Origin of the sequence: Streptomyces sp. NPDC006458, assembly GCF_040612135.1 — a bacterium.
GTDB lineage: Bacteria > Actinomycetota > Actinomycetes > Streptomycetales > Streptomycetaceae > Streptomyces.
This window is the reverse complement of record NZ_JBEXPR010000007.1, coordinates 155,201-210,014: the sequence shown is the minus strand read 5'-3', so window position 1 is coordinate 210,014 and position 54,814 is coordinate 155,201. Positions and strand designations below refer to the sequence as shown.

At 71.1% G+C, this 54,814-nt stretch carries 53 protein-coding genes, 1 tRNA gene, 4 pseudogenes and 1 riboswitch (2 of these 59 cut by a window edge); of the genes and pseudogenes, 28 read left to right on the top strand and 30 right to left on the bottom strand.

The window, feature by feature from the left end; genetic code table 11:
- From ABZZ79_RS12220 to ABZZ79_RS12195, 6 genes are all read left to right on the top strand, one after another.
- Positions 1-397, top strand: partial view of a CarD family transcriptional regulator gene (locus ABZZ79_RS12220; protein WP_003953493.1) — the 3' portion only. It extends 86 nt beyond the left edge of the window; the window shows 397 of its 483 coding nt (coding positions 87-483); its start codon lies beyond the left edge, outside the window; its stop codon occupies positions 395-397.
- A 293-nt stretch (positions 398-690) separates the two neighbouring features.
- Positions 691-1,464, top strand: a complete 774-nt coding sequence (ispD, locus tag ABZZ79_RS12215) for a 2-C-methyl-D-erythritol 4-phosphate cytidylyltransferase (RefSeq protein WP_356688820.1) — start codon at positions 691-693, stop codon at positions 1,462-1,464.
- Positions 1,454-1,975 carry a 2-C-methyl-D-erythritol 2,4-cyclodiphosphate synthase gene (gene ispF / locus ABZZ79_RS12210; RefSeq protein WP_356688819.1) on the top strand — a complete coding sequence of 174 codons (522 nt, stop codon included), beginning with the start codon at positions 1,454-1,456 and terminating at the stop codon, positions 1,973-1,975. The genes ispD and ispF overlap by 11 nt, the downstream gene beginning before the upstream one ends.
- 159 nt (positions 1,976-2,134) lie before the next feature.
- Positions 2,135-3,535: a cysteine--tRNA ligase gene (gene cysS / locus ABZZ79_RS12205; RefSeq protein WP_356688818.1), complete on the top strand. Its 1,401-nt coding sequence runs from the start codon at positions 2,135-2,137 to the stop codon at positions 3,533-3,535.
- A 90-nt stretch (positions 3,536-3,625) separates the two neighbouring features.
- Positions 3,626-4,570 (top strand): 23S rRNA (guanosine(2251)-2'-O)-methyltransferase RlmB, encoded by a 945-nt coding sequence (gene rlmB, locus ABZZ79_RS12200; protein WP_356688817.1) that lies wholly within the window; start codon positions 3,626-3,628, stop codon positions 4,568-4,570.
- Between the two features lie 117 nt (positions 4,571-4,687).
- Positions 4,688-6,379: a DoxX family membrane protein gene (locus ABZZ79_RS12195; protein WP_356688816.1), complete on the top strand. Its 1,692-nt coding sequence runs from the start codon at positions 4,688-4,690 to the stop codon at positions 6,377-6,379.
- Between the two features lie 76 nt (positions 6,380-6,455).
- On the opposite strand, the gene ABZZ79_RS12190 is transcribed toward ABZZ79_RS12195, so the two are convergent.
- The 3 genes from ABZZ79_RS12190 to ugpC form a co-directional block, all read right to left on the bottom strand.
- Positions 6,456-7,187: a nucleotidyltransferase family protein gene (locus ABZZ79_RS12190; RefSeq protein WP_356688815.1), complete on the bottom strand. Its 732-nt coding sequence runs from the start codon at positions 7,185-7,187 to the stop codon at positions 6,456-6,458.
- Positions 7,188-7,468: 281 nt separating this feature from the next.
- Positions 7,469-7,924: a hypothetical protein gene (locus tag ABZZ79_RS12185; RefSeq protein ID WP_356688814.1), complete on the bottom strand. Its 456-nt coding sequence runs from the start codon at positions 7,922-7,924 to the stop codon at positions 7,469-7,471.
- Positions 7,925-8,137: 213 nt separating this feature from the next.
- On the bottom strand, positions 8,138-9,226 hold the full coding sequence (ugpC, locus tag ABZZ79_RS12180) for a sn-glycerol-3-phosphate ABC transporter ATP-binding protein UgpC (RefSeq protein WP_356688813.1): 1,089 nt from the start codon (positions 9,224-9,226) through the stop codon (positions 8,138-8,140).
- A 212-nt stretch (positions 9,227-9,438) separates the two neighbouring features.
- Between ugpC and ABZZ79_RS12175 the strand changes: the two genes are divergently transcribed.
- A tRNA-Thr gene (locus ABZZ79_RS12175) sits at positions 9,439-9,512 on the top strand.
- Between the two features lie 100 nt (positions 9,513-9,612).
- Here ABZZ79_RS12175 and ABZZ79_RS12170 read toward each other — a convergent pair.
- Together ABZZ79_RS12170 and ABZZ79_RS12165 are read right to left on the bottom strand one after the other, a co-directional pair.
- On the bottom strand, positions 9,613-9,861 hold the full coding sequence (locus ABZZ79_RS12170) for a hypothetical protein (RefSeq protein WP_356688812.1): 249 nt from the start codon (positions 9,859-9,861) through the stop codon (positions 9,613-9,615).
- 111 nt (positions 9,862-9,972) lie between these two features.
- Positions 9,973-10,380: a tyrosine-type recombinase/integrase gene (locus ABZZ79_RS12165; RefSeq protein WP_356688811.1), complete on the bottom strand. Its 408-nt coding sequence runs from the start codon at positions 10,378-10,380 to the stop codon at positions 9,973-9,975.
- 345 nt (positions 10,381-10,725) lie between these two features.
- On the opposite strand from ABZZ79_RS12165, the gene ABZZ79_RS12160 reads away from it, so the two are divergent.
- The 3 genes from ABZZ79_RS12160 (at position 10,726) to ABZZ79_RS12150 (ending at position 14,205) form a co-directional block, all read left to right on the top strand.
- Positions 10,726-12,144 carry an ice-binding family protein gene (locus ABZZ79_RS12160; RefSeq protein ID WP_356688810.1) on the top strand — a complete coding sequence of 473 codons (1,419 nt, stop codon included), beginning with the start codon at positions 10,726-10,728 and terminating at the stop codon, positions 12,142-12,144.
- Between the two features lie 284 nt (positions 12,145-12,428).
- The gene (locus ABZZ79_RS12155) at positions 12,429-12,992 is read left to right on the top strand and encodes a DUF5819 family protein (protein WP_356688809.1); all 564 of its coding nucleotides are present in this window, start codon (positions 12,429-12,431) and stop codon (positions 12,990-12,992) included.
- The gene (locus ABZZ79_RS12150; protein ID WP_356688808.1) at positions 12,982-14,205 is read left to right on the top strand and encodes an HTTM domain-containing protein; all 1,224 of its coding nucleotides are present in this window, start codon (positions 12,982-12,984) and stop codon (positions 14,203-14,205) included. Before ABZZ79_RS12155 ends, ABZZ79_RS12150 begins: the two co-directional genes overlap by 11 nt.
- A gap of 393 nt (positions 14,206-14,598) precedes the next feature.
- Here ABZZ79_RS12150 and ABZZ79_RS12145 read toward each other — a convergent pair whose 3' ends face one another.
- The 4 genes and pseudogenes from ABZZ79_RS12145 to ABZZ79_RS12130 all read right to left on the bottom strand — a co-directional run.
- Positions 14,599-14,826 carry a hypothetical protein gene (locus tag ABZZ79_RS12145; protein WP_356688807.1) on the bottom strand — a complete coding sequence of 76 codons (228 nt, stop codon included), beginning with the start codon at positions 14,824-14,826 and terminating at the stop codon, positions 14,599-14,601.
- 37 nt (positions 14,827-14,863) lie between these two features.
- A pseudogene (locus ABZZ79_RS12140) lies at positions 14,864-15,062 on the bottom strand (Asp23/Gls24 family envelope stress response protein); the annotation flags it as partial.
- A gap of 390 nt (positions 15,063-15,452) precedes the next feature.
- Entirely contained in the window at positions 15,453-15,929 is a 477-nt protein-coding gene (locus tag ABZZ79_RS12135; protein WP_356688806.1) for a GNAT family N-acetyltransferase, read from the bottom strand.
- A gap of 9 nt (positions 15,930-15,938) precedes the next feature.
- Positions 15,939-16,223 (bottom strand): annotated as a pseudogene (locus ABZZ79_RS12130) (aminoglycoside phosphotransferase family protein); the annotation flags it as partial.
- Between the two features lie 115 nt (positions 16,224-16,338).
- Here ABZZ79_RS12130 and ABZZ79_RS12125 point away from each other — a divergent pair.
- Both ABZZ79_RS12125 and ABZZ79_RS12120 read left to right on the top strand, forming a co-directional pair.
- Complete coding sequence (locus ABZZ79_RS12125; RefSeq protein WP_356688805.1) at positions 16,339-16,542, top strand: rhomboid-like protein; 204 nt, start codon at positions 16,339-16,341, stop codon at positions 16,540-16,542.
- Between the two features lie 10 nt (positions 16,543-16,552).
- A complete protein-coding gene (locus tag ABZZ79_RS12120; protein WP_356688804.1) occupies positions 16,553-17,950 on the top strand; it encodes an FAD-dependent oxidoreductase in 1,398 nt (465 codons plus the stop codon).
- 129 nt (positions 17,951-18,079) lie between these two features.
- On the opposite strand, the gene ABZZ79_RS12115 is transcribed toward ABZZ79_RS12120, so the two are convergent.
- The 3 genes from ABZZ79_RS12115 to ABZZ79_RS12105 all read right to left on the bottom strand — a co-directional run bounded on the left by ABZZ79_RS12115 (position 18,080) and on the right by ABZZ79_RS12105 (position 21,868).
- Positions 18,080-19,567 carry an MFS transporter gene (locus tag ABZZ79_RS12115; RefSeq protein ID WP_356688803.1) on the bottom strand — a complete coding sequence of 496 codons (1,488 nt, stop codon included), beginning with the start codon at positions 19,565-19,567 and terminating at the stop codon, positions 18,080-18,082.
- A gap of 56 nt (positions 19,568-19,623) precedes the next feature.
- Positions 19,624-20,604 (bottom strand): zinc-binding dehydrogenase, encoded by a 981-nt coding sequence (locus tag ABZZ79_RS12110; RefSeq protein WP_356688802.1) that lies wholly within the window; start codon positions 20,602-20,604, stop codon positions 19,624-19,626.
- A 103-nt stretch (positions 20,605-20,707) separates the two neighbouring features.
- Complete coding sequence (locus tag ABZZ79_RS12105) at positions 20,708-21,868, bottom strand: FAD-dependent oxidoreductase (RefSeq protein ID WP_356688801.1); 1,161 nt, start codon at positions 21,866-21,868, stop codon at positions 20,708-20,710.
- Positions 21,869-22,005: 137 nt separating this feature from the next.
- On the opposite strand from ABZZ79_RS12105, the gene ABZZ79_RS12100 reads away from it, so the two are divergent.
- Positions 22,006-22,683, top strand: a complete 678-nt coding sequence (locus tag ABZZ79_RS12100; protein WP_356688800.1) for a pentapeptide repeat-containing protein — start codon at positions 22,006-22,008, stop codon at positions 22,681-22,683.
- Positions 22,684-23,030: 347 nt separating this feature from the next.
- On the top strand, positions 23,031-23,699 hold the full coding sequence (locus tag ABZZ79_RS12095) for a class I SAM-dependent methyltransferase (RefSeq protein ID WP_356688799.1): 669 nt from the start codon (positions 23,031-23,033) through the stop codon (positions 23,697-23,699).
- Positions 23,700-23,894: 195 nt separating this feature from the next.
- On the opposite strand, the gene ABZZ79_RS12090 is transcribed toward ABZZ79_RS12095, so the two are convergent.
- Together ABZZ79_RS12090 and ABZZ79_RS12085 are read right to left on the bottom strand one after the other, a co-directional pair.
- Positions 23,895-24,167, bottom strand: coding sequence for a hypothetical protein (locus tag ABZZ79_RS12090; RefSeq protein ID WP_356688798.1), 273 nt, complete (start codon positions 24,165-24,167; stop codon positions 23,895-23,897).
- A gap of 205 nt (positions 24,168-24,372) precedes the next feature.
- A complete protein-coding gene (locus ABZZ79_RS12085; RefSeq protein WP_356688797.1) occupies positions 24,373-24,597 on the bottom strand; it encodes a hypothetical protein in 225 nt (74 codons plus the stop codon).
- Positions 24,598-24,914: 317 nt separating this feature from the next.
- On the opposite strand from ABZZ79_RS12085, the gene ABZZ79_RS12080 reads away from it, so the two are divergent.
- Positions 24,915-25,661: an XRE family transcriptional regulator gene (locus tag ABZZ79_RS12080; RefSeq protein WP_356688796.1), complete on the top strand. Its 747-nt coding sequence runs from the start codon at positions 24,915-24,917 to the stop codon at positions 25,659-25,661.
- 78 nt (positions 25,662-25,739) lie between these two features.
- Here ABZZ79_RS12080 and ABZZ79_RS12075 read toward each other — a convergent pair whose 3' ends face one another.
- Positions 25,740-26,252, bottom strand: a complete 513-nt coding sequence (locus ABZZ79_RS12075) for a hypothetical protein (protein WP_356688795.1) — start codon at positions 26,250-26,252, stop codon at positions 25,740-25,742.
- Positions 26,253-26,335: 83 nt separating this feature from the next.
- A complete protein-coding gene (locus tag ABZZ79_RS12070; RefSeq protein ID WP_356688794.1) occupies positions 26,336-26,836 on the bottom strand; it encodes a hypothetical protein in 501 nt (166 codons plus the stop codon).
- A gap of 97 nt (positions 26,837-26,933) precedes the next feature.
- Between ABZZ79_RS12070 and ABZZ79_RS12065 the strand changes: the two genes are divergently transcribed.
- A complete protein-coding gene (locus ABZZ79_RS12065; protein WP_356688793.1) occupies positions 26,934-28,340 on the top strand; it encodes a M1 family metallopeptidase in 1,407 nt (468 codons plus the stop codon).
- Between the two features lie 36 nt (positions 28,341-28,376).
- Here the strand turns inward: ABZZ79_RS12065 and ABZZ79_RS12060 are convergent, their stop codons facing one another.
- The 3 genes and pseudogenes from ABZZ79_RS12060 to ABZZ79_RS12050 all read right to left on the bottom strand — a co-directional run bounded on the left by ABZZ79_RS12060 (position 28,377) and on the right by ABZZ79_RS12050 (position 32,090).
- Complete coding sequence (locus ABZZ79_RS12060) at positions 28,377-29,924, bottom strand: M4 family metallopeptidase (RefSeq protein ID WP_356688928.1); 1,548 nt, start codon at positions 29,922-29,924, stop codon at positions 28,377-28,379.
- Between the two features lie 301 nt (positions 29,925-30,225).
- A pseudogene (locus ABZZ79_RS12055) lies at positions 30,226-31,199 on the bottom strand (bifunctional GNAT family N-acetyltransferase/NUDIX hydrolase).
- A gap of 315 nt (positions 31,200-31,514) precedes the next feature.
- Positions 31,515-32,090 carry a TerD family protein gene (locus ABZZ79_RS12050; protein ID WP_356688792.1) on the bottom strand — a complete coding sequence of 192 codons (576 nt, stop codon included), beginning with the start codon at positions 32,088-32,090 and terminating at the stop codon, positions 31,515-31,517.
- A 156-nt stretch (positions 32,091-32,246) separates the two neighbouring features.
- Between ABZZ79_RS12050 and arfB the strand changes: the two genes are divergently transcribed.
- Both arfB and ABZZ79_RS12040 read left to right on the top strand, forming a co-directional pair.
- On the top strand, positions 32,247-32,681 hold the full coding sequence (gene arfB / locus ABZZ79_RS12045; RefSeq protein ID WP_356688791.1) for an alternative ribosome rescue aminoacyl-tRNA hydrolase ArfB: 435 nt from the start codon (positions 32,247-32,249) through the stop codon (positions 32,679-32,681).
- Positions 32,682-32,913: 232 nt separating this feature from the next.
- Positions 32,914-33,126, top strand: coding sequence for an EF-hand domain-containing protein (locus ABZZ79_RS12040; protein WP_356688790.1), 213 nt, complete (start codon positions 32,914-32,916; stop codon positions 33,124-33,126).
- A gap of 98 nt (positions 33,127-33,224) precedes the next feature.
- On the opposite strand, the gene ABZZ79_RS12035 is transcribed toward ABZZ79_RS12040, so the two are convergent.
- A complete protein-coding gene (locus tag ABZZ79_RS12035; protein WP_356688927.1) occupies positions 33,225-33,749 on the bottom strand; it encodes a flavin reductase family protein in 525 nt (174 codons plus the stop codon).
- Positions 33,750-34,208: 459 nt separating this feature from the next.
- Between ABZZ79_RS12035 and cdgB the strand changes: the two genes are divergently transcribed.
- Positions 34,209-35,867: a diguanylate cyclase CdgB gene (cdgB, locus tag ABZZ79_RS12030; protein ID WP_356688789.1), complete on the top strand. Its 1,659-nt coding sequence runs from the start codon at positions 34,209-34,211 to the stop codon at positions 35,865-35,867.
- A gap of 120 nt (positions 35,868-35,987) precedes the next feature.
- A complete protein-coding gene (locus tag ABZZ79_RS12025) occupies positions 35,988-36,953 on the top strand; it encodes a carbohydrate-binding protein (protein ID WP_356688788.1) in 966 nt (321 codons plus the stop codon).
- A 103-nt stretch (positions 36,954-37,056) separates the two neighbouring features.
- On the opposite strand, the pseudogene ABZZ79_RS12020 reads toward ABZZ79_RS12025, so the two are convergent.
- From ABZZ79_RS12020 to ABZZ79_RS12005, 4 genes and pseudogenes are all read right to left on the bottom strand, one after another.
- A pseudogene (locus ABZZ79_RS12020) lies at positions 37,057-37,338 on the bottom strand (PfkB family carbohydrate kinase); the annotation flags it as partial.
- 116 nt (positions 37,339-37,454) lie between these two features.
- Entirely contained in the window at positions 37,455-38,654 is a 1,200-nt protein-coding gene (gene nagA, locus ABZZ79_RS12015; protein WP_356688787.1) for an N-acetylglucosamine-6-phosphate deacetylase, read from the bottom strand.
- Positions 38,654-39,598, bottom strand: a complete 945-nt coding sequence (locus ABZZ79_RS12010; RefSeq protein WP_356688786.1) for an ROK family protein — start codon at positions 39,596-39,598, stop codon at positions 38,654-38,656. The genes nagA and ABZZ79_RS12010 overlap by 1 nt, the downstream gene beginning before the upstream one ends.
- 247 nt (positions 39,599-39,845) lie before the next feature.
- On the bottom strand, positions 39,846-40,079 hold the full coding sequence (locus tag ABZZ79_RS12005; protein ID WP_356688785.1) for a DUF3263 domain-containing protein: 234 nt from the start codon (positions 40,077-40,079) through the stop codon (positions 39,846-39,848).
- 104 nt (positions 40,080-40,183) lie between these two features.
- Between ABZZ79_RS12005 and otsB the strand changes: the two genes are divergently transcribed.
- Positions 40,184-41,065, top strand: a complete 882-nt coding sequence (otsB, locus tag ABZZ79_RS12000) for a trehalose-phosphatase (protein ID WP_356688784.1) — start codon at positions 40,184-40,186, stop codon at positions 41,063-41,065.
- 377 nt (positions 41,066-41,442) lie between these two features.
- On the opposite strand, the gene ABZZ79_RS11995 is transcribed toward otsB, so the two are convergent.
- Complete coding sequence (locus ABZZ79_RS11995) at positions 41,443-42,921, bottom strand: trehalose-6-phosphate synthase (RefSeq protein ID WP_356688783.1); 1,479 nt, start codon at positions 42,919-42,921, stop codon at positions 41,443-41,445.
- A 71-nt stretch (positions 42,922-42,992) separates the two neighbouring features.
- Positions 42,993-43,937: a glucosyl-3-phosphoglycerate synthase gene (locus tag ABZZ79_RS11990; protein WP_356688782.1), complete on the bottom strand. Its 945-nt coding sequence runs from the start codon at positions 43,935-43,937 to the stop codon at positions 42,993-42,995.
- A 162-nt stretch (positions 43,938-44,099) separates the two neighbouring features.
- A riboswitch (SAM riboswitch) is annotated at positions 44,100-44,247 on the top strand.
- Between the two features lie 18 nt (positions 44,248-44,265).
- On the opposite strand from ABZZ79_RS11990, the gene thrC reads away from it, so the two are divergent.
- From thrC to ABZZ79_RS11965, 5 genes are all read left to right on the top strand, one after another.
- Positions 44,266-45,549: a threonine synthase gene (gene thrC, locus ABZZ79_RS11985; RefSeq protein WP_356688781.1), complete on the top strand. Its 1,284-nt coding sequence runs from the start codon at positions 44,266-44,268 to the stop codon at positions 45,547-45,549.
- Complete coding sequence (locus ABZZ79_RS11980) at positions 45,546-45,821, top strand: MoaD/ThiS family protein (protein WP_356688780.1); 276 nt, start codon at positions 45,546-45,548, stop codon at positions 45,819-45,821. Before thrC ends, ABZZ79_RS11980 begins: the two co-directional genes overlap by 4 nt.
- A gap of 449 nt (positions 45,822-46,270) precedes the next feature.
- The gene (locus ABZZ79_RS11975; protein ID WP_004986573.1) at positions 46,271-46,474 is read left to right on the top strand and encodes a cold-shock protein; all 204 of its coding nucleotides are present in this window, start codon (positions 46,271-46,273) and stop codon (positions 46,472-46,474) included.
- A gap of 374 nt (positions 46,475-46,848) precedes the next feature.
- Positions 46,849-48,471 (top strand): chaperonin GroEL, encoded by a 1,623-nt coding sequence (gene groL / locus ABZZ79_RS11970; protein WP_356688779.1) that lies wholly within the window; start codon positions 46,849-46,851, stop codon positions 48,469-48,471.
- 273 nt (positions 48,472-48,744) lie between these two features.
- Complete coding sequence (locus tag ABZZ79_RS11965; RefSeq protein WP_356688778.1) at positions 48,745-49,878, top strand: NADH:flavin oxidoreductase; 1,134 nt, start codon at positions 48,745-48,747, stop codon at positions 49,876-49,878.
- Positions 49,879-49,887: 9 nt separating this feature from the next.
- Here the strand turns inward: ABZZ79_RS11965 and ABZZ79_RS11960 are convergent, their stop codons facing one another.
- Positions 49,888-50,454, bottom strand: a complete 567-nt coding sequence (locus ABZZ79_RS11960) for a hypothetical protein (protein ID WP_356688777.1) — start codon at positions 50,452-50,454, stop codon at positions 49,888-49,890.
- 123 nt (positions 50,455-50,577) lie between these two features.
- On the opposite strand from ABZZ79_RS11960, the gene ABZZ79_RS11955 reads away from it, so the two are divergent.
- Positions 50,578-51,222, top strand: a complete 645-nt coding sequence (locus tag ABZZ79_RS11955) for a dihydrofolate reductase family protein (RefSeq protein ID WP_356688776.1) — start codon at positions 50,578-50,580, stop codon at positions 51,220-51,222.
- A gap of 9 nt (positions 51,223-51,231) precedes the next feature.
- On the opposite strand, the gene ABZZ79_RS11950 is transcribed toward ABZZ79_RS11955, so the two are convergent.
- From ABZZ79_RS11950 to ABZZ79_RS11940, 3 genes are all read right to left on the bottom strand, one after another.
- Positions 51,232-52,695 (bottom strand): PTS transporter subunit EIIC, encoded by a 1,464-nt coding sequence (locus ABZZ79_RS11950; RefSeq protein ID WP_356688775.1) that lies wholly within the window; start codon positions 52,693-52,695, stop codon positions 51,232-51,234.
- A gap of 15 nt (positions 52,696-52,710) precedes the next feature.
- Entirely contained in the window at positions 52,711-53,637 is a 927-nt protein-coding gene (gene murQ, locus ABZZ79_RS11945) for an N-acetylmuramic acid 6-phosphate etherase (protein WP_356688774.1), read from the bottom strand.
- 160 nt (positions 53,638-53,797) lie between these two features.
- Positions 53,798-54,721 (bottom strand): MurR/RpiR family transcriptional regulator, encoded by a 924-nt coding sequence (locus ABZZ79_RS11940; RefSeq protein WP_356688773.1) that lies wholly within the window; start codon positions 54,719-54,721, stop codon positions 53,798-53,800.
- A gap of 54 nt (positions 54,722-54,775) precedes the next feature.
- On the opposite strand from ABZZ79_RS11940, the gene ABZZ79_RS11935 reads away from it, so the two are divergent.
- Positions 54,776-54,814, top strand: partial view of a hypothetical protein gene (locus ABZZ79_RS11935; protein ID WP_356688772.1) — the beginning only. The gene runs 342 nt beyond the window's last position; 39 of the gene's 381 nt are visible here — the first part of the coding sequence; it begins with the start codon at positions 54,776-54,778; the stop codon falls past the right edge of the window.

Sequence of the window (54,814 nt, the reverse complement as noted above, 5' to 3'; positions counted from 1 at the left end):
CGTGGACAAGACCTACTTGGTGCTGAAGGTCGCCCAGGGTGACCTGACGGTACGTGTGCCAGCGGACAATGCGGAGTTCGTCGGCGTGCGTGATGTGGTCGGGCAGGACGGGCTCGACCGGGTCTTCGAGGTGCTGCGCGCGCCGTACGCCGAGGAGCCCACGAACTGGTCCCGTCGCTACAAGGCAAACCTGGAGAAGCTCGCCTCCGGCGATGTCATCAAGGTCGCGGAGGTCGTGCGTGACCTGTGGCGTCGCGAGCGCGAGCGCGGACTGTCCGCCGGTGAGAAGCGCATGCTCGCCAAGGCCCGCCAGATCCTGGTGAGCGAGCTCGCCCTCGCGGAGAACACCAACGAGGACAAGGCCGAAGCCCTGCTCGACGAAGTTCTCGCCTCCTGAGGCGGCGCGAGCCCCGTTGACCCGGGCGCGAGTCCGGTCGGCTCAGCACACCGAAAATGCCGTGGTGCCCGATGACGCTTTTCCTGTCGCCGGGCGCTGCGGCATGTTCGTACGCGGACTCCCTACGCCGAAGGTGCGCCGACTCCGTACGCCGGAGGGTGTCCCCCGGTACTGTGCGGGCCCGGGGCACCGGCTCGACCGGAAGTCACGGAAGGGGCCGGTCGACCCGTGCCCAGCAGGCACCGCTGAGGCCATACCCACCCAGGCCGAGCACACAAACCTGACAGGAACCGATGTCTGACGTTTCGCGCCCTTCGCTTTCGGACACCGCCTCCGAGGCCCGTGCGGCACGTACCGCCGCCGTCATCCCGGCCGCGGGCCGGGGCGTACGTCTGGGCCCGGGTGCCCCGAAAGCGCTCCGCACGCTGAACGGCACGCCGATGCTCATCCACGCGGTGCGGGCGATGGCCGCCTCCCGCGCGGTCTCCCTGGTGCTCGTGGTGGCCCCGCCCGACGGTGCCGCCGAGGTGAAGTCGATGCTCGACGCGCACGCGCTGCCCGAGCGCACCGACTTCCTCGTCGTGCCCGGCGGCGACTCCCGCCAGGAATCGGTCAGGCTCGGCCTGGACGCCCTGCCGCCCGGCTACGACATCGTGCTCGTGCACGACGCCGCCCGCCCCCTGGTGCCGGTCGACACCGTGGACGCCGTGATCGAGGCCGTCCGCGAGGGCGCCCCCGCCGTGGTGCCCGCGCTGCCGCTGGCCGACACCGTGAAGGAGGTCGAGCCGGCCGGCACCCCGGGCGCGCCCGAGCCGGTGCTGTCCACCCCGGAGCGGGCCCGGCTGCGCGCGGTGCAGACCCCTCAGGGCTTCGACCGCGCCACGCTCGTGCGCGCCCACGAGTCGGTCACCGAGAACGTCACCGACGACGCGAGCATGATCGAGCAGCTCGGCCTTCCCGTCGTGGTCGTCCCCGGCCACGAGGAGGCCTTCAAGGTCACCCGCCCGCTCGACCTCGTCCTCGCCGAGGCGGTCCTGGCCCGCAGGAGGCTCAACGATGGCTTCTGACGCGCCTGGTCTTCGGCTGCCGCCGGGTGGCCACATGCTGCCGCAGGTCGGCATCGGCACCGACATCCACGCCTTCGAGGACGGCCGCGAGCTCTGGTGCGCCGGGCTGAAGTGGGAGGGCGAGGGCCCCGGCCTGGCCGGCCACTCCGACGCCGACGTCGTCGCCCACGCCGCGTGCAACGCCCTCTTCTCCGCCGCCGGCCTCGGCGACCTCGGACAGCACTTCGGCACCGGCCGCCCCGAGTGGTCGGGTGCCTCCGGGGTGACCCTGCTGACGGAGGCGGCGCGCATCGTCCGTGAGGCGGGCTTCGTGATCGGCAACGTCGCGGTACAGGTCGTGGGACCGAGGCCGAAGATCGGCAAGCGCCGTGACGAGGCCCAGAAGATCCTTTCGGAGGCGGCGGGCGCTCCCGTCTCGGTCTCCGGCGCGACCACCGACGGCCTCGGCTTCCCCGGCCGGGACGAGGGCCTGATGGCGATCGCGACCGCACTGGTGGCCAGGGTGAACTGAGTCGCCCGGCGCCGAGGCCCGCGGAAGGGGACACGGACCGTATCGATGAGCGGCTCAGCGCGTTGGGAGCGACCGGCCCCCACAGACAGACCCGCTGGTCACCACGGCCAAACCGCCGGAGGGCACCCCGCACTACTCCGCGCCCACTACCCTGGACCCGTGACTATTCGCCTGTACGACACCAGCGCCCGGCAGATCCGTGACTTCACCCCGCTCACGCCGGGCTGTGTCTCGATCTACCTGTGTGGTGCCACCGTGCAGGCTGCCCCGCACATCGGCCACATCCGCTCCGGTCTGAACTTCGACATCATGCGCCGCTGGTTCGCGTACCGCGGCTACGACGTCACGTTCATCCGCAACGTCACCGACATCGACGACAAGATCATCGTCAAGTCGGCGGACCAGGGCCGCCCCTGGTGGGCCATCGGCTACGAGAACGAGCGCGCCTTCGACGACGGCTACACCGCTCTCGGCTGCCTGCCCCCCACCTACGAGCCCCGAGCCACCGGCCATGTGCCCGAGATGGTCGAGATGATGCGCGGCCTGATCGAGCGCGGTCACGCCTACGAGGCCGACGGCAACGTCTACTTCGACGTGCGGTCCTTCCCCGAGTACCTGAGGCTGTCCAACCAGGAGCTGGACAACCTGCTCCAGCCCTCCGGCGAGGGCGAGACGGGCAAGCGCGACGCCCGCGACTTCGCGATGTGGAAGGCTGCCAAGCCGGGCGAGCCGAGCTGGGAGACGCCATGGGGCCGGGGCCGCCCCGGCTGGCACCTGGAGTGCTCGGCGATGGCCCACAAGTACCTGGGCACCGCCTTCGACATCCACGGCGGCGGACTGGACCTGATCTTCCCGCACCACGAGAACGAGATCGCCCAGGCGAAGGCCTTCGGCGACGAGTTCGCCCGGTACTGGGTGCACAACGCCTGGGTCACCATGAGCGGCGAGAAGATGTCCAAGTCGCTCGGCAACAGTGTGCTCGTGTCGGAGATGGTCAAACACTGGCGCCCGGTCGTCCTGCGCTACTACCTCGGCACCCCGCACTACCGCTCGATGATCGAGTACAGCGAGGACGCCCTGCGCGAGGCCGAATCGGCGTTCGGCCGTATCGAGGGCTTCGTGCAGCGTGTGGTGGAGCTGGCCGGGGGACCGGTCGAGCCCGCCGCCGAGGTGCCGCTGGCGTTCGCCGAGGCCATGGACGACGACCTGGGTGTGCCGCAGGCCCTCGCGGTCGTGCACACCACGGTCCGGCAGGGCAACAGCGCCCTGGCCGCCGACGACAAGGAAGCCGCCGTCGCCCGCCTCGCCGAGGTCCGTGCCATGCTCGGCGTCCTCGGCCTGGACCCGCTCGACCCGCACTGGGCGGGCGAGGCCGACGGCGGCGAGGACCTGCACGGTGTGGTCGACGCCCTGGTCCGCATGGTGCTGGACCAGCGGGAGGCGGCCCGCGCCCGCAAGGACTGGGCCACCGCCGACGCCATCCGGGACCAGCTGAACCAGTCCGGCCTCTCCATCGAGGACAGTCCGCAGGGCCCGCGCTGGTCGCTCGGTCCGCGGTAGCCACCGTCCTTGATCGATTGTGCCGCCCGGCAGTCCGGGCGGCACACTGCATATACGTACGCACGCACGCTTCACACAGACAGGTAGGTCATGGCAGCCAACAACCGCCGCATGTCCGGCAAGAAGGGCGCGCAGGTCGGCAGTGGCGGCCAGCGGCGCAGGGGCCTGGAGGGCAAGGGCCCGACCCCGCCCGCGGAGATGCGCAAGGGTCACAAGAAGAACCGCATCGCCACCGCCAAGGCCAAGCAGGTCCCGGCGCGTCGTCCGGCGGCGCGAGGCCGCGGCGGCAAGGGCACGTCCGAGCTGGTCGTCGGGCGCAACCCGGTCGTCGAGGCGCTGCGCGGGGGCGTGCCCGCCTCCATGCTGTACGTCCAGCAGTTCATCGACAACGACGAGCGGGTGCGCGAGGCGCTCCAGCTCGCGGGTGAGCGCGGCGGCATCCACCTCATGGAGGCCCCGCGTCCCGAACTGGACCGGATGACCAACGGCCTCAACCACCAGGGCCTGGTCCTCCAGGTCCCGCCGTACGAGTACGCCCACCCCGAGGACCTGCTCGACGCGGCCGCCGACGAGGGCGGGTACCCGCTGATCGTCGCGCTGGACGGGGTCACCGACCCGCGCAACCTCGGTGCCGTGGTGCGGTCCGTCTCCGCCTTCGGCGGGCACGGCGTGGTCGTGCCCGAGCGCCGCGCGGCCGGTATGACCGCCGGTGCCTGGAAGACCTCCGCCGGTACGGCCGCCCGCACTCCGGTGGCCCGGGCGACGAACCTGACCCGGGCGCTGGAGTCGTACAAGAAGGCCGGCGTCACGGTGGTCGGTCTGGCCGCCGACGGCGAGGCCGACCTCGGCGCGGTGGACGCGCTGGGCGGGCCGGTCGTGATCGTGGTCGGCAGCGAGGGCAAGGGCCTGTCGCGGCTGGTCGGCGAGACCTGCGACGTCCGTGTCCGCATCCCGATGCCGGGCGGTGCCGAGTCGCTGAACGCCGGTGTGGCGGCGGGCATCGTGCTGTACGAGGCGGCGCGCCGACGGGCCTGAACACACGTCCACAGGACCACCCGGACGGGGTAATCCTCGCGTTCAGGACAAGCTTGACGGGGTCCGGACAGATCCGGCAGGTCAAAGCAGTGTCCTAACCTCGCGTCACTCGGTTAGATGAGTGTGGACACCAGAACACCCCGCACACCGACGGGGGACCGCTCGTCGGGATTCGCTTCCGGGCTCGATGACGCTCCCGCGCTGAGCATGGTGAAGGTGCCGAGCGATCCGGCGCAGATCATCGTCAACCATGCGAGCTTCCGCGTGCAGTTGGGGGCCTCCTCGCGCCGCGCCCAATCCGTGCGGGTCGCACGGCACTTGGGCGCCGGCGCGGACACCGGCCGCATCCCCGTGGCCGGCGGCGCGGGCGCGGCGGCCCGGCCCGCCGCCCGCCGCCGCGCCGTTGTCTGGAGCGGCCGCTCGGCCCCCGACGACACCGGCGCCCACCGCCTGCTCCAGGCCGTGCGCACGGCGGGCGTCCGCTCCGCCGAGGAGACCGCCGACGCCGGAGCCACCCAGGTCATCCCCCGCGTGCCCGGCCCCGGCTACGACGACGTCTACGGCAGGCTCGACCAGACGGTCGAGACACCCGTCCTCGGCGCCCAGCGCACCCCCGAAGGCGCCGGTACCCGGCTGCTGCCCCATATGCGCAGCGTCGGCAGCGCCTACGACGAACCGGTCTACGGCCAACCGGCATACGACGAACCGCCATACGACGAACCGGCCTACGACGACGAGCGGTTCGACTACGGCGAGACGGAACAGGCCAACTCCGAACGGCGCTCCGGACGGCACGCCGACGACACCGCGCGGCACGCGTACTACCCCGGCCGCCGCCTGAACCTCGGCGTCGTCCTGCTCCCGCTGCGCGTCTTCCTCGGCTTCATCTCCATCTACGCCGGCATGGGCAAGCTGTGCGACCCCGTCTACTTCGACGGCGGCAAGCGCGGCTCGATGGTGAAGTGGCTCAACACCCTGCACCCGTGGGAAGTCGCCGAGCCGCTGCGCCAGTTCGCCCTGCAGCACCCGGTCGGCTCGGGCCTCGTGATCGCCTTCCTCCAGGTCGTCGTGGGCGTCCTCACGGTCCTGGGCTGCTGGCAGCGGGTCGCAGCGGTGGGCGGCGCGCTGCTCTCGGCCGCGCTGCTGGTCACCGTCAGCTGGAAGAGCGTCCCCGTCTACGACGCCCCCGACATCATCTACCTCGCCGCCTGGTCGCCCCTGATCCTCGCCGGCGCCCCCGTCTACTCCATCGACGGCCGGCTGGCGGGCATGGCCTGGCGCCGGATCGGCCCCCGCTCCGATCTCTGGGAGCTGCGCCGCTACGTGCTGCGCCGCGGCGCCCTGGTCAGTGTCATCGTCATCGGGCTCACCCTGCTCCTCGGTTCCCTGCTGGGCGGCGCGGTCCGCGACGCCGACCGCATCGTGGTCCCCGGCCCCGGCGACGCCCCGCGCAACGAGCTGCCCGGCTCGCCGCTGCCGCAGGAGCCCGCGGAGCGCGAGAAGGAGAGCAGCAGCCCCTCGGCGGCCGCCACGCCCACCCAGGAAGCTCCCTCGGCCACGCCGACCGAGGGCGCCGCGACCACGCCCGGCGCGACCCGGGACACCTCCACCGGCAGCTCGCCCAGCCAGACCCAGGGCACGGTGGGCGAGGCTCCGCCGCAGCAGTCCTCCCCGGTCGAGCAGCCCCCGAGCACCGGATCCGGGCCCAGCTCCGGCGGCGCCACCTCCTCCGGGGGCACGGGGTCCGGCGGCGGCGGGGAGCCCACCGCCGAGCAGCCGCCTGGACTGGTGGGTGGCCTCCTGGGCTGACCGCCCCACATGACGACGGGGTCCCGCACGGTCGCACCGTGCGGGACCCCGTCGTCGTACGCCGTGCAGGGGGCGCTCAGCGGCCCAGGGCGGCCAGTTCCTTCGCCGCCTCCGTGAGGTCCTTGGCGGTGTCGATGGCGCGCCAGTAGGAGCCCTGGGGGAGCGGGAAGCCGGACAGGCGGCGTTCGCGGGCCAGGTGCGGGAACGTGGTGCGCTCGTGGTCGCCGCGCTCGGGGAGCAGACCGGCGAACTCGGGGGAGAAGACGTAGACGCCCGCGTTGATCTCGAAGGTCGACGGCGGGGCCTCGATGAAGTCCGTGATGTGACCGAAGCCGTCGGTCTGGACGGCGCCCCACGGGAGGCGCGGGCGGGCCAGCGCAAGGGTCGCTATCGCGTCGCGCTCGGTGTGGAAGTCGGCCATGTCCCGCAGGGAGAAGCGGGTCCAGATGTCGCCGTTGGTGGCGTACCAGGAGCGGTCCGGGTGCGGCAGGTGTGCCGCGGCGAACTTCAGGCCGCCGCCACGGCCGAGCGGCTCCGACTCGACGACGGTGGTGACCGTCAGCGGGAGGTTCGCGGAGCGCAGCCACTGCTGGAGCACCTCGGCGAGGTGACCGCAGCTGACGACCACGTCGGTGACGCCCTCCTCGGCGAGCCAGGTCAGCTGGTGCCCGATGATCGGCGTGCCCGTGCCGGGGATCTCGACCATCGGCTTGGGGCGGTCGTCGGTGTACGGGCGCAGGCGTGAGCCCTGGCCTCCGGCGAGGATGACGGCCTGGGTGGGGCGTGCTGCGGCGTGCGGGTCGGTCATGCCCGCACTGTAACCGGTGGGTGTTACGGGGCCTCCGGGTGGCTGTCAGGGCCGCGTTTCGGGTGCGCCTGGCCGGGGCACGGGGCTGCGCTGTGACGGCTGCGGACCGTCTGTGGCCGCTCGCGCGGTTCCCCGCGCCCCTGAGGGCGTCTCTCAGCCGCATGGCGACAGCGGCGTCCCGCGGTCCTTGCGCGCCCGGCGGAGCGGGGGAACCGTGGTGTGGCGGCCGCGGGCCGCCGGTGCCCGCCCGCGCCGTTCCTCGCGCCCCTGGGGGCGTTCTCTCAGCTGGTTGCCGCCAGGACACCCGAGGCGAAGGCGGTGTCGCAGACCGGGCGGGAGAAGGACTGGGCTCGCTTGGGGCCGTAGACGCGGACCGCGGCCCGGCCCAGGGAGCGGGCGATGGAGACGCAGTGGGAGGTGAGGGAGGGGCGCTCGTCGACGGCCTGCTGGAGGTGGGTGAGGGCGATGCCCGGATCCTTCTCCTGGAGCTCGGTCAGGAGCTGGTCGCGCAGCACCTCGTGCGGGGCGCGCGGGGCGGCCGGCTTCGCGTCGTCGGACACGACGGTGTCCGAGGCGGTGAGCACCGAGGTCGACGGGTCGCCCGACCAGTTGACTCGGGTGACCGCGAGGGTCCCGGAGAGCACCAGGACGACGGGCAGGACGAGGGCGAGGCTGCGGCCGACCCGGCGGGCGGGGCCCTGGCCGCGTCGCGTCTGTTGGATGGTGGAGTGCTTCACGCGAGTGAGGGTAGCGCCCGGTGATGATATGGCGACATTTAGTCACCGGTTCGGGGGATGAGAAGGTGGCGTTTTCGGGGTAGGGGTTGACGCTCGCTGATCGAAATGGGTGGGTCTGCCGGGGTATTCGTCGACAACGAGAAGGGGCCCCGCAGCGGTCTGCGGGGCCCTCTTCGTCAATCCGTGGAGAACACGCGGGTTTCCCCGTCTGCGTCAGTCCGACAGACGCGCGCCGGAGGAGGTCGAGAACACGTGGGTCTCGCCGGAGCGCGGGACGACGTGCAGGACGCTGCCCTTCTCCGGGACGTCACGGCCGTTCACGCGGACGACCAGGTCCTTGGAGGTGTCGCCGACCTTGGCGGTGCCGTAGACGTAGGCGTCGGCGCCCAGCTCCTCGACGACGTTCACGGTGACCGCGAGGCCCAGGTCGGAGCCCGCGCCCGCCACGTCGAAGTGCTCGGGGCGGACACCCACGGTGACCGTCCTGTCGGTGGCGGCGGACAGCGCCCCGCGCTCGACCGGGACGACCGAGTTGCCGAACTTCACGCCGCCGTCGGTGATCGGGACCTCGACCAGGTTCATGGCCGGCGAACCGATGAAGCCGGCGACGAAGAGGTTCGCGGGCTTGTCGTACATGTTGCGCGGGGTGTCGACCTGCTGGAGCAGACCGTCCTTGAGGACCGCCACACGGTCGCCCATCGTCATGGCCTCGACCTGGTCGTGGGTGACGTAGACGGTGGTGATGCCCAGACGGCGCTGGAGCGACGCGATCTGCGTACGGGTCGACACACGGAGCTTGGCGTCCAGGTTGGACAGCGGCTCGTCCATGAGGAAGACCTGGGGCTCACGCACGATGGCACGGCCCATCGCGACACGCTGGCGCTGACCACCGGAGAGGGCCTTGGGCTTGCGGTCCAGGTACTCGGTGAGGTCGAGGATCTTCGCGGCCTCCTCGACCTTCTGGCGGATCTCCGCCTTCGGCACGCCGGCGATCTTGAGCGCGAAGCCCATGTTGTCGGCGACCGACATGTGCGGGTACAGCGCGTAGTTCTGGAACACCATGGCGATGTCCCGGTCCTTGGGCGGCAGGTGGGTGACGTCGCGGTCACCGATGCGGATGGCGCCGCCGTTGACGTCCTCCAGACCGGCGAGCATGCGCAGAGAGGTCGACTTGCCGCAGCCGGACGGGCCGACCAGGACGAGGAACTCGCCGTCCGCGATCTCGATGTCCAGGGCGTCGACGGCGGGCTTGTCGCCACCCGGGTAGATGCGGGTCGCCTGGTCGAACGTAACAGTGGCCATGGTGATGGGCCCCCTTCTACCGGCAGGAACGTGCCGGACGATCCGTTGTAGGAAGGTGGTTGGTGTAGTCCACGCGGGTGAACCGACTCAGGACGGTACCTGGCGTTTACCCCGCCTGTCAGTACCTGGACCTCTGTGAACTTCGTGGAAATTTTCTACGGGCCCTCACCGGCACCTGGGTACACTGCACGGGCGCACGCGTCCCGTGCCCTGCCTCCTTAGCTCAGCTGGTTAGAGCACCGCTCTTGTAAAGCGAAGGTCGTCGGTTCGAATCCGACAGGGGGCTCTGTGTCTGACCTGCGACGACGCCCCCGAGATCATGGATCGCGGGGGCGTCGACGGTGGTTCCTGACGGCAGTCGCTTCTTCGGCGCCAGGGACGGGTGGTCACCGTGTCGGCTTCACGACGTGCCCCAGTGCGATGAGTCCGATACTGACGGCCAACAGCGACGGGGACTCCAGATTCGCGCTCATCAGCACGAGCAGGGTGCCGGCTTCCCACAGTCTGGGCCGCCGCACCAGCCGGGGCAGCCGTCGGCCAGGCATACGGCCGAGCAGTAGAGCGTGTATGCCCAGGACGATCCAGGTAAAGGCCGCGATCATCGAGGCCAGCCCCATGACACCGATCCCGATCATCCCAGGACCCATCCCAGTCCCCCTGGCGTGATCGTGCCTTCAGCGCGGCCGTCAGTCCCTCAGGCCGTCGGCGGGCGCCGTCTGCGAAGCCGGTCCATGAGGCCCATGACCTCACGGCGGTCGCCGTCGCTCACGTGTGTATACGTTCATGGTTACCGCGATCCGCGAGTGCCCCAGGATCTCCGTGACCGTGCGGGGCGCGACGTCGGCGGCGAACAGCAGCGACGCGCAGCCATCGCGTGTGTCGTGCGGGCGGATCTGCGGCAGGCGGCCGACTCCGAGATCCGCGGGAACGACCGGTAGAGATTCCGCGGCTCGATGGACCGGCCGCTGCGGGTCGTGAAGACGTGGTCCGCTCTCGTGCCGGTCCGCGCCGGCGCCGCCCGTCTGTCCGCCTGCCGTGGCCGCTGCCACCGGAGGGGCGCCACGCGCATCCCCGGGATCGGGACGACGTGAGCTCGCCGGTGGCAGACGTCTTCCTTGCTCCGCTTCCTTGCTCCGCGGTCGCGCGATGCGCATCCCGCAGAAGCGCATCACTGCCTGCGGCCTGGTCTCAGCAGCTCCCAAGGCGGTGCCGAGCCGTCTGCCTCCCTCTCAGAGAGTTTCACCACGCGCACGGGCATTGAGAGAAATGGCCTCGGGAGCGCATCCGTGTATTCGGGTGAACGCGCCGGATAATCAGAAATATTCATTCCCCAATAATTGCCCCGCATTCGAGGGGTTACCGCTTGATAATCACGAATACCCCTCGCTTTCTGTGGACCTGTGAAGATTCCTCCGTAATATGCATCACCAGATCAAGGCTCTCCGGGCGTTTGGTTATAGGCCCGGCGCGCCATGGCCCCCACAGGAAATGGCCTCTTGATGAAGCTGAAGATCCCTGAAATGGCCCGCCGCCGCGTCGTGCCCGGCGTGCTGGCCTCGGCCCTCGCCGCGACGGTCGCCGCCGCGATGGTGGTCCTGTCACCCGCCCAGGCAGTCGCCATCGCCACGCCCGTACCGCTGGCCACGGCGGCGAGCTTCTCCGTTCTGGCGGGCGCGGGAGTCACCAACACCGGCCCCACGGTGATCAGTCGCGATCTCGGGACGCACCCGAACCCGGCCATCACCGGTTTCCCGCCCGGCCTGGTGCTCGGCGCTGTGCACGCCGCCGACGCCGTGGCACTTCAGGCCAAGTCCGATCTGGTCACGGCGTACAACAACGCGGCAGGCCAGGCAACGGACTTCGCACTCGCGGCGGGTATCGGCACCGGCACCACGCTGCTTCCGGGCGTCTACACCGCTACCTCCGGTGTCGGGCTCACCGGTGATCTGATCCTGGACGCCGGAGGAAACCCCAACTCCGTCTGGGTGTTCCAGATTCCGGAGGCCCTGACGACGGCGTCCTCCAGTCGGGTGCTCCTGACGAACGGCGCTTCGCCGTGCAACGTGTACTGGCAGATCGGGAGTTCGGCCACTCTCGGGACGAACTCCACCTTCGTGGGCACCATCATGGCTCTGACGGACATCCACGTGACCACGGGGACGAACATCGAGGGCAGGGCGCTGGCCCGCAATGGCGCCGTGACGCTCGACACCAACCGGATCTTCCTCAACACCTGCTCGACCGGGACGACCAGCGGCACCACGACTGGTACCACCACCGGAACGACGACCGGTACGACGACCGGCACCACGACCGGCACCACGACCGGTACGACGACCGGTACGACGACCGGCACCACCGGCGGTGGCCTGGTCAGCGGTGGCCTGGTCAGCGGCGGTCTCCTGGGTGGGCCCATCATCAGCGTCACGGCCGGGGACACTGCCGGGAACACCGCGGGCAACACCGCGGGGAACAACGTCACCTCCGGGAACACCTCGGGCACCACGGCCGGCAACACCTCGGGCAACACGTCCGGAAACACCGCGGGCAACACGGCCGGAAACACCGCTGGTCAGCACGGCGGCCGACCCGGTGACCACGGTGGACCGGGCCACGGCGGACCGGACAACGGCGGACCCGGCCACGGCGGACCGGACAACGGTGGACCGGACAACGGCGGACCGGGCCACGGTGGACCGGACAACGGCGGGCCGGGCCAGGGTGGCGGGCATGGCCACCACGGCAAGCCGGGCGATGAACACCAGGGTGCGCCCGGAAAGCCGGAGCACGGCCATGGTGACCGGCCCGACGACAACAACGGTCATGGCCACGGCGGCTACGACAACTACGGCTATGGCAATGCACCGAAGTCCGACGGTCAGGAAGGCCACGCGGGCCACGCAGGCCACGCAGGCTAGTCGGCAGGTTGCGAGTCCGTACACCGGATGACGGCGTGCGGCGGGATCCCTCGATTCCGCCGCGCGCCGCCGGTGCCGGTCCACGGAAACCGCGGACGCCGGGCAGCGGACACGAGAAAGCAAGGTGGGCGGTGTCGAGCGGAATTGATTCAGCGCACGTGAGGGAATGCCCACGGTCCGATGCCGGTCCGCTGCCGGCGGAACGGCGTGACGACGCGGACCCTCCCTGCGAGCGGCTCAGGGGTGCCAGGGCTCTGAGAGCGGGGCTGCGCACTGCCGTCCTCATGTGTGTGCTGACGACCCTGGCTCATCTCGGTGCCGTCTTTCTCCATGTGGCGCCTCCCAACCCCGTCTCACAGCGGTACAGCAGGCAGGTCGATGCGTGGGTGTACCCCCTTTTCGAACAGAACTGGCGGCTCTTCGCCCCCAACCCCGACTCCGTCAACCGGAGAGTGTGGGCGAGGACCGCGCACACCGCGCCCGACGGCTCGGCACGGGTCAGCCCCTGGATCGACCTGACCGCCCTGGACCGTGCCGCCGTCGAACACGACCCCTTTCCCAGCCACACGGCTCAGAACCTCCTGCGCCGTGCCTGGACCTCCTACGTCGACACACACGGCGCGGACGACACGACACGCTCGCCGCGGGCCGTGATGATGCAGAAGTATCTGAGCAACATCGCCGCGGACCGCGTCGCCGGTCACCGCGGAGGCACGTTCGAGTTCATCCAGCTCCGGGTCGTCACTGCGCCCGTCGCCGCGCCCGGCACGGCGGCCGGGCACCGGCCGCCGACGCCGGTGGAGAGCCGGCTCCTGCCCTGGTGGAAGGTGACCCCCCATGGGAAATGAGCAGGTCCGCGAACTCCCGGCCACGACGGCCGCACCGGGCAGGTCCGTGGGCGGGGCAGGGGCCCCCGGTACAGTCCACGGTCTGCTCCACGCACGGACCGATTCCTTCTGGGGCACTCTGACCGGCCGGCCGGTGTCCTTGTACGCCACGTCGGTGCTGCGTATCGGTTACGGGCTGCTCTACCTGGTCTTTCTCCTGCGGGAGTTCCCGCACCGGTACGAGATCTGGGGTCCCGGCTCCCCGTGGACACCTGCACTGGCGGCAGAGCTCTTCGACCAGACGGGCTGGTACAGCTTCCTGATCCTGTCGGACAGCCGCGCCTACTTCGAGCTCTGCTATGTGCTGGCCCTTCTGACGTCCGCGCTGTTCATGCTGGGCTGGCGGACCCGGCTCATGTCCGTGCTCTTCGCCGCCGTGGTGGCCTCCTTCCATGCCAGGGCGATCTTCATGACGGACGGGGGCGACAATCTCCTCCTGCTGATGGCCCTCTACCTCGTGCTCACCGCGTGCGGTCGGTGCTGGTCGCTGGACGCGCGCAGAGAGCGGATCAAGACGGCGCGTGCGGACGGCGCGCGGGCACGGAGCCTTGTCGCGCGGGACCTGCGCGCGGCCCGCCGGACGTTGGTCACCGTGGTGCACAACTGCGGCGTCTTCGTGATCGCGGCGCAGGTCTGCGTCCTGTACGGATCGGCCGGTCTGTACAAGGTCCAGGGCTCGTTCTGGAACGATGGTTCCGCGCTCCACCATGTGCTGAACCTGGAGCTCTTCCAGCCGTGGCCCGCGCTCTCCCACGCCATGGATCAGTACCCGCTCGCGATGGCGGTCGTCGGTTACCTGACCGTTCTCACCCAGGTCGCCTTTCCGTTCGTGCTCTTCGGCCGGCTCAAGTACCCCGTTCTGGCCGTCCTGCTGGGCATGCACGTCGGCATCGCGGTGGTGCTGGGACTGCCTCTTTTCTCGGGCACGATGATCATCGCGGACGCCGTGTTCCTTCCCGACCGCTTCTACACGTTCCTGCCTCACCTCCTCCGGCGCATTGGCAGGCGATGTGGCGTGCGGGCGCCGGCGCCGGCGCCCGGGCAGGGAACAGGGCTCGGATCCGTCCCCTCGCAGGGCGGCCACCCGGACGGCCGGGAGGAGTGCAGTCCGGTGTCCCGCCCGGCAAGCGGTCACGGTGGTCCGTCACCGTCCGGCCCGACGGTGACGCAATAGAAGCCGCGCGAGCCCCCTGAGCCGGCATCGCCTCTCTTCCGGACCGGTACGGTTCGCCGTGCCCGGCCCCATGGGCGCAGGTCCGGCCCCGAGAGGATCACGGAAGCTCCCGGCCGGTGCCTAAGCGCCACACGGGAGCCGTGCCTCGCCGAGCACCTGCCGTCCGACGGCAGGCTCGCCGTCCGCCCTGGGGTGTGCCGCTCCGGTGCCCGCCGCGCGGATGTGGTCACGCGTGGCGTTCGGCGGCCTGGCGGTACGTGGCCGACCGACTCGGTGAACCGGCTCAGCGCCTCGCGCGCCGTGTGGGAAGCGATCTTCGCGCCGACCCGGTCGGCGACGGTGGTCGCACCGCGCCCCACGGGGAAACGCCCGGACGCCGACCGGCTTCACCGCTCACTGCCGCCAGTCTCCACGAGCCCGGCGCCGGTCATCGCGGATCCGCTCCTGTCGGTCCCGGCGGCGGACGAAGTCGCCCGGTTCGAGATCACCTTCCATGAGCCGCCCGACCACGAGTCCGACGACGCCCAGCCCCAGTACCAGCAGGAAGGCCCAGAAGTCACCGAAATACGCGGCGAAACCCAGCGCCATTCCAGCCATCAAGCCCCACATGGCCCTGCTCATCACGTGCTCCTTCACTCTGGCGGGATACTCTGCCCCGGCTACTGGATCCGCTGCCGCTCTTTCCTCCGCTCCCGTATGGATCCCATCGGGCGCGCGAATCCGCTGCCCAGGGCATAGACGGCGCGCACGTCCCGTGCCGCCATTCCGGCGATCTTCTCCACCACCGCATCGGCGGTGGCCGTCCGGTCACGAGAACCGGGCGCACCGACACGCATCGCGCCGGTGTTCTCGGCCATCAGGGCATTCCTCCTTCAAGAGGCCATCTCGAACACTTTGTTCATATTAAGTCCTCGGCGGCTTCCCCGATTCTTTGCGGACATTCCTCCCGCAATTGCGGGAGGAATGAGGGCTCGGGGACAGGCGTGGGATTCGGTCGCGGACCGCGGCGAGGGCCATGAGGTCCGAGACGGAGGCAGCAGCCGCGCGAAGCTCGCCCGCAGTGGCCGGCGCGGCGGGTGTTCCGGGCGTTGCCCGCCTCACCGCCGGGCTGGGAAGCCGCCCGGTCATGGTGGAGGGCCGCGTCCTCAGCCATGACCGGGCCGTGCCCGAATCCGCCAGGGGGCTCACGTCCCTGCCAGGGAAAACGCCCCCGTGATCCATGATCGCGGGGGCGTCGGCGTCGGTGTTCAGGCCGTGCCGAGCGCGGTCAGGGCCTCGTCGGTCAGGCGGTATACGGTCCACTCGTCCTGGGGTGCGGCGCCGAGGGACTGGTAGAAGCCGATCGCGGGTTCGTTCCAGTTCAGGACGGACCACTCCAGGCGCTGGTAGCCACGCTCGACGCACAGCCGGGCCAGTTCGGTGAGCAGGGCGCGGCCGTGGCCGGCGCCGCGGGCGGTGGGGCGGACGAAGAGGTCCTCCAGGTAGATGCCGTGGGTGCCGCGCCAGGTGGAGAAGTTCAGGAACCACAGGGCGAAGCCGACCGGCTCGCCCGTCTCGTCGTCCTCGGCGATGTGGGCGTAGGCCGCCGGGCGCTCGCCGAAGAGGGCCTCGTGGAGCTGCTCCTGAGTCGCCTTGGCCTCGTCCGGGGCCTTCTCGTACTCGGCGAGCTCGCGGACCAGGGCGTGGATGACGGGGATGTCGTCTGGGGTCGCGGTACGGATCATGGTGTGAGGCTAGTGCCGCATTCTGCGGGCGATCTCCAGGTTTTCCGGACCCGGTTCGTCGCCGGCCTCCGTGTCCCAGACCGCGTTCTGCAGGACGCGGGCCAGGGTCCAGGCGCGCGCCCGGTCGCGGTCGAGGGCGAGCTCGCCGGTCATGGCGTCGAAGCGGGGCCGGACGTCGTCCGGGTCGAAGCGGTTGATCAGGGCCGGGAGCAGCTCGAAGCCCGGGTCGCCGGCCAGTGGCTTGGGGTCGATGGCGAGCCAGGGCGCGCGGCCGGCGGCCAGGACGTTGTCATGGTGCGCGATGTGGATCGAGGGCACGGCGCCGGCTGCCGTACGTCGTGCTGTGCTCCCGGCCTCGCCGCCATGTCGGCGGCGGATGGGCCGGACATCGGCGTAGAGCTACGCGCCGGTGCTCCGGATTCCGTGGCCGTGGCGGGCCGCCGTACCGCTCGCGGTGCTCGCCCTGTGCGGCGTGCCGCCGCCGCTGGGGCGCACGGTCACCGATCTCGGGCATTTCCTCGCGCCGCTGCTCGGGACGGCGTGCTGTCCGCTGGTCAGAGGCGGTGCGAAGCGACGAAATCCGAAGGAGACAGGGCCCGCCGGGAGGGGTTAGCGTCCGCGGCATGAGCAGCGGTGTGGTCAATGGCGGCGTCTCCTTCTGGTTCGCGGACGACGGGCTTCCGGCGGTGCGGGAGCCGCTCACGGGCGACGCGACGGCCGATGTGGTGATCGTGGGCGGCGGATACACGGGCCTGTGGACGGCGTACTACCTGAAGAAGGCGGCGCCCTTCCTGCGGGTCACCGTGCTGGAGCAGCGGTTCTGCGGCTACGGCGCCTCCGGGCGCAACGGCGGCTGGCTCTACAACGGGATCGCCGGACGCGACCGGTACGCGAAGCTGCACGGCCGGGAGGCCGCCGTGCGGCTGCAGCAGGCCATGAACGACACCGTCGACGAGGTGGTGTCCGTACTGGCCGCCGAGGGCGTGGAGGCCGACGTCCACAAGGGCGGCGTGCTGGAGGTGGCGACCACGCCCGCGCAACTGGCGCGGCTCAGGGCGTTCCACGAGCACGAGCTGTCGTACGGCGAGAAGGACCGCGAGCTGTACGGCGCGCGGGAGACGGCCGGGCGCGTCCGGGTCGCGGGCGCGGTCGGTTCGTCCTGGACACCGCACGGGGCGCGGGTGCATCCGGTGAAGCTGGTCAAGGGGCTGGCCGATGTGGTCGAGGGCCTCGGCGTGACGATCCACGAGGCGACCCCCGTGACGGAGATCCGCCCGAAGCACGCCGTGACGCCCTACGGCACCGTCCGGGCGCCCTATGTGCTGCGCTGCACCGAGGGGTTCACCGCCTCGCTGAAGGGCCAGCGCAGGACCTGGCTGCCGATGAACTCCTCGATGGTGGTGACCGAGCCGCTGACCGGCGAGCAGTGGGCGGCGGTGGGCTGGGAGGGCCGCGAGACCCTCGGCGACATGGCCCACGCCTACATGTACGCGCAGCGCACCGCCGACGGGCGGATCGCGCTGGGCGGGCGCGGGGTGCCGTACCGCTTCGGATCGAGGACCGACAACGACGGGCGTACGCAGGCGGAGACCGTCGAGGCGCTGCGCGAGATCCTGGTCCGCTTCTTCCCGTCGCTGGCCGGGGTGGGCGTCGAGCACGCCTGGTCGGGCGTGCTGGCCGTGCCGCGCGACTGGTGCGCGACGGTGACCCTGGATCGGGCGACGGGGCTCGGCTGGGCGGGCGGGTACGTCGGGTCGGGCGTGGCCACCACCAACCTCGCCGCCCGCACCCTGCGGGACCTGGTCCGGCAGGACTCCGGGCAGGGCAGGCAGACGGAGCTGACCGAGCTGCCGTGGGTCGGGCACAAGGTGCGCAAGTGGGAGCCGGAGCCGCTGCGCTGGCTCGGGGTGCAGGGGATGTACGCGACCTATCGCGCGGCGGACCGCCGGGAGCTGCGCACGCACGGCGTGGGGTCGTCGCGGCTGGCCCGGGTGGCGGATCGGGTGGCGGGGCGCGGCTGAGGGACCCGGGTCGCCACCCCGCCCGCCGGACACGGAATGTCGAGGACAGGGACGCTCAGGACAGGGACGGCAGGTCGGGGACGCTCAGGACAAGGACGCTCAGGACAGGGACGGTCGGGTCAGGGACGCTCAGGTCACGGATTCCGGCACCGCGGCGGGCGGCGCGTGCTGCGGCGGTTTCGCCGTCACCATCAGGCCCGCGACCAGCCCGGCGAGCAGCATGATGCCGGCGGCCCACCAGATGGCGACCGTGTAGCCGTGGACGGTGCCCTCCGCCACGACCTGGGCCCTGCGGGCGGGTCCGGTGAGGTGGGCGGTGACGTAGGCCGTGCTGCTGGTGGTGGCGATCGTGTTGAGCAGGGCGGTGCCGATGGAGCCGCCGACCTGCTGGGAGGTGTTCACGGTCGCCGAGGTGACGCCGGAGTCCTGGGGTGCCACGCCGGCCGTGGCGGTGGCGAAGACCGGCATGAAGATCATGCCCATGCCGAGGCCCAGCAGGAGCAGGGCGGGCAGGATCTCGCTCGCGTAGGCGGAGTCGACGGTCAGCTGGGTGAGGATCACCATGCCGCCCGCCGCCAGCACGGCACCCGGGACCATCAGCGCGCGCGGCGGCACCCGGGGCAGGAGACGGGCCGATATCTGGGTCGAGCCGGTGATGATCGCGGCGGTCAGCGGCAGGAACGCCAGGCCGGTCTTGACCGGGGAGTACCCGAGGATGACCTGGAGGTAGTAGGTCATGAACAGGAACAGGCCGAACATGCCGATGACGGCCAGGCCCATGGTGAGGAAGCAGCCCGCGCGGTCGCGGTCCTTGACGATGTGCAGCGGCAGCAGCGGCACGGGCGCCCGGGACTGCCACCACACGAAGGCCACCAGGAGGGCGGCGCCGAACGCGAACAGGCCCAGCACCAGCGGGTCGGTCCAGCCGCGCGGCTCGGCCTCGCTGAAGCCGTAGACGATCGCCACCAGGCCGCCGCAGCCGAGCACCGCGCCCGGCACGTCCAGGCGGGCGTCCGCGTGGCCGGGGCGGTCGTGCAGCAGGGCGAGCGCGCCGAACACGGCGATGATCGCGATGGGCACGTTGACGTACAGGCACCAGCGCCAGTCCAGGTACTCGGTGAGCAGGCCGCCGACGATGAACCCGATCGCCGCTCCGCTGCCCGCGAGGGCGCCGTAGATGCCGAAGGCCTTTCCGCGCTCCTTGGGGTCGGTGAACGTGGTGGTGAGCAGGCTGAGCGCGGAGGGCGCCAGGAGGGCGGCGAAGGCGCCCTGGAGCGCGCGGGCGCCGAACAGCATCCCCGCCGTGGTGGCGGCGCCGCCCAGCGCGGAGGCGCCGGCGAAGCCGATCAGGCCGATGACGAAGGTGCGTTTGCGGCCCACCAGGTCGGCGATCCGGCCGCCGAGCAGCAGCAGACCGCCGAAGGCCAGGGTGTAGGCGGTGATGACCCACTGGCGGTTGCCGTCGGAGATGCCCAGATCGTGCTGTGCGGAGGGGAGTGCGATGTTCACGATCGTCGCGTCCAGGACGACCATCAGCTGCGCGAGGGCAATGATCACCAGGCCCCACCAGCGGCGCGGATCGGCGTCCGCGGTGTGCTCCATCCGGGTGACGCTCATCCGGTCAGAAGACCATGGATCGCGGTCGGTCGCATCTGGGGCGCGCTTCTTGCCGGTCATGGTTCCAGGACCACCTTTCCGGTCGTGCCACGGGTCTCCAGGGCGCGATGGGCGGCCGCCGCCTCGGCGAGCGGGAAGCGGTGGACGGCGGGGGTGAGGCGGCCGGCCGCGGCCTCGGCCAGCGCGCGCAGTTCGAGCGTGCGCAGGGGGTCGGGGCCGCCGGCCCTGCCGAGCATCACCGGGCCGAGGACCTGCTCGGAGACGCCGTCGACGAGGTAGGGCCCGCCGTCCTCGATGCCGCCGGAGGACCAGCCGAAGACGATGTGGCGGCCGCCGGGGCCGAGGAGGGCGACGGCCTCGCGGGCGACGTCGCCGCCGACGCCGTCGAAGACGACCGTGGCGGTGGAGCCGCCCAGCCGGGCGCGGACCTTCGCGGGCCACTCCGGGTCCCGGTAGTCGACGGCGAGGTCGGCGCCGTTCGCGGCGACCCGGGCCGTCTTCTCGGGGCCGCCCGCGAGGCCGACGACGGTGGCGCCGGCGTGCTTGGCGTACTGCACGAGCAGGGTGCCGATACCCCCGGCCGCGGCCGGGACGACGACCACCGAGCCGGGGCCGAGCGGGGCGAACTGCAGGATGCCCATGGTGGTGCGGCCCGTGCCGATCATGGCGACGGCCTCGGCGAAGTCGAGGTTGCCGGGGATCTCGTGCAGGCGCTCGACCTCGGTGACGGCCAGCTCGGCGTAGCCTCCCGGCACGAAGCCCAGGTGGGCGACCACGCGCTTGCCGAGCCACAGGTGGGCGACGCCCTCACCGAGCGACTCGACGACGCCCGCGACCTCGCGGCCGGGGACGGTGGGCAGCTCCACGGGGGCGGGGGCCGGTCCCGTCCGGCCCTCGCGCAGGGCGGTGTCCAGCAGGTGCACGCCCGAGGCTCGTACGGCGACACGGACCTGGCCGGGGCCGGGGCGCGGGGCCTCGGTCTCCTCGTAGGTCAGGTTCTCGGCGGGGCCGAAGGCGTGCAGGCGGACGGCGTGCATGGGATCCCCCAGGGTGTGGTCCGTTCGACACGGTCCACTGTTCTTCCTCAAGCGCGCTTGAGGTCAAGCGCGCTTGAGGTCCAAGGCGCTGCGGAGCTCCACCTCAAGCGTGCTTGAGATCGAGGGAGTCGCGGCCCAGCACGAGCGAGACCGCGGTCAGGGCGCTGTTGAAGGACACCTCGGCCAGCACCCCGGGCGCGGCGACCTGGTCGCCGGCGAGATAGACGCCGTCGCCCCGGTACACGGCCGGCCGGTCGCGCCAGCTGGTGCCGGGCAGGTCGACCGCGCCGGTCCGGCCCTGCGCGAGCGCCTCGCGCCGCCAGGTCACCCGCTCGCGCCAGCCCGGGAAACCGAGGTCGAGCAGCTCCTCGGCGCGGGCGACGCCCTGAGCGCGCGAGGCGCCCGGCGCGATGGGGATCTGACCCTGGATCAGCTGCTCGCCGGCCGGGGCGAGCGTACGGTCCTGCGCGGTGAACCGCTCCAGCCAGCCCGGCGCGTCCAGGTCGGACACGGCGAACGCGTCGCCGCGCCGGGCCCGTACGGCGAGGTCGACCAGCGCGGTACGGCCGCTGGGCCAGGTCAGCGAGTCGTCGCCGAGCAGCCGCCGCGCGGAGTCGAGGGAGGTGGCGACGATGACGGGCGTGCCGGTGGGCAGGGAGTCGACCCGCGAGAGGGTCTCCATCCGTACGCCGAGGTTCCAGGCCCGCCCGGCCATCCGGTCGATGACGCCGGCCCAGCCGCCGCGCGGGTAGTGCGCCTCCGGGGGCAGCCTGGTGGCCCGGCGCAGCCGCTCCTGCACGAACGCGGCGGACAGCGAGCCGGGGCCGTGGTGGAACAGGGCGACAGCGGAGTAGTGGGCGGCGGCCCGTGCCCCCTCCTCGCCCGCCTCCCGGGAGGCCCAGGTGAGGAAGTCCTCGTCCACGGGTGCCTGGCGGGCGCTGCGGCGCAGCAGCTTGAGCATGGCGAAGGGCGGGGTGCGGCGCAGCACGCCGTGGTGGCGCAGCCGCAGCCGGGCGGCCTCCAGCGGCGGAAGCGGCGCGAGCGGCCCGATCAGGTCGCGGCCGCGCAGCCAGGTCCAGTGCGGGCCGCCGCTGTACAGGGCGTGCGGGCCCTCGTTGGTCCGGTACGGGCCCTCGGCGGTACGGGCCCGCCCGCCGAGGGTGTGGTGCGCCTCGTACACGGTGACCCTGGCGCCCGCCTCGGCGGCGGTGATGGCCGCGGTGAGTCCGGCGAAGCCGCCGCCGACGACGGTGATGCGGTGCATGGCTGCGTCTCCCTCTGTTCGGGTTCGCCTGTCAGCCGATATGACCGCGCAACCCGCCGAAATGTGACAACGGGCCGGAGCGGCTTGCGTTTGCGCAGGTCGGGGCGATTGTCAGTGGCGGGGTACAGGATGGGGGCATGGCGATCGGACGGCCCGCGGGGACGGGCGTGAAGGCGGCGCGGCGGCCGGAGGTGCGGCTGCCCGCGTTGGAGCGGTGGGCCGGCGGCCCCCTGGAGCCGGACGGCGACTACGACGGGCTGGAGCTGAGAGAGGCCGACCTCACCGGCCAGGACGGCGCGGGCGCCCGTTTCCTGGACTGTGCCCTGACCGGCTGCGCGCTGGACGAGACGGCTCTGCACCACGCCCGTTTCCTGGACTCGGTCCTCAGAGAGGCCCGCGGTGTCGGCACCGATCTGGCGGGGGCCACCCTGCGGGACTGCGAGGTGCTGGACGCCCGTCTCGGCGGGGTGCAGCTGCACGGGGCGGTGCTGGAGCGGGTCGTCGTCCGCGGCGGCAAGCTGGACTTCCTCAACTTCCGCTCGGCTCGCCTCAGAGACGTCGTCTTCGAGGGCTGCGTCCTGGTCGAGCCGGACTTCGGCGGGGCCGGTCTGGAGCGGGTCGAGTTCGTCGACTGTGCCGTGAAGTCGGCCGACTTCACCTCGGCCACGCTGAAGGACGTGGACCTGCGCGGGGCGGCTCCGCTGGAGATCGCGCGGGGAGTGGACCGGCTCGCGGGTGCGGTGATCAGCACGGCCCAGCTGCTGGACCTGGCGCCGGTGCTGGCGGCGGAACTGGGGATCCGGGTGGAGGGCTGAGGGGGCTGGTGCCTCCTCTTCTCATCGCCCCTGTCGGGTGGTGGGTGGCCGGTCGGGAGAGGGGCTGGGTGCCTGCCCACCTGATCGCTCGTGTCGGGTTGTGAGTCGGGAGCGGGGCCTGGTCGCTCACTTCCTGACGCCCGTATCGGATGGTGGTGGGCGAAGGCCGGGGGTCTGGGGGCGGTTCACCTCCCTAGGTGCGGGTAGCGTCCGACCTGCGGAAATAAGGGTCGCAGGCCCCACTTTGGGCTCTGGCAGAGTTACAGAGCCGCGACAGGGGTCTATGGGTGCAGAGTCATAGACCCCTTACGCGTGGAGTCAGCTATGAGCCGTCCTATCGTTGGCCGATGCGCGCACACCATATTGGCCGCCCAGCCGATCTCGACGTGGTCCGCGAGTCCTATGATCGCGTGGCCGACAACTACGCCCACATGGTGGTGACGATGGGAGTCGGCGACATCCGTACCCATCCATGGCTCAAGGCGTCGATCGACGCATTCGCTGACACAGTGAGTGACCTTGGCCCTGTCCTCGACGTCGGCTGCGGACCCGGAACGGTGACCGCGTACCTCGACGAACGCGGACTCGACGTGTCCGGAGTCGATCTCTCACCCCGCATGATCGAAAACGCATGCCGTCTTCATCCGCAATGCCGCTTCAGCGTCGCCTCTGCCACCGACCTTGACCTTGGAGAAGCGTCCCTTGGCGGCGTACTCGGGTGGTGGTCACTGTTCAACCTCCCCCGCCACGTCCTTCCTCAGGTCCTTGCCCTGTTCGCGCGCGCCCTGAAGCCAGGCGGACACTTCATCACCGCAACACACGTCGGCGACGAAGACGCGGTGCGCACCGAGGCATACGGAGGTGTACCCGTTCGCTGGACGACGCACAAATGGCGGCCGGAACAGCTCGTGGATCTAATCGAGCAGGCTGGACTGCGCCCGGTCGCCGAACTCCGACTCCCCCCGGAGGAGTACAGCGGGCCAGGTCTCGTCGTCATGGCCCAGCGCCCCGCCTGAGAACGAGGTGCCGGAGGCGGTACAGGGGCCCGTGCCGGGACCCACGTGAAGCGCCCCCAACTGTGCTCCTTGCTTGCACAGTTGGGGGCGTTGCCCGTCCCAGCGGGGGATTGGGACGGGGGCCTTGCGGTGCTGCCCTTGCGCCTCGCAGCGCCCAGGAATCGGCAGCCATCCGGATTGGTGTGCGGAGCGCCGCTAGGCGCCCTGGGCGTCGCTCTCGGCGTAGGGGTTGCCGTTGCTCGGCGTGACTCTCCAGAAGGTTTCCGCCGTTGCCCTGAACTGACGATGCGTCGGATTGACGCCCGTGTGCTTCAGCGTCCAGACCTCAACCGGCAAGCGCTCATTGTCAGTTGACTGTGCCTGCGCCCCGCACGTCAGGCACTCGGCGGAGTAGATGCCCCGTGGGGCGCCCTCGGTGCTTTCCGGCCCGAGCGTCCATTGAGCCGCTCTGATGATCGAACGCGTCACAGTGCCCCCCTGCTACGTCGGTTGGCTTCGGCGACCAGGGCGCGAAGCCTGTTCTCACGCTGGTCACTGCCCTTGTGGCGCGGGCACGCGCACGGCGGGTATTCGCTGGAGAAATCCGGCACCCTCGACGGCTTCACGGTGTACTCGGCGCGCACGGCGGTCCGGGCACCCGTCTGAGGATCGATCCGGTACACAGCAATGGTCATCACTGGGCATTCCCCCAGGGGGCGCCCTGGGCGCCTGTCCGGGCCGTTCTGGGCGAGGTGTCCAGCGCCCCGACGTAGGGCCGGACAAGGGGCGTGTCCTCCCAGTCCCAAGAGCAGAAGTGCTCGGCGCGCGGCTGGAGTTGAGACTTCCATGCCTCGCCCTGGGCGCGACTGTCCCTGCGTTGCCTGCGCGCCATGACCAGGGCTCCGCGCACGTCCGGCATGGGCCGGTGAGAGGGCGCCTGGGGCGCTTCCTGGGGCAGTGCAGGACGCCTGTGCCTGCCGGGCGAGCGTCGCCGGAATGCGGCTCTCAGTCGATCAAGGGTTCGTGATAGGTACATGGGTGGCTGCCTGCTCTCTTCAGGTGGTCCACGCCCCCGGCCGTTCCAGCGGTGCGGGGGTCCTTTCGTCTGGCCATGCTGCCGACCCGTGAAGGACGAAATCGCCCAGGTACAGGGACAGTTGGGACGCCTCAGCGGTAGCGTGGAAGAACGCCCAAACGTCCCAGGGGGAAGCCTTGAACACGGCGCTAAGATCAGCTATGGAGACAGCCGGTTTGTCACCTCGGCAACTGGCGGCCCGTGTGGGCGTTTCCGGCAAGACCGTTGAACGATGGGTTGCAGACGCTGCGCTCATCCCGCATGCCAGAAACCGGGAAGACGCCTGTAAAGCGTTGGGAGTTGACGAAGAAATGATCTGGCCGAAAGCGGTAAAGGACCGAATCAAGACCGGCGGTGACCGGGAAATTATCCGCTCCTATCCATACCGGTCGGCCTGCCCTTCCACAGTGTGGGGCGAATTGGTCGCCAACGCCACGGAAGAACTCTTTTTCGCCGGATACACAAACTACTTTCTGTGGCTTGACCAGCCTGCGTTCGTTGAGACCCTGCGAAGGAAACTCGACGGCGGATGCCGGGTGCGATTCCTCCTTGGTGACCCTAATGGAGAGGTGACCCGAAATCGGGAAGCGATCGAAGACGTGGCGCTCTCGGTTTCCACTCGTATCCGCATCACTCTTGAGCACCTTGGCAAGCTTGGCGCACACGAGAGACTTGAGGCGCGTTTCTCTACCTCGGATGACGCGGTGAATCACGTGTCCCTGTCCGTTTTCCGCTTCGACGAAGAAGCGTTGGTCACTCCACACCTTGCCCGGCTGGTCGGCCATGATTCGCCACTCCTGCACCTACGAAAGCATGACGGCGGCGGGATGTTCGACCGATTCGCGGAACACGCAGAGGAACTGTGGACCAGGGGCGTGCAAGTAGACCGCGTGTCCGCAGCGCCTTAACAGAGCACCCGATCCGCCCGCCCTAAACGCAGAAAAGGCCTCGATATCCACCCCGCATACGCGAGGGGATACCGGAGCCTACTGCCCGTACGTGGTTAGCCGGGCAAGGGAGTGGATGTTCCCATTGCCCGCACCTTCACCAGTCGCGGCGCAACTGGTGAAGGTGCAGAAGTCGGCGCAGATGCAATGCGCCCGCTCCTCACTGAATTGGCGTCCGGCAGGCACACCCCATTCCGAAGGGAATACACCTGCCCCTCGCACCGCATTGGCCATTTCCTCGCTACCTTTCTCCCAGAGGATCAGAACGTCCTCTGTGAACGCGCCGGATTCAAGATCCGACACGAGGCGCGCCCAGTCGTCGCGCGCCTTGCTCGCGTACCGCGAGGTGCTGCGGTCGTTGTCGACGTATGGCGCGCCCGTGATCGTGATGCTGTGGCGCGCGGTCGTTCTCTCGTTGTCGTCGTGCTGCTCGGTCACGGACCGCTGACGGCCGGAGTTGTCCTGGGACACGCGCAGGTACTCACGTCCCGTAAGGACGTCGAGCGCGACGGATACGGCGGTCACGGTGGCGTTTGCGCTGGTGAAAGGCATGAGAAACTGCACCGGGCGGAGCCCCCAGGGTCCGGGCGGATCACCGGGCAGCAACATCCAGGGCCGGACCGCCCGGGGACCAGTCACCCCACCCGGGGGAAACGCGCCTGCAGCGTCCAGACCGCGGGATTCTCCGCGAGGTCCTCGTGCAGGTCGCACAGGTCGGCGATCAGGTCGTGCAGAAAGTCCCGGGCCTCACGCCGCAGCGCGGAGTGCGAGAAGTTCAGCGGCGCCTCCTCCGCCGGCATCCAGTCGGCCTCGATGTCCACCCACCCGAATCTCCGCTCGAACAGCATGCGGTCGGTGGACTCGGTGAAGTCCAGCTCCGCGTACTGCGGCCGCGAGGCGCGCGAGCCCGCCGGATCCTGGTCGATCCGCTCGACGATGTCGCACAGGGCCCACGCGAAGTCGAGCACCGGCACCCATCCCCAGGCTGTGGACAGCTCCCGGTCGGCCTTGGTGTCGGCGAGGTAGACGTCCCCGCAGAAGAGGTCGTGCCGCAGGGCGCGGACGTCCGCGCGCCGGTAGTCCGTCTGCGGCGGGTCGGGGAAGCGGTTGGAGAGGGCGTAGCCGATGTCGAGCACGTAGCCGATGGTGTCACGGCCCGCGGTACGGACGGGCCGCGCGGGGGTTCGGCGACGGCGCCGCGATCTGAACGGGAGGCGCCATAAGATCGACGACGTGCCCCGGTTCGTACCCGTTGTCCCCGTCGCCCTCACCGCCTGCCTCGCGCTCACGCTGAGCGGGTGCGAGGACCGAGGGGGAGTGCGCGGCACACCGGGCGCCGCGGGCCTGCGCGACCCGTACTTCCCCAAGGCGGGCAACGGCGGCTACGACGTCACGCACTACGGCCTCGACCTCGCCTACGACCCGGGCGACCGCACCCTGACCGGCACGGCGGTGATCACCGCCCGCGCCACCCAGGATCTGTCCGCGTTCAACCTGGACCTCAAGGGCCTGGACGTCGACATGGTCACCGTCGACGGCCACCGGGCCCGCTGGAACCGCGCGGGCCAGGAGCTGACGGTCCGCCCGCGCGAGGAACCGGCCGAGGGCAGCACCTTCGAGGTCACCGTCCGCTACAGGGGCCGGCCCGAGACGATCACCGACCCCGACGGCTCCGAGGAGGGCTGGCTGCCCACCGCCGACGGCGCGCTCGGGCTCGGCCAACCGGTCGGCTCGGCCGCCTGGTTCCCCGGCAACCACCACCCCTCCGACAAGGCCGCGTACGACATCAGGGTCACCGTCCCGCGCGGTCTGACGGCCGTCTCCAACGGCGAGCTGGTCCAGCAACGCCCCGGCCGCGACGGCTGGACGACCTTCGTATGGCGGGCCACCGAGCCCGTGCCCAGCCATGCCGCCACGGTCGCGATCGGCCGGTACGACGTCAGCCGTACGACGACTCGGGACGGACTGCCGGTCTACACGGCGGTGGACCCGGTGGAGGCGGCGGCGAGCAAGGCCGTGCTGGCCCGGCTGCCGGAGGTGATGACCTGGGCGCAGGACACCTTCGGCCCGTACCCGTTCTCCTCCACGGGCGCGATCGTCGAGCGCGGCACGGACGTGGGCTATGCCCTGGAGACCCAGAACCGCCCGGTCTTCCCCGGCGCCCCGGACGTGGTGCTGCTCGTGCACGAGCTGGCCCACCAGTGGTACGGCGACTCGGTCACCCCGAGGACCTGGCAGGACCTGTGGCTGAGCGAGGGCTTCGCGACGTACGCGGAGTGGCTGTGGGAGGAGGAGCACGGCGGCGACAGCGCGCAGGAGTCCTTCGACTGGCTGTACGAGGAGGGCGAGGAGGTCTATCCGGACCTGTGGGCGTTCCCGCCCGCACGCCAGGACAGTGCCGCCCGGCTGACCGGCGACCCGGTCTACCAGCGCGGCGCGATGGTGCTGCACAAGATCCGGCAGCGGATCGGTGACGAACGGTTCGCCGCCCTGCTGCACGGCTGGGCCGCCGCCCACCGCCACGGCACGGCGGACACCGCGGACTTCACGGCGTACGTGGAGAGGCAGGCCCCGGACGAGGACTTCTCCCGGATCTGGCGGGACTGGCTGTACGGGGACGGGAAGCCGGACCGCCCCTGAGAGGGACGGCCCGGCCGGGGTGCCGTGCGTGCGGGGTCAGTTGACGTTGACGGCCTTCCAGGCCGCCGCCACCGCGGTGTACTCGGCGCTGTTCGCGCCGTACAGGTCGCGCGCCGCGTTCAGGGTGCCGGTGCGGGCGCCCGCGTAGTCGGTGGAGGAGGTGAAGTAGGTGGTCAGCGCCTTGTACCAGATCTGCTCGGCCTTGGTGCGGCCGATGCCGGTGACCGTGGAGCCGTCGTAGGTGGGCGAGTTGTAGCTGACGCCGTTGACGGTCTTCGCGCCGCTGCCCTCGGCCAGCAGGTAGAAGAAGTGGTTGGCGACACCGGAGGAGTAGTGCACGTCGAGGCGGCCGACGTTGCGGTCCCAGTAGTCGGCGGAGCTGCCGTCCTTGCTGGGCTTGTCCATGTAGCGCAGCGGGGTGCCGTTGCCGCGGATGTCGATCTTCTCGCCGATGAGGTAGTCGCCGGTGTCGGAGGAGTTGTTCACGAAGAACTCCACCGAGGTGCCGAAGATGTCGGAGGTGGCCTCGTTCAGGCCGCCGGACTCCTTGCTGTAGCGCAGCCCGGCGGTGTTGGCGGTGACGCCGTGGGTCATCTCGTGCCCGGCCACGTCGAGCGAGGTGAGCGGCTTGAGGTTGCCCGCGCCGTCGCCGTACGTCATGCAGAAGCACTGGTCGGACCAGAAGGCGTTGACGTAGGCGTTGCCGTAGTGGACGCGTGAGTAGGCGGCGACGCCGTCGTTGCGGATGCCGTTGCGGTTGAAGCTGCTCTTGTAGAAGTCCCAGGTGGCCTGGGCGCCGTAGGCCGCGTCGACGGCGGCGGTCTGGCGGTTGCCGGGGGTGCCGTCGCCCCAGGCGTCGTCGGCGTCGTGGAAGAGGGCGCCGGTGCCGTTCGTGCCGCCGTTCAGGTCGTACGTCTTGTGGCCGCCGCGCCCGGCGTCGGTGAGGTCGAAGCCGCCCGAGGCCGCGGTGGTGCCGAGGGTGACGGTGCCGCTGTACTGGCTGGTGCCGGTGCCGGTCTCGATGGCCTCGAAGGAGTGCAGCCGCTTGCCGGTGGCCGCGTCGGTGACGACGTGCAGCTCGCTCGGCGTGCCGTCGTGCTGGAGACCCTTGACGACCGTCTCGTGGGCGAGGACGGGCTTGGCGCCGACCGCCCAGACGACCTTGCGGGTGGTGGCGGAGGTGCCTTCGGCGGCGGCGAGGGCGGACTTCTTGGCCTGGGCGCCGGATATCGCGGCGTCCGTCGAGGCCACGGCGATACGGGACTTGCTGGCCTTGGTGACGCTCTTGAGGGCGCCGCCCCTGGCGCGGTGCGTGACGAGGTCGCCGCCGAGGACGGGCAGACCGGCGTAGGTGCGCTCGTAGCGGGTGTGGACCGTGCCGTCGGCGTCCTTGACGACATCGCGGACGACGAGCTTCTCCTGGGCGCCGAGGCCGAGTTCACGGGCGGCCGCCGGGGCCGCGTCCTGCGCGGAGGCGATGGCGGCGGCGCGCGCGGAGGCACCGAGGGGGGCGGCGGCGGACGCGGGAGCGGGCTCGGGGGCGGCCGCGGTGGCGGCGCCGCTCTGCGTCGCGAGCACGACCATCGCGGCCGACCCGATCAGGGCGGTGGCGCGCAGGACGGTCGTGCGGGAGGTGCGGTTGGCGCGGGACTGCAGGGTCACTCGATCTCCTTGATCACCGGCCTCTGGGGCAGAGGCGCAGGACTGTGGGCTGCGCCTCTTGGGGGAGGCACAGGTGGGGCACAGGTTGCGGCGAGCCAGGAGAGAGTGACACCGGCCATGGTGTGAATGACAGTGCGCGGTCAAGATTTTACGTGTTTGTATCCGAAAGCCATGGCCCGGGCTCCGCTATCCGGACGGGCGCGGAACCTCAAAAGCGCTGGTCTCAGGCCGAGTTGGGTGGTGTGCCCGCATTGGTCCGGTCCAAGTCGTCCAGCAGCTTGGCCAGTTCCGGTGGCCACACCGGCTCCGCTTCCCCGGCCAGTTCCTCGCGAGTCCACCAGCGCCAGGCGAGGATCAGGTCCTGGGCGTGGGCCGCCGCGACATGCGGACCGGCCGGCTCCCTGCGGGGTCCGCGGGTGACGTAGATGTGCTCGTGCTGCCGCACGGGCCCGACGGCGTGCGTGAAGTCGTGCTCCCAGGTGGTCAGCAGCGGTCCCGGCTCCAGGTCGGTCCAGCCGGTCTCCTCGCGCAGTTCGCGCAGGGCGCCCTCGCGCGGCGACTCGCCGGGATCCAGCCCGCCGCCGGGCAGGGCCCAGTGGACGCCGACCTCGACGTTGTCGTAGCGGAACAGGAACACCGCGCCTCGGGGTCAACCACCGCTACCCGGGCCGCGCGGCGGGGCGTGCGCAGCGGCTTGCGCAGGACCGCGCAGGGGCGGCCGCGCTCACGGTCGGGCCGGTGGCCGACGACCTCGTAGCCGAGCGCGGTCCAGAAGGCCAGGCCGGCCACGTTGCCGTCGAGCACGGCGAGCCGTACGCCCGCCCGGCCCGACGAGCGGAAACGGGCCTCCACCTCCTCCGCCAGCCGCCTTCCGTACCCCTGCCCGCGCACGCTCGCGTCCACCATCAGCAGCCCGATCCACGGGTCCGGGTCGGCCGGGTCGGGGTGGTGCGCCAGCGTGATCGCGATCCCCACGAGCCGGCCCTCGCTGCGGGCGAGCAGCACCTCCGCGTCCGGGTGGGCCAGTTCGTCGGCCAGCGCCGCGGCCACCTGCTCGGGGCGGATGTCCCGCGGGTCCGGGAAGTCGCCGCTCAGGGCGTGGAACTCGTGCTGCGAGGCGTAGAGGGCGGTGAGTTCCGTCAGGAGCGGGGCCGGGATGTCCTGGTCGGGGGTGCGGGGGAGCGGGCTGAGGATCATCGGGGCAAGGTATCGCGGGGGCGGCCCGGGCTCGCGGGGGTTCTCGGCGGTTCCACCGAGCGGCGGGTGCGTCGGCTGGGCGGCGGGGGTCCGGGTGGGCGGCGGGTGCGTCGGCTGGGCCGCGGAGCCCAGGTTGAACGGCGAAGCCCTGGTGGACGGCGGGTGCCTCGGTTGAACGGCGAAGCGCCCGGTTGAACGGCGAAGCGCCCGGGTGAACGGCGAAGCGCCCGGGTGAACGGCGAAGCGCACGGGTGAACGGCGGAAGCCCCGGGCGCGGGTGGACGCGGGCCGGGGCTTCCGTACGGGCAGGGGCTGTCAGACGTTGACGCCGAAGTCCTGCGCGATGCCGGCGAGGCCGGAGGCGTAGCCCTGGCCGACGGCGCGGAACTTCCACTCGGCGCCGTTGCGGTACAGCTCGCCGAAGACCATGGCCGTCTCGGTGGCCGCGTCCTCGGAGAGGTCGTAGCGGGCGATCTCGGCGCCGCCGGCCTGGTTGACGATGCGGATGTAGGCGTTGCGGACCTGGCCGAAGTTCTGCGAGCGGGACTCCGCGTCGTAGATCGAGACCGGGAAGACGATCTTGTCGATGTCGGCCGGGAGACCGGCCAGGTTGACGTTGATCGCCTCGTCGTCGCCCGCGCCCTCGCCGGTGAGGTTGTCACCGGTGTGGACGATGGTGCTGTCCGGGGTCTGCTTGTTGTTGAAGAAGACGAAGTGGGCGTCCGAGTAGACCTTGCCCTGAGGGTTGACCGCGATCGCGGAGGCGTCGAGGTCGAAGTCCGTGCCGGTGGTGGTGCGGACGTCCCAGCCGAGGCCCACGGTGACGGCGGTCAGGCCCGGAGCTTCCTTGGTGAGCGAGACGTTGCCGCCCTTGGACAGGCTTACAGCCATTGTTGGGAGTCCCTTCCCTCGTTGCGTACGACGAACCTACAGCTACCTCAATGAACGCCCGGAGGCATGCCATAGGTTCCAGGTGTCTTTACTTTCTTTACCGGGAACCGCTCGTCCGGGATATTCGCATGACGTGGACAGGCCGGAAACGGGAACATGGAGGGCATGTCCGGTCCCTATGTCATCCGTGGTTCCGTCTCGCTGCCCGAGGGCGAGCTGATGTGGCGTTTCTCGCGGTCCTCGGGGCCGGGTGGGCAGCATGTCAACACCAGTGACTCCCAGGTCGAGTTGCGCTTCGATCTCGCGGAGACCTCGGCGCTGCCCGAGGTGTGGAAGGCGAGGGCGCTGGAGCGGCTGGCCGGGCGGCTGGTCGACGGGGTCGTGGTCGTGCGGGCGTCCGAGCACCGCTCGCAGTGGCGGAACCGGGAGACGGCGGCTGTTCGGCTGGCGGCGTTGCTCGCGGAGGCGGTCGCGCCGCCGCCCAAGCCGCGACGGGCCACGCGGATTCCCCGGGGGATCAATGAGCGGCGGCTTCGGGAGAAGAAGCAGCGGGCCGAGACCAAGCGGGGGCGGTCGGGGCGGGACTGGTAGCGGCCCGGAAGAAGGGCGGCACGCAGCGGGCGGAGGCCCGGCGGCGGCCGGGGGCGGGGTCGGTGTCCGGTCGTCCGCGTCGTCCGCGTCGTCCTGCTGTTCCGCAGCGTATGGGCGCCCGCCTCGATGTGGTGAATCGCCGCGGCGTCCTGTGTCGCGCCGCCCTGCGGCTTGTCGCGAGGTGTCAGGGTGTTCCTCCTGTCCGTCCCCGTACACGAATTCAGGAGGAACCATGGGCAAGATGTCCGAGGCCGAGGCCGAGGCTGTGTTCGCGGAGATCGACGCGGACGGGAGCGGTGAGATCCGGCTGCGTGAACTGAGGGACTACGGGAAGACCCACGACGGCGTCCTCGACGGAGTGAAGCTCGCCGACTTCGTCCGAGCAGCCGACACGGACGGCGACAGGCGGATCAGTCTCGCCGAGTTCAAGTCCTTCTTCGCCTGACAGGCCGTTCTGCCCGTACTCGTACCTGAGGATCGAGAACAGCTTCCGAGAGGCGTGTCTCCCGCCGCCGAATCCGGGACCGATCCTTCCCGGGGCTCCTAGCCCAGTTGTCGGTACCGGCCGCGGAAGTACGCCAGGGGGCCGCCGTCCGCGCTCGGGACCCGGGCCGTGAGCACCCGGCCCACCACCAGCGTGTGGTCACCGGCCGGCATCCGCTGCTCGGTCCGGCACTCCAGCGTGGCCAGCGCGCCGCCGACCAGGAGCGCGCCGGACGCCTCGCCGCGGGCGTAGGCGATGTCCTCGAAGAGCAGGCGGTCGCTGATGCGGCCCTTCATGGCGAAGCGGCCGGCGATGTGGCGCTGGCTCTCGGCGAGGACGGAGACGGCCCACAGGGGCTGCTCGGCGAGCAGGTCGTCCATCCGGGAGCCCTCGCGCAGGCTGACCAGCACCAGGGGCGGGTCCAGGGACACCGACATGAACGCGGTGGCCGTCATGCCGACGTCCTCGCCGCGCGGCGCCAGCGGATCGTCCGGATCGAGTGGCGGCTCCTGGGCGGTCACCAGGACCACACCCGCGGCCAGTCGGGACATCGCGGCCCGGAACTCGTCGTTGCTCACCCCCACAGCATGCCCGCCGGCGAGAGCCGCGGCGGGCGTGGGCTGGGCGGGGAGCGCGACGGGAGGATGGTTCAGCACGCGAGAAACGCTAGTCTGCGCGGCACGGGCGCGGTATCGGACCTCGGTCCGAGCCCGGACCTAGGACTCCCGGCGGAGTCGCGGGACTACGCTGGAGGCTCCGGCCGCCCGAAGGAGTTCTGGCGGAACTGTGGCGGAGTTGTGGTGCTTCTCGCCTATCTCTGACAGGTTTGCGCTCGGTGAACACACAGGGAAAAAGCAGAAACCTCACGCAATTGTTCACCTTTGCCTGTGACTTGAGTCACAAGCGGCACTAATTGTTGACCCTGTGTGCCGAGTGGGCAGCGCGCTGTGATTCAGTGGCGTGGAAGAGGCAAAGGGCACCACCCAGAAATGGCGCCGAAGACAACCCTTGATTCGCTGCGAGGTCTCGGGGGGAGGGCGAGCATGGAGACCGAGTCGGAGCCCTACGTCCGTCTGGCATCCCTGCGACAGCTGCACCAGGTCATGGCCGACATGAACACCGCGCGCAGCCTGGCCGACACCCTGCAGACCGTGGCCGACGGGGTCGTCAGCGCCCTCGGGTACGAACTGGCCTGTGTGAACCTCGTCCGCCCCGACGGCGACCTGGTCGTCGCCGCCTTCTCCGGGAACCCCGCCGCCGAGGCCCTGATCACCGGCCGGGTCGGCTCCCGCACTTCCTGGGAGCGGCGGCTGAACATGGGTGAGGCCTGGGGCGACCTGATCTTCATACCCCACACCGAGGGCTGGATCCTCGACGACGACGACGTCCCGCAGTGGTTCACCGAGGGCCCCGCCCCCCGCTTCGAGGACGAGTGGCACCCCGCCGACCGGCTCTTCGCCCCGATGTACGCCCCCGGCTCCCAGGGCGGCCCGCACGGCGAGCTGCTGGGCGTGGTGTCCGTGGACCGGCCGCGCAACGGCCGCCGGCCCGGCGCCTGGGGCCGCGAGGCCCTTCAGATGTACACGTTCCAGGCCGCCATCGCGATCAGCAACGCGCGTCTGCGTTCCAACATGCAGCGCGCCCTGGTCCGCCTGGAGCGCGATCAGCAGGCGCTGCGCGCAAGTGAGGAATCCTTCCGTCAGGCGTTCGAGTACGCCCCGTCCGGCATGGCCGTCGCCGAGATGGGCGGCGACCAGCACGGCCGGATCCTGCGCACCAACGACGCCCTGTGCCGGCTGCTGGGCCGCCCGGCCGCCGCGATGCGCCGCTACTCCTTCTCCGACCTGGTCCACCCCGAGGACGTCGGCACCCTGCTGCGGACCTCGGCGGAGGGCGGCCGGGCCGAGCTGCGGCTGGGCCGCCGCGACGGGACGTACGTCTGGGTCAGCCTGCGCAACTCGGTCGTGGCCGACGCCGCCGACGGACCGCGATTCCTGCTGACCCATGTCGAGGACATAGAGGAGCGCAAGCGCCGCGAGCTCCAGCTCGCCCACCGCGCCTCCCACGACTCGCTCACCGGTCTGCCGAACTCCGCCGAGCTGCGCTCGCGCCTGTCCTCGCGGCTGTGCCGGCGGCCGCAGTCCGGCCACGCGGGTGAACTGGAGTCGGTCGACACGGCATACGGCCACCCGGCGTACGACACCCACGGCCACGGCTTCGACTTCCGGCCGGGCGCGGACTCCTTCGACGGGTACGACCACCATGTGCACACCGTCGCCCCGCAGAACGAGCACGACGACGGCAACAAGGGGCTCGCGGTGCTCTTCTGCGACCTCGACGGCTTCAAGTCGATCAACGACCGGTTCGGGCACAACGCGGGTGACGCGGTTCTGATCGAGGTCGCGCGGCGGCTGTCGCGCGGGGTGCGCGACGGGGACACGGTCGCGCGGCTCGGCGGCGACGAGTTCGTGATCCTCGCCGACGGGCTCGGCCGGGCCGACGCGCAGGACCTCGCCGTCCGTCTGCGCAACGAGATCATCCAGCCGATCCGGGCCGAGGGCCGGGCCGTGCGGGTGGGTGCCAGCTTCGGTATCGGGTGGGCGCACTGCGGGATGACGGCCGACGAAGTGCTGAAGTCCGCTGACGAGCGTATGTACGTCGAGAAACGATCTCGTCCCAAACAGCACAGACGTGCGGGCTGATCCGCAGGTCAGCGGTTCGATGCGGTCGGAGTCACCCGTTTGGGGCGGCCGGACCGGGTAGGCTCGCCATGCTGACCCCTGTACCGCATCTGTACCGCACCTGTTGAGGAGTACCTAGGGATGACGCCCGGCGACAACGGCGCGAGCACGCCCGAGGACGACGACCCGTTCGGCTATCTGTACGCCGACGGGCAGGCCAACGGCGCCCAGCCGCCCTCCGGCGGCTACGGCTACCCGAACTCCGTGAGCAGGGTGCGGACGGTCGGCGAACGCCAGTACGGGCAGCAGCAGAGTGCCCCCTACGGCCAGCAGATCCCGCAGCAGACCGGCTACGGCCAGCAGCAGGGCGCGTACGGCCGTCCGAACGCGCACTACGCGGCGCCCGAGACACTGCCCGGCGGCGCGCAGACGGCCCCGCAGCAGTCGTACGGCGCGGGCGGTGGCGGGCGCGGCCGGGGCCCCAACACCAAGGGCCTGCTGATCGGCGCGATCGCGGTCGTCGCCGCGGTCGTGATCGGCATCGGCGTCGCGATGATCGGCGGCGACGACGCCAAGGACAAGGGCACCGGCGACCAGGCCGGCTCCTCCCCGACGGCCACCGAGAGCAGCGAGCCGAGCCCGTCGGCCAGCGCCAGCTCGGAGGACAAGACGATGGAGCCGATGCAGGCCGAGGGCAAGACCCTGCTGCTGTCGCCCGGCGTGACCACCGCCACGGACGTCCCCGGCGCGGAGTCCGGCGGCGGCGTGTACATCAACGGCCTGAACCAGCCCGGCGCGTCGGTCACCTGGACCGTCAACGGCGTTCCCGAGGACGGCGACTACACGCTGTTCGCCCGCTACAGCACCGCCGGTGACGACCAGTCGATGACGCTCACCGTCAACGGCAAGGTGTTCGGCAGCAAGCTGAGCATGAAGAACTACGCCCACGCCGCCGAGGGCGACTTCGCCAAGGGCTGGACCAAGACGTTCGCCTGGCCGTCGCTCACCAAGGGCACCAACACGATCTCCCTCTCCTGCGGCGACGGCGACAAGTGCAATGTGCTGCTGGACAAGCTGGAGCTGAAGCAGGGCCAGGTCGAGGACTGATCCGCGGTCGCGGTGGACGGGCCCCGGGGCCCGTCGCCGTCCTCGGCTTCCGTGATCCGGGCCAGGGCCTGTCCGGCAGATTCCCGCCTGCCGCACGATGCCTGGCAATCGTGCGTCGGGTCGCGCCGTTCACCGGGATGAGTGCGTCCACGACGCCGGGTGTGGCGGTCAGCCGCTCCTGGACCGCGCGGCCCGTGCCGCCGCCCGCGAACCCGGTGACCGTCACCCGGTGCCCCAGCGCAGCCAGCACCCGGGCCACGTTGACGCCTTTGCCGCCGGGCCGTTCCACGACCTTCGACACCCGGTGGGACGCGTGCGGCGGCCGCAGGGACCGTACGCGATAGGTGATGTCGAGAGCGGTGTTCAGCGTGACCGTGAGGATCACCTGGTCAGACCGCCCCCGAGGCGCGCCGACTGACCGTCCGAAGGCACGATCATGCCAAACGGACGGCGACCGGCCCAGACCCGGGACCGGCCACCCTCGCGCGGTCGGCGAAGCGATCAGCCCAGTTGGGGATCGACCACCCATTCACCTCGGCGCATGACTCCCTTCACGCCGAATTCGGCGTCCAGCAGCACGAGATCGGCGTACTTGCCGGGCTCCAGCGAGCCGATGGAGTCGTACAGGCCCAGCAGGCGCGCCGGGTTGGCGGACAGCGCCGCGACCGCGTCGCCGACCGTCAGCCGGTCGACGGTCACGGCCCGCTTGAACGCGCGGTCCAGGGTGAGCGTGGAGCCCGCGATCGAGTCGCCCTCCACCAGCCGGGCCACGCCGTCGGAGACCTCGACCTCCAGCGGGCCGAGCATGTAGAGGCCGTCGCCGAAACCAGCCGCGTCCATCGCGTCGGTGATGAACGCGACCCGGTCCGCGCCCTTGTGGTGGAACGCCAGTTCCAGGGCGGCCGGGTGCAGATGCGTGCCGTCGTTGATCAGCTCGACCGTGACCCGCTCGTCCTCCAGCAGCGCCGCGATCGGGCCCGGCGCGCGGTGGCCGAGCGCGGGCATCGCGTTGAACAGGTGGGTGGCGACCGTCGCGCCCGCGTCGATCGCCTCGACCGTCTGCTCGTACGTCGCGTCCGTGTGGCCGATCGCCGCGATCACGCCGTGCTCGGCGAGTATCCGCACGGACTGGATGCCGCCCGGCAGCTCGGTGGCGAGGGTGACCATCCTGGCGTGGCCGCGCGCCGCGTCGACCAGCTTGCGCACGTCCGCCGGGTCCGGGTCGCGCAGCAGTTCCTCGGAGTGGGCGCCCTTGCGGCAGGGGGAGATGAACGGGCCCTCGAAGTGGATGCCGGCGATGTCGCCCTGCTCGGCCAGCTCGCTGAGCAGTCCGGCGCGCCGCACGAGGAAGTCCATGTCGCCGGTGACCGTGGAGGCGACCAGGGTGGTGGTGCCGTGTCTGCGGTGGGTGGCGATGCCGGTGAGGACGTCCTCGACCGTGCCGGAGGTGAAGGAGGCCCCGCCGCCGCCGTGGTTGTGGAGGTCGACGAAGCCGGGCACCAGCCAGTGCCCCGTCACGTCGAGGACCCGGGCGTTCTCGGGGGCCTTCGCCGTGATGCGGGCGCCCTCGACCGAGAGGTGACCGTTCTCCACCGTGCCGTCGGGAAGGACGACGTGGGCTCCGGTGAGGAGCAGGGGTGTCCTCGCCGTCGCGGGCTGCGGGTTCTCGGTGGTTCCTCGCGCCCCTGGGGGGGTTGCCATCAGGTCGTTACCTCCGTGCGGTCGGTTGTGTCGAGGAGATCCCAGGCCAGCAGGCCTGCGCCCAGGCAGCCCGCCGTGTCGCCCAGCGCCGCGGGGACGATCGACGGCAGCTTCTGGAAGGTGACGCGCTCGCGGACCGCGTCCCGCAGTGGTGAGAACAAGGTTTCCCCGGCCTCGGCGAGGCCGCCACCGATGATCAGCGTGCGCGGGTCCAGCAGAGTGAGCGCGGTGACCAGGCCGTCCGCGAGCGCGTCGACCGCCTGCCGCCACACTCGTACGGCGTTCGGATCCCCGGACGCCACGGCCCGCGCGCAGTCGGCGGCGTCCGCCGTCGCGTCGCCCGTGGCGGCGGCCCACGCCTCGCTCACCGCGGACGCGGACGCGTACCGCTCCAGACAGCCGCGCTGCCCGCACGGACAGGGCGTGCCCGCGGGCCGTACGACGATGTGGCCGATCTCGCCGGCGAAGCCGTGGGCGCCCGCCTCGACTCGGCCGTCGATGCCGATCGCGCCCGCGATGCCGGTGCCCAGCGGCACGAACAGGAACCGGTCGGCTCCCCGGCCCGCGCCGATGCGGCCCTCCGCGAGGCCGCCGGTGCGCACGTCGTGGCCGAGTGCCACGGGCACTCCGCCCAGGCGCCGCGCGACCAGATCGCGCAGCGGTACGTCACGCCAGCCGAGGTTGGCCGAGTAGGCGGCGACGCCGAGTGCCTCGTCGACGATGCCCGGCACCGCGACCCCGGCCGCAGACGCCGGCTCGCCGAAGTGCCGCTCACCGTGCGCGTACAGCTCGGCGGCGAAGTCGAGGATGCCGTCGACGACCGCGTCCGGGCCGCGCTCGCGCCCGGTGGCGCGGCGCGCCTGGTGCAGCAGTTCGCCGTTCGCCCCGACCAGTGCGGCCTTCATCCCGGTGCCGCCCACATCGAGGGCGATGACATGTCTCACGGGGTTAGTGTGGCCCGAGCACCCACGAGAGGTCTAGTCCACTTGTGTGGTGTAGACCTTAATTCGGATAGCGGACACCCGGTGAAGGGTGTCCGGCGGCTACGTGAACAGGGTTGGGGTTGGGGCTCGCAGTGCAGCGGCGCAGGACGGGAATGGTGGCGGTGCTCACCGTGCTGGGTATGACGGCGACCCTCGGCGGCTGCGGCACGCTCGGCGGCTCCGAGGACGTGACCGGGCCCGTCGCGCCTCAACGCTCGGCCCTGCGGGCCTCTCGTATACGGCGCAGGCGGTTGACCGTCACGGGGTCGTGGGCCAGCGCCCTCGTGTCGTCCAGCAGGGCGTTCAGCAGCTGGTAGTAGCGGACCGGGGCCACGCCCAACTCCTCCCGTATCGCCCGTTCCTTCGCTCCGGGGCCGGTGAAGCCGCGCCGCTCCAGCGCGAGGATGTCCCGCTCCCGCTGTCCCAGCTCCTCTGTGTCCATGCCCGCACGGTAGACCCCGCCACTGACAACCGCCCGGTGTGACGACCCCCTCTGCGCCGGTGAGCCATGGGTGCGCCGGGGCGGGCGTGGATAGGGTCGCGGGTATGGGCATCCATGAGCACGATGCGAACGAACGTCACGAAAGTGCGGACGCCGGGCTGCCGCGGCCTGCCACCGCGGCCGGGCGCGAGGGGCTCGACGCGCTGCTCGCCCGGCCGGGCAAGGCCGTGATCGCCCTCGACTTCGACGGCACCCTCGCGCCGATCGTGCCGGACCCCGACCAGGCGCGGGCCCATCCCGGAGCCGTGCCCGCGCTGGCCCGGCTCGCCCCCCGTGTGGCGTCCGTCGCCGTGATCACGGGCCGGCCGGCCGGGGTCGCGGTCCGGTACGGAGGGTTCGCCGGGGTCGAGGGGCTGGAGCGCCTGGTCGTGCTCGGTCACTACGGGGCTGAGCGGTGGGACGCCGCGAGCGGCCGGGTGAGCGCGCCCGCGGCGCACCCCGGGGTCGCGGCGGTGCGGGCGGAGCTGCCCGGGGTGCTCGACGAGGTGGGGGCCTGGCAGGGCACGTGGATCGAGGAGAAGGGGGGTCGGGCCGTCGCGGTGCACACGCGGCGGGCCGAGGACCCTCAGGCGGCGTTCGAGGCGCTGCGGGGGCCGTTGGGGCGGCTGGCGGTCCGGCACGGGCTGATCGTCGAACCGGGGCGGATGGTGCTGGAGCTGCGGCCTCCGGGCATGGACAAGGGGGTCGCGCTGGCGGAGTACGTGCGTGAGGTGGGGGCCGGGTGTGTCGTGTACGCCGGTGACGATCTGGGCGATCTCCCGGCCTACGCCGCGGTCGACAAGCTCCGCTCCGACGGGACGCCCGGGCTTCTCGTGTGCAGCGGCAGCGACGAGGTGACCCAGCTGCGTGACCGGGCCGATCTGGTGGTCGACGGTCCCGAGGGTGTCGTCCGGCTGCTGTCCCGGCTCGCGTCCCACCTGCCGTGAGCGTGGCTGTGGGGTGCCTGCGGCGGCCTGCTCGTGTTCGGTGGGGGTTGTTGTAGCGCGTTGTGCGGGTGGGGGTGCGGGGCCGGGGCGGGGGGTGTCCGTCCTCGGTCCGCCGTTCTGGTCTCCTACGGGGGCTGAGGGCGGTTACCGCCGTCCGCTGCGGGCGGACACCCCCCGCCCCGTCCCCTCCCCGCCGTACGCGGCTTTCCGGCGCCTCCGGTCCGGTTTCCTTCTCGCCGTATGCGGCTTTCCGCCGCCGCTGCGGGCATGCGTGTCGCTCGGGGCGGCACGGGTGGGCGCGGCGGCACCTCGGCGGCGCCGAGTCGCGCACCGTCCCCGGCCTCAGCGTCTTCGCCGAGCAGCCCGGCCGACAGGCCTCACTCGGCGTCGGGCTCCGGGGGTTCGCGCAGGGCCGTGAGCTGGTCGAGGAACCACTGCGCCGGGGGGAGGGCCGTGGCGGCCGCGGCGAGTTTCTTGGTGCGTTCGGCTCGTTCCGCCGAGGGCATGGAGAGGGCCTCGTGCAGGGCACGGGCCGTTTCGAGGATGTCGAAGGGGTTGACGACGAGCGCGTCCTCGCCCAGTTCCCAGTACGCGCCCGCCCCCCGGGACAGCACGAGCGCGCAGCCCTCGTCGGAGACGACCGGCACCTCCTTGGCGACGAGGTTCATACCGTCGCGGATGGGGTTGACCAGGGCTACATCGGCGAGGCGGTACGCGGCCAGGGAGCGGGCGAAGTCGTCCTTGAGGTTGAGTAGGACCGGGGTCCAGTCCGCCGTGCCGTACTGGGCGTTGATCTCCTCCGAGAGACGCTGCACCTCGGCCGTGTACTCCCGGTAGACCGCGAGGTCCTGCCGGGACGGGTAGGCGAACGCGACGTGGACGACCCGGCCGCGCCACTCGGGGTGGTCGTCCAGGAGCTGTCGGTAGGCCAGGAGGCCCCGGACGATGTTCTTCGAGAGCTCCGTGCGGTCGACGCGGACGATCGTTCTGCGGCCCTCGCCGATCTCGGCGCGCAGTGCCGTCAGGCGTTCCTCGACATCGGGGCGGTGGGAGCGTTCGCGCAGGAATTCCGCGTCCGCGCCGAGACCGTGGACGCCGATATGGGTGGTCTTCAGCGGGGGCGCGCCCGTCGGGGTGTGCCTGATGTAGCGGGCCGCGGTGCCCGTGGGGGACATGGGGTGGATGCGGTCGGCGTCCACCACGCCCGCGCACTCCATGAACGCGAAGGCCCAGCGCCAGGTGAGGAAGCCGAGCCGGTCCGCGCCGAGCATGCCCCACACGAGCTGGGAGCGAATGTCCTCGGGGAGCATCTCGAAGTACTCGCGGGGCGCCCAGGGCGTGTGCGAGAAGTGGCCGATCCTGAGGTCGGGGCGCAGTTCGCGGAGCATGCCGGGGACCAGACAGAGGTGGTAGTCCTGGACCAGCACCGCCGCGCCCGGGGCCGCCTCCTCGGCGAGGGCCTCGGCGAAGGCGCGGTTGTAGGTCTCGTAGGACGCCCACTGGCGGCGGAACCCGGCGTCGAAGACCGGCTCCAGCGGGGTCTGGTAGAGCATGTGGTGGACGAACCAGAGCACCGAGTTGGCGACGCCGTTGTACGCGTCGGAGTGCACGTCCGGCGGGATGGCGAGCATGCGGACGCCGGACTCGCCCTCGCCGCGGCGTACGGCCTCGCGGTCGCCGTCGGACAGGGCCGAGCAGACCCAGAGGGCACCGGCGTCCGGGCCGATCGCCGAAAGGCCGGAGACCAGGCCCCCGCCGCCTCTCCTGGCGTGCAGAGAGCCGTCGTCCCGCAGTTCGTAGGAGACCGGGCCGCGGTTGGACGCGACCAGCACCTGTGCACCTCGCGTGGAAACCATGTGCCTCAACCTAGCCCGGCCCGGAAACGCTCAAACGTACGGTTCGGCTGTATACGGACATTGTCCTGCGTTTACGCCACCTTCCGGGCCGCGTATTCCGCGATCTCCACCATCGGCGGACGTTCCTCCGTGTCGACCGAGAACGTACGGGCCTCGAAGCCGCTCTCGCCCCGCTCGAACTGGGTCAGCGCCGGGCGGATCAGATGCCCCCGGGCCAGGCGCAGCTGGGCGGTGCGGTAGATCGCCGCAGCCATTCGGCCGAGTGCCTGGCCGTCCTGGTGGCGGTGCTTGCGCACCCCTATGTCGACCTGGGCGAGGGCGTCGAGACCCACCAGGTGCAGGGAGTCGATGAGCATGCCGATCTCCACGCCGTAGCCGACGGGGAAGGGGAGCTGTTCGAGGAGGCTGCGGCGGGCCGCGTACTCCCCGCCCAGCGGCTGGACGAAGCCGGCCAGCTGCGGCCAGTGCATGTTCAGCAGGGGGCGGGCCATCAGCTCCGTCACCCGGCCGCCCTGGCCCGCCGCGCCGGCCAGCGGGCGGTCGTACATGCCCTTGACCAGGTCCACGCCGGGATCGGTGAGCAGCGGGCCGACGATGCCCGAGACGAAGTCGGAGGAGAAGTTCCTGAGGTCGGAGTCGATGAAGCAGACGACGTCCCCGGTGGTGACCAGCAGGGAGCGCCAGAGGACCTCGCCCTTGCCGGGGGCGGCGGGTATGCGGGGCAGGATCGTGTCGCGGTGGACGACGGTGGCGCCCGCCGCGGCGGCCACCTGCGAGGTACGGTCGGTGGAACCGGAGTCGATGACGACCAGTTCGTCGACCAGGGGGACCTGCTGCATGAGGTCGTGGCGGATGATCGCGACGATGTCGCCGACCGTCTCCTCCTCGTTGAGCGCGGGCAGGACGACGGAGACCGTCTGGCCGGTGCTCCGTTTGGCGGCCAGGATCTTGTGGAGCGGGCGATCGGCTACGGACCAGGAGCGGGTGGTCAGCCAGCGCTCGACTTCTTCCAGCACAGCCTGCGGCTCCTCTGCGTTCTGTCGGCGAGAGGGGTAGTTTGTGATCCATCTCGCGGTTCGGACGGCTATCTCAACTGTCCTGGCCTTCGGTTACAGTCTTGAACAACGCTGATGACCATCGCATGTCGGGGGTCGTCCACGCGGACAACAACCACATACAGCTCATCCAGAGGGGCAGAGGGATACGGCCCGATGAAGCCCCGGCAACCCTCCAGTCGGTACTCCTGACATTCGTGCAGCGAGGCTCCCGGCTAGGGAAGGTGCCAAATCCGTCTCACGGCGAGATGCGTCGTGAGGAAGATGAGGAGAAAGGGCCTCGCCTCACATGGCTGTGCAGACTGCTGCAAGCAGCACCGATTCCGTCGTCGACCTCGGCCCCGCCGCAGCCCTGAGCTGCCGCGAGTGCGGCCACCGGGTCCCGCTCGGCCCCGTCTTCGCCTGCGAGGAGTGTTTCGGGCCGCTGGAGATCGCCTACGACTTCTCCTCGTACGACGCCGAGGAGCTGCGCAAGCGGATCGAGAGCGGTCCCGCGAACATCTGGCGCTACGCACCGCTCCTGCCGGTCCCGGCCGACGTCGCCGAGAAGCCGAATCTCAACCCCGGCTGGACCGAGCTGGTCAAGGCCGACAACCTGGCGCGTGAGCTGGGCGTGACCGGTGGGCTGTTCGTCAAGGACGACTCCGGCAACCCCACGCACTCCTTCAAGGACCGTGTCGTCGCGCAGGCCCTGGAGGCCGCCCGCGCCTTCGGGTTCACCACGCTGTCGTGCTCCTCCACCGGCAACCTCGCCGGCGCCGTGGGTGCCGCGGCCGCCCGCGCGGGCCTCAGGTCCTGTGTGTTCATCCCGCACGACCTGGAGCAGGGCAAGGTCGTCATGGCCGCGGTCTACGGCGGCGAGCTCGTCGGCATCGAGGGCAACTACGACGACGTCAACCGCTTCTGCTCCGAGCTCATCGGCGACCCGGCCGGCGAGGGCTGGGGCTTTGTGAACGTCAACCTGCGGCCGTACTACGCGGAGGGCTCCAAGACCCTCGCGTACGAGATCTGCGAGCAGCTGGGGTGGCGGCTGCCCGACCAGATCGTCGTGCCGATCGCGTCCGGCTCGCAGCTCACCAAGATCGACAAGGGGCTCCAGGAGCTCGTCAAGCTCGGGCTCGTCGAGGACCGGCCGTACAAGATCTTCGGTGCCCAGGCCGAGGGCTGCTCGCCGGTGTCCACCGCCTTCAAGGCCGGGCACGACGTGGTGCGGCCGCAGAAGCCGGACACCATCGCCAAGTCGCTGGCCATCGGCAACCCGGCCGACGGGCCGTACGTCCTCGACATCGCGCGCCGGACCGGCGGTTCGGTGGAGGATGTGAACGACGAGCAGATCGTGGACGCGATCAAGCTGCTCGCCCGGACCGAGGGCATCTTCGCCGAGACGGCCGGCGGTGTGACCGTCGGCGTGACGAAGAAGCTGATCGACAGCGGTGTTCTCGACCCCTCGCTGACCACCGTCGTCCTCAACACCGGTGACGGTCTGAAGACCCTCGACGCGGTGGCCGGCACCGGCCTGACCGCCACCATCCGCCCCAACCTGGACTCCTTCCGAGAGGCTGGCCTCGCATGAGCGTGACCGTCCGCATCCCCACCATCCTGCGCACCTACACCGGCGGTCGGGCCGAGGTCGCGGCCGAGGGCAAGACCCTCGCCGAGGTCATCGCCGACCTGGAGAAGAACCACACGGGCATCGCCGCCCGCGTCCTGGACGATCAGGGCAAGCTGCGCCGGTTCGTGAACGTGTACGTCAACGACGACGACGTGCGCTTCGAGCAGGGTCTGGAGACCGCGACCCCGGACGGGGCCGGCGTGTCCATCATTCCGGCGGTCGCCGGCGGCTGACCCCGCCCGTAATTACCGTCGGTAACGGCGGTAACCGAGAGTTCATCGAATTGCCCCCTCCGTGAGAGAAGCGGAGGGGGCAATTCTGCATGGTTGAGCACGGTAGAGTTGGGGAAGCCGCCACTCCCGCATGCCGGGCGCATATGAGTTTCGCCAGGCGTTCCGTCGGAGAACCGATGAGAAGTAGCCAAAGTGTGTGGCGCTTTTGCGACCTTCATCCCCTTTGTGTGGCCCGACTTGCCCGGAATTCAGGTGAATTCTCGGTAAACTCCCGACCGGTCGCGTCCTGAATTCTCGTCCGATTGACCTGTTGCAGACGGCAGTTGGACAGATACATTCGGCCGCGGTCGACGCGTTCCGGCGCACACCCCCAGTCAATGGGGGGTGAGGTCTGACCCGGGTCCGCGAAGTGTGGATCTGTGCAAGGGCCAGTAATAGGGGAGTTAGGCATGGCTCAGGGCACCGTCAAGTGGTTCAACGCGGAGAAGGGGTACGGCTTCATCGCGGTCGACGGTGGTGCGGACGTCTTCGTCCACTACAGCGCGATTCAGATGGACGGCTACCGCACCCTGGAAGAGGGCCAGCGGGTCGAGTTCGAGATCTCGCAGGGTCAGAAGGGCCCGCAGGCCGACATGGTTCGCGTCACCGCCTGAACGTTCTTTCTTTTGCGAAGGGCCCGCACCTGCCAGGGTGCGGGCCCTTCGTTTCGCGTGCGCGGGTCCGCCGGCCGCGCCGACGTCGAGCGAGTCGACGCCGTGGCCCTTCGTTCGCGTGCGCGGGTCCGCCCCGGCTCGTGTTCGCGGGGGGCTGAGCGCCACCCCCGATCCCCTGGAGCCGCTTGCACTCGGCAGGGGCGAGTGCTAATCATTGGCGTTAGCACTCTGAAGGTGAGAGTGACAACGAAGGACCGGGTCGGTGAGGCCCGCAGGCCGGGTGGGGCAAGGAACCACGAGGCCCGCGAGCCGTCCGTCGCGGGCGCGGGCGCGGTCCGAAGGAATCACCCCCAGTCCTGGAGGGACCACTTCACATGGCCAAGATCATCGCGTTCGACGAGGAGGCGCGGCGCGGCCTCGAGCGCGGCATGAACCAGCTCGCGGACGCCGTCAAGGTGACGCTCGGCCCCAAGGGCCGCAACGTCGTCCTCGAGAAGAAGTGGGGCGCCCCCACGATCACCAACGATGGTGTCTCCATCGCCAAGGAGATCGAGCTCGAGGACCCGTACGAGAAGATCGGCGCCGAGCTGGTCAAGGAAGTCGCCAAGAAGACGGACGACGTCGCCGGCGACGGTACGACCACCGCCACCGTCCTCGCCCAGGCCCTGGTCCGCGAGGGCCTGCGCAACGTGGCCGCCGGTGCCAACCCGATGGCCCTCAAGCGCGGTATCGAGAAGGCCGTCGAGGCCGTCTCCGGTGCCCTGCTCGACCAGGCCAAGGAGGTCGAGACCAAGGAGCAGATCGCCTCCACCGCCTCCATCTCCGCCGCCGACACCCAGATCGGCGAGCTCATCGCCGAGGCCATGGACAAGGTCGGCAAGGAAGGCGTCATCACCGTCGAGGAGTCGCAGACCTTCGGTCTGGAGCTTGAGCTCACCGAGGGCATGCGCTTCGACAAGGGCTACATCTCGGCGTACTTCGCGACCGACATGGAGCGCATGGAGGCGGTGCTCGAGGACCCGTACATCCTCATCGCCAACTCCAAGATCTCCTCGGTCAAGGACCTGCTCCCGCTCCTGGAGAAGGTCATGCAGTCCGGCAAGCCGCTGCTGATCATCGCCGAGGACGTCGAGGGCGAGGCCCTGTCGACCCTGGTCGTCAACAAGATCCGCGGCACCTTCCGCTCCGTGGCCGTCAAGGCCCCGGGCTTCGGTGACCGCCGCAAGGCCATGCTCGGCGACATCGCCATCCTCACGGGCGGCGAGGTCATCTCCGAGGAGGTCGGCCTCAAGCTGGAGAACGCGAGCCTGGACCTCCTGGGCCGCGCCCGCAAGGTCGTCATCACCAAGGACGAGACCACCATCGTCGACGGCGCCGGCTCCTCGGAGCAGGTGGGCGGCCGCGTGAACCAGATCCGCGCCGAGATCGAGAACAGCGACTCCGACTACGACCGCGAGAAGCTCCAGGAGCGCCTGGCCAAGCTCGCCGGCGGCGTCGCGGTCATCAAGGCCGGTGCCGCCACCGAGGTGGAGCTCAAGGAGCGCAAGCACCGCATCGAGGACGCCGTGCGCAACGCCAAGGCGGCCGTCGAGGAGGGCATCGTCGCCGGTGGCGGCGTGGCCCTGCTCCAGGCCTCCGGTGTCTTCGAGAAGCTGGACCTCGAGGGCGACGAGGCCACCGGTGCCGCCGCTGTGAAGCTGGCCCTGGAGGCCCCGCTGAAGCAGATCGCCGTCAACGCCGGCCTCGAGGGCGGCGTCGTGGTGGAGAAGGTCCGCAACCTCACCCCGGGCCACGGCCTGAACGCCGCGACCGGTGAGTACGTCGACCTGGTCGCCGAGGGCATCATCGACCCGGCGAAGGTGACCCGTTCCGCGCTGCAGAACGCCGCCTCCATCGCCGCGCTGTTCCTCACCACCGAGGCCGTCATCGCCGACAAGCCGGAGAAGGCCGCCGCGCCTGCCGGTGGCGGCATGCCGGGCGGTGACATGGACTTCTGATCGACCTGAGTCGATCGACCGTCCTACGGACCGAGGGCGGCACTCCCCGAGAGGGGGGTGCCGCCCTCGGGCGTTCCCCGGCGGACTCCCGGGCGCACCCCGGCGCGGGAGCTCCCGGCGAACGGGTGCGGGGGCGTCGTCGGGCGTGTCGGGGGTCACAGCCGGGCGGGGCTGGGAATGCGCGGACCGGCGTGAGAACTTGTTTAAGGCAGTGCAAAAATGCATGCGCACATACCAACTGGTTAGCCGAGTACGTCCCCGAGGAGCCCCCGCATGACCGCCACCGTCACCGAGTCCGCCGCCTCGCGCGCGGCCGAGATCCTCTCCCGGCCCGTCTCGATCAACGGCCTGACCGTCCCCAACCGCATCGCCATGGCGCCGATGACCCGCATGTTCTCGCCCGGCGGTGTGCCCGGCGCGGACGTGGCCTCGTACTACGGCCGCCGGGCCGCCGCCGGGGTCGGCCTGATCGTCACCGAGGGGACGTACGTCGGCCACGACTCGGCGGGGCAGAGCAGCCGGGTGCCGTGGTTCCACGGGGAGGAGCAGCTGGCCGGGTGGGCGAAGGTCGCCGAGGCCGTGCACGCGGCGGGCGGCCGGATCGTGCCGCAGCTGTGGCACATCGGCATGGTGCGCCGGCAGGGGCAGCCGCCGTTCGCGGACGCCCCGGCCGTCGGCCCCTCCGGGCTGCGCATCGGTGCCACCGAGGCCACCGGCAAGGCGATGACCCAGAGCGACCTGGACGATGTCGTCGCCGCGTTCGCCGAGGCGGCCGCCGCCGCCGAGCGCATCGGCTTCGACGGCGTCGAGCTGCACGGCGCCCACGGCTACCTCATCGACCAGTTCCTGTGGGCCGGCACCAACCGCCGTACCGACGCCTACGGCGGTGACGCGGTGGCCCGTACGAAGTTCGGGGCGGAGATCGTGGCGGCGGTCCGGGCGGCCGTGTCGCCGGACTTCCCGGTCGTCTTCCGCTACTCGCAGTGGAAGCAGGACGCGTACGACGCGCGGCTCGCCGAGACCCCCGAGGAGCTGGAGGCCGTCCTCACCCCGCTCGCGGCGGCCGGTGTCGACGCCTTCCACGCCTCCACACGCCGCTACTGGGAGCCCGAGTTCGAGGGCTCCGACCTCAACCTGGCCGGCTGGACCAAGAAGCTCACCGGCAAGCAGGCCATCACCGTCGGCTCGGTCGGCCTCGACGGCGACTTCATCCGGGCCTTCGCGGGCGAGGGCGCCCCGGTCGGCAGCCTCGACAACCTGCTGGACCGGATGGAGCGCGACGAGTTCGACCTGGTCGCGGTCGGCCGGGCGATCCTCCAGGACCCCCAGTGGGCGGCCAAGGTGCTGGCCGGCCGCTTCGAGGAACTGCTGCCCTACGACGGGGCGGCGGTGCAGACCCTGAGCTGAGCGCTTCGCTCAGAGGTTGCCCAGCGGCTCGATGTCCACGCGGACCGGGGTGCCCCACACCCGCAGCACCTCGTAGTCGGTGAACTCGTGCACCAGCCGGTAGGCCATCGCGGGCCGCGAGCCGCGCCGCTGGGCGGCGAGGTAGAGCTCCGCCTCCCGGCGGTCCCGCCGAGGAGTCCCGCACAGCTGCCACTCCTGGCCGTTCCACAGCTCCGGCAGCCACCGCTGCTGGGGCTGCGGACGGTCGCCGCGCACCCCGTAGCGCGAGGGCGCGCTCTCCGTGGCCCGGGGCGCCGCCGGCCCGTTGATCTCCGCCCGCCGGGCCGCCCTGCGCCGCGTCTCGCACAGCAGGCACAGGTCGGGCGCCGCCGCGTCGACGGGCCCGTTCGGATGCTCGGCGCAGCGCGTGTTCGGGGCCGCCGTGGACATGCTGTCGTCCAGCAGATCCAGGGCCCGCCGCAGATCCGCCCGTACCTCCCGCAGCTTGCTGTCGGCTGTCTCGGTGTTCAGCGTCTCCCCGTGCTCCCCGAGCAGACGCAGGGCACGGCCGAGAGCGGTGAGCTGGGCGTGGTTCATGGTGTCCCAGGGTAGGCGCACTCGCCCGGAGCACCGCGGCGTCGCCGATCGGCCCCTGGGCGTGCGATGAGTTCTGCCGGGCCGGGAAGTCCATCCTCTGTCGACCCAGCCAGGAGGAGTGCCGTGAGTCAGCTGCTGAGAGTCCAGAACTTCTGTGTGTCGAGCGACGGCTTCGGTGCCGGGGAGGGCCAGAGTCTGGAGCGGCCGTTCGGTCACGCCGACCCCACCGTGCTGTTCTCCTGGGCGGGGGCCACCGCGAGCTGGCCCCGCCGCACCGATCCCGGCGGCAGCCGGGGGCTCGACGACTACTTCACCCGCGACTTCGCGCGCAACATCGGGGCCGAGATCATGGGCCGCAACAAGTTCGGGCCCCAGCGCGGGCCCTGGCAGGACCACGCGTGGCAGGGCTGGTGGGGCGACGAGCCCCCGTTCCGCACGCCGGTCTTCGTGCTGACCCACCACCCCCGCCCCTCGTTCACGCTCGCCGACACCACGTTCCACTTCGTCGACGCCGACCCGGTGACGGTCCTCGCCCAGGCCCGCGAGGCCGCGCAGGGCAAGGACGTGCGTCTCGGGGGCGGTGCCACGACCATCCGCGAGTTCCTCGACGCCGACCTCGTCGACACCCTGCATGTCGTCGTCTCCCCGGTGAAGATCGGCTCCGGGGTACGGCTGTGGAACTCCCCGGACGAACTGCGCGACCGCTTCCATCTCGACGTGGTGCCCAGCCCGAGCGGGGTCACGCATCACGTGTTCTGGCGGAAGTGACGGAGCCGTTCAGCCGGCCGGCGCGTCCGCCCGGCCGGCCTCGGCCCGCTCCGTCCGGGTGCCGTCCGTCTCCTCGTCCAGGCCGCCGAGGCCGAAGGCGCAGGTCGCCGCGAAGCCGACGGCGTAGCCCGTCGCCAGGCCGCCCGCGTAGATCGCGCTCGTCATCAACAGGCTCTGGCTGCCGGCCAGCAGTGGGAACAGGGCCCAGCCCGACGGGCCGATCGCGGTCGCGCCGACCTGGTGGCCGAGCATCGCGAAGAAGCCGATGAAGGCGCCGCCGGCCGCGCCGCCGGCGCAGGCGGTGAGGAAGGGGCGGCCCAGGGGGAGGGAGACGCCGTAGATCAGCGGCTCACCTACGCCGAGCAGCCCGGCGGGCAGGGCCGACCTGATCGTCGTACGCAGGGAGGTGTCGTGGCGGCGGCGGACGTAGACCGCCGTCGCCGCGCCCACCTGGCCCGCGCCCGCCATGGCCAGGACGGGGAGCAGGACCGTGTAGCCCTGCTGTTCGATGAGCGTGGTGTGGATGGGGATGAGGGCCTGGTGCAGGCCCAGCATCACCAGCGGCAGGAACAGGCCGCCGAGCAGCAGGCCCGCCAGGACTCCGGTCGTGGACAGCAGCCAGTTCGCGGCCGTGCCGATGGCCGTGGAGATCTCGCCGGCCACGTACATCAGGCCGTACAGCGTGGCCAGTCCCGCGAGCAGCACGGTCACGGCGGGGGTGAGCAGCACGTCCAGCGTCGGCGGGATGTGGCGGTGGCACCACTTCTCGACGTACGTGCCCAGCAGGGCCGCCGCCAGGGCGCCCAGGACACCGCCCTGGCCGGGGGAGAGGACCAGACCGAAGGCCGTCACCTTGGCCACACCCGGGTACACGACCACCGCCGCCACCGCGCCGCCGAGCACGGGTGTGCCGCCGAACTCCTTGGCCGTGTTGTGGCCCACGAACACCGCGATCAGGGCCATGAACCCCGACGCGATCGCCGCGAGGGCCGGGGTGAGGCCGGGGAGCAGGCCGGCGTTGACCAGCAGGCCGCCCACGCCCGCGATGATGCCGCAGCCGATCAGGGCCGGGATCAGCGGGACGAAGATGTCGGCCACGCGGCGCAGGGCCAGCTTCAGCGGGGTGGCGTTGCGGCGGCGCCGCTCCTCCTTCAACGCCGCGCCGCGGGCGGCCAGCCGGGCGGCCGTGCCGTCCCCGGCCGCGAGCAGCTCCTCGAACGCCGTCGTCACCCGGCCGACCACGCCCGGACCCAGCACGACCTGGTACGTGTCGTCGGACACGACACCCAGGACGGCCGGGAGCGCGCGCAACCGCCCCTCGTCGACCAGCGAGGGGTCGGCGAGACCCAGGCGCAGGCGGGTCATGCAGTGGGCGACGGAGGTGACGTTGGCGGGGCCGCCGACCAGGGGGAGGAGGGCGGCGGCCGTGGCGTGCGGGGAGTCCGCGCGGGGTTCGTCCGGGCTGGGGCGCATTCCCCGAGCGTGCGGTCACTTCGCCGCGGCTGCCAGCGCGGCGCGCAGATGGCCGCCGGACTCCTCCAGAAGGCGGGCGGCACTCGGGCCGTCCACCCCGGCCAGGATGGTGAGGATCGCGTTCTTGACCTCGCCGTCGGTCGCCGCGAGCGCCGACTCGATCTCCTCGTCCGCCGCGCCGGTCGCCAGCGCCACGATGCGGCGGGAGCGGGCGCGCAGCTTGTCGTTGGAGGCGCGGACGTCGACCATCAGGTTCCCGTACGTCTTGCCCAGCCGGATCATCGTGATCGTCGAGATCATGTTGAGGACGAGCTTCTGCGCGGTGCCGGCCTTCAGCCGGGTGGAGCCGGTGACCAGCTCCGGGCCGGTGACGATCTCGATGCCGTGCTCGGCTGCGGCCCCGAGCGGGCTGCCGTCGTTGCAGGACAGGCCGACGGTCAGGGCGCCCAGGGCCCGCGCGTGTTCCACCGCGCCCACGGCGTACGGGGTGCGTCCGGAGGCGGAGACGCCGATCACCGTGTCCCCGGGGGTCAGCCCGAGCGCGTCCAGGTCCGCGCGCGCGAGGTCCTTGGAGTCCTCCGCGCCCTCCGCCGAGGTCACCATCGCCCGTGGGCCGCCCGCGATCAGGCCGACGACCTGGCCGGGGGCCGTGTTGAAGGTGGGCGGGCACTCGGAGGCGTCCAGGACGCCGAGGCGGCCGGCGGTTCCGGCGCCGGCGTAGATCAGCCGGCCGCCGTTCGCCATCCGGCGGCTGACGGCGTCGACGGCGGCGGCGATCTCCGTCAGGCGGGCGGCCACGGCGGTGGGTACGGCCGTGTCGCCGGTGTTCATCAGGCGGGCGATGTCGAGGGTGGTGAGCTGGTCGATCTCGGCGAGGTCCGGCCGGAAGGCTTCTGTCGCGAGGGTGTCGAGGGTGGTGCGGAGGTCTCGGGGGGTGGTCATGGCGTGCGGCTCTCTTCGATGTTCGATCAGACCGTAGGGCTGCTACGTCGTGGGCGGGTGCCGATCGTCGTGCTCGGCTGCTCGCGCTCACGCGGCGGGGCCGCATATCGATGCGGCCCCGCGCCCCTTCGGGGCGTTGCCCCCGGGGGCGTTTCTCGGGTCAGCGGCGGTGGCGGTGGGCCAGGGCCTCGTAGGACGCCGCCAGGGCCGGGGCGGCTGTCTCGTAGGTGCGCTGGGCCACGCCCACGAACAGGCAGTCCACCACCAGCAGTTGGCTCGTACGGGAGGACATGGCGGCCGGGCGCAGTTCGGTCTCGCGGGACGTGGAGGTGGTCAGGACGTGGTCGGCGTACTGCGTCACCGGGGAGTCCGGGCGGCCGGTGATTGCGACCGTGGTGGCGCCGTGCTCGAAGGCGACCCGCAGCGGCTCGATGACATCGCCCGTCGAGCCGGAGTGGGTGATGGCTATCGCCACGTCCTTCGCCTGCAGTTGCACGGCGTTGGTCACGGCCAGGTGCGGATCGCTGTGGGCGTGGGCTATGAGGCCTATGCGCAGCAGCTTCTGGGTGAGGTCCTGGGCGACCAGGCCGGAGGCGCCGATGCCGTAGACGTCGATGCGGCGGGCGGCCGCGGCCGCGGCGACCGCGGCGCCGAGCTGGACCGTGTCGAGGGCGGCCGCGGTGTCGGCGAGGGTCTGCTGTTCCTCGTAGGCGAGTTTGGCCACGACCTCGGAGAGCGGGTCGTCGACCGCGATGTCGGTGGTGATGGAGGGGGCGCGCCCGGACTGCTGCTGGGCGGCGAGACCGGCCAGGGCGAGGCGCAGATCGCGGTAGCCCGGGTAGCCGAGGAGGCGGGCGGTGCGCACCACGGTCGCCTCGCTGGTGCCGGTCAGTTCGGCGAGGCCGGTGACCGTGAGGGCGGCGCAGCCGGCCGGATCGCTCGCCACGGCCTCGGCGACGCGCTGCATGGAGCGGGTCATCGAGGGGGCGAGGGTGCGCACCTTGGCGGCGAGGGCGGCCGGGGCGGGCGGGGGTTCGGGGCCCACGTCGGCGGCAGCGAAAGTTTCCTTCACATTCCGGGTCACCCATGAAAGATATTTTCGGCTCTGTCCCCGGTCAAGAGTGCGCACAATGGGAGCATGGAAACCATTGGTCCGCAGGAACGGGCCCTGCACGCG

Coding starts and splice junctions, on each gene's coding strand:
- ABZZ79_RS12160 (WP_356688810.1), top strand. CDS start 10,726: ATGAAGCTGAAGATCCCTGAAATGGCCCGCCGCCGCGTCGTGCCCGGC.
- ABZZ79_RS12080 (WP_356688796.1), top strand. CDS start 24,915: ATGGAGACAGCCGGTTTGTCACCTCGGCAACTGGCGGCCCGTGTGGGC.
- ABZZ79_RS12085 (WP_356688797.1), bottom strand. CDS start 24,597: ATGCCGGACGTGCGCGGAGCCCTGGTCATGGCGCGCAGGCAACGCAGG.
- ugpC (WP_356688813.1), bottom strand. CDS start 9,226: ATGGCCACTGTTACGTTCGACCAGGCGACCCGCATCTACCCGGGTGGC.
- otsB (WP_356688784.1), top strand. CDS start 40,184: ATGGGCATCCATGAGCACGATGCGAACGAACGTCACGAAAGTGCGGAC.
- ABZZ79_RS12100 (WP_356688800.1), top strand. CDS start 22,006: ATGGCGATCGGACGGCCCGCGGGGACGGGCGTGAAGGCGGCGCGGCGG.
- ABZZ79_RS12165 (WP_356688811.1), bottom strand. CDS start 10,380: ATGCGCATCGCGCGACCGCGGAGCAAGGAAGCGGAGCAAGGAAGACGT.
- thrC (WP_356688781.1), top strand. CDS start 44,266: ATGGCTGTGCAGACTGCTGCAAGCAGCACCGATTCCGTCGTCGACCTC.
- nagA (WP_356688787.1), bottom strand. CDS start 38,654: ATGGCAACCCCCCCAGGGGCGCGAGGAACCACCGAGAACCCGCAGCCC.
- cdgB (WP_356688789.1), top strand. CDS start 34,209: ATGGAGACCGAGTCGGAGCCCTACGTCCGTCTGGCATCCCTGCGACAG.
- ABZZ79_RS12155 (WP_356688809.1), top strand. CDS start 12,429: ATGTGTGTGCTGACGACCCTGGCTCATCTCGGTGCCGTCTTTCTCCAT.
- ABZZ79_RS12150 (WP_356688808.1), top strand. CDS start 12,982: ATGGGAAATGAGCAGGTCCGCGAACTCCCGGCCACGACGGCCGCACCG.
- ABZZ79_RS12060 (WP_356688928.1), bottom strand. CDS start 29,924: ATGGTCGTGCTCGCGACGCAGAGCGGCGCCGCCACCGCGGCCGCCCCC.
- ABZZ79_RS12115 (WP_356688803.1), bottom strand. CDS start 19,567: ATGAGCGTCACCCGGATGGAGCACACCGCGGACGCCGATCCGCGCCGC.
- ABZZ79_RS12120 (WP_356688804.1), top strand. CDS start 16,553: ATGAGCAGCGGTGTGGTCAATGGCGGCGTCTCCTTCTGGTTCGCGGAC.
- ispD (WP_356688820.1), top strand. CDS start 691: ATGTCTGACGTTTCGCGCCCTTCGCTTTCGGACACCGCCTCCGAGGCC.
- ABZZ79_RS12025 (WP_356688788.1), top strand. CDS start 35,988: ATGACGCCCGGCGACAACGGCGCGAGCACGCCCGAGGACGACGACCCG.
- rlmB (WP_356688817.1), top strand. CDS start 3,626: ATGGCAGCCAACAACCGCCGCATGTCCGGCAAGAAGGGCGCGCAGGTC.
- arfB (WP_356688791.1), top strand. CDS start 32,247: ATGGAGGGCATGTCCGGTCCCTATGTCATCCGTGGTTCCGTCTCGCTG.
- ABZZ79_RS11975 (WP_004986573.1), top strand. CDS start 46,271: ATGGCTCAGGGCACCGTCAAGTGGTTCAACGCGGAGAAGGGGTACGGC.
- ABZZ79_RS12135 (WP_356688806.1), bottom strand. CDS start 15,929: ATGATCCGTACCGCGACCCCAGACGACATCCCCGTCATCCACGCCCTG.
- ABZZ79_RS12170 (WP_356688812.1), bottom strand. CDS start 9,861: ATGATCGGGATCGGTGTCATGGGGCTGGCCTCGATGATCGCGGCCTTT.
- ABZZ79_RS12040 (WP_356688790.1), top strand. CDS start 32,914: ATGGGCAAGATGTCCGAGGCCGAGGCCGAGGCTGTGTTCGCGGAGATC.
- ABZZ79_RS12005 (WP_356688785.1), bottom strand. CDS start 40,079: ATGGACACAGAGGAGCTGGGACAGCGGGAGCGGGACATCCTCGCGCTG.
- murQ (WP_356688774.1), bottom strand. CDS start 53,637: ATGACCACCCCCCGAGACCTCCGCACCACCCTCGACACCCTCGCGACA.
- ABZZ79_RS11950 (WP_356688775.1), bottom strand. CDS start 52,695: ATGCGCCCCAGCCCGGACGAACCCCGCGCGGACTCCCCGCACGCCACG.
- ABZZ79_RS11980 (WP_356688780.1), top strand. CDS start 45,546: ATGAGCGTGACCGTCCGCATCCCCACCATCCTGCGCACCTACACCGGC.
- ABZZ79_RS11960 (WP_356688777.1), bottom strand. CDS start 50,454: ATGAACCACGCCCAGCTCACCGCTCTCGGCCGTGCCCTGCGTCTGCTC.
- ABZZ79_RS12145 (WP_356688807.1), bottom strand. CDS start 14,826: ATGAGCAGGGCCATGTGGGGCTTGATGGCTGGAATGGCGCTGGGTTTC.
- ABZZ79_RS11995 (WP_356688783.1), bottom strand. CDS start 42,921: ATGGTTTCCACGCGAGGTGCACAGGTGCTGGTCGCGTCCAACCGCGGC.
- ispF (WP_356688819.1), top strand. CDS start 1,454: ATGGCTTCTGACGCGCCTGGTCTTCGGCTGCCGCCGGGTGGCCACATG.
- ABZZ79_RS11965 (WP_356688778.1), top strand. CDS start 48,745: ATGACCGCCACCGTCACCGAGTCCGCCGCCTCGCGCGCGGCCGAGATC.
- ABZZ79_RS12095 (WP_356688799.1), top strand. CDS start 23,031: ATGCGCGCACACCATATTGGCCGCCCAGCCGATCTCGACGTGGTCCGC.
- ABZZ79_RS12195 (WP_356688816.1), top strand. CDS start 4,688: ATGAGTGTGGACACCAGAACACCCCGCACACCGACGGGGGACCGCTCG.
- ABZZ79_RS12105 (WP_356688801.1), bottom strand. CDS start 21,868: ATGCACCGCATCACCGTCGTCGGCGGCGGCTTCGCCGGACTCACCGCG.
- ABZZ79_RS12050 (WP_356688792.1), bottom strand. CDS start 32,090: ATGGCTGTAAGCCTGTCCAAGGGCGGCAACGTCTCGCTCACCAAGGAA.
- ABZZ79_RS12190 (WP_356688815.1), bottom strand. CDS start 7,187: ATGACCGACCCGCACGCCGCAGCACGCCCCACCCAGGCCGTCATCCTC.
- groL (WP_356688779.1), top strand. CDS start 46,849: ATGGCCAAGATCATCGCGTTCGACGAGGAGGCGCGGCGCGGCCTCGAG.
- ABZZ79_RS12110 (WP_356688802.1), bottom strand. CDS start 20,604: ATGCACGCCGTCCGCCTGCACGCCTTCGGCCCCGCCGAGAACCTGACC.
- ABZZ79_RS12075 (WP_356688795.1), bottom strand. CDS start 26,252: ATGCCTTTCACCAGCGCAAACGCCACCGTGACCGCCGTATCCGTCGCG.